We start from the raw sequence: 57,671 nt of genomic DNA, 5'->3' as shown, positions 1-57,671 counted from the left end.
GTAAGGCTCTGGGAGTTAATTTTCAGTATGGAAAGTCCGTCAATCCGATGGTCTGTTTAAATAGATTAGAGGTTAGCTTGGTCGATTCAACTACCGGAGGGCGCCGTGGATCATAAAGAAACACTGGACAGCCTGTTGCATGAAGAAAGAGTTTTTCGCCCGCTTCCGCAGATGATGATTGATGCTGGCGTGAATCCACAGGATTTACGCGCTGCGCGGGAACTGGCGGACATCGATCTTTGCGCCTACTGGGAGGAAGCGGCCGAGGAGCTGGACTGGTTCACCAAATGGGAGAAGGTCTGTGATGCCTCTGAAGCGCCGGATTTCAAATGGTTTACCGGTGCCCGCTGTAACATTGTCTACAATGCCCTTGACCGGCATATTGAGACCGTAAACAAGAACCGTCTGGCACTAATCTGGGAAGGAGAGGCCGGAGATTCCCGTCAGTTCACATACTATGAGCTCTACCGGGCTGTTAACCGTTTTGCTAATGGGCTCAAAAGGCTCGGAGTCACCAAAGGTGACCGGGTAGTCCTTTACATGCCCCAGCTACCGGAAACAGTAATATCCATGCTGGCCTGCGCCCGAATCGGTGCTGTCCATTCACTCGTTTTTTCAGGATTTTCTGCTCGTTTACTGCGCGATCGCCTATGTGAAATCAAACCTAAAGTTGTAGTTACTGCCGATGGTTTTTATAGAAACGGACAGGTCCTGCGGCTTAAGGAAGAAGTTGACCGGGCCCTACTCGGCACTCCTGAGGGAGTACCGGAGTCAGTTGTAGTTGTTCACCGCGCCAATGTAGATGTGAACATGGATTCCGCCCGCGATTACTGGTATGCCGATCTCGTCCGCCACGAACGTCCCCATGCACCTGCTGAGATTATGGCTTCCGGGGACCCTTTATTTATCCTTCATACCTCCGGTACAAGCGGAAAGCCCAAGGGGATGATCCATTCCCATGGCGGATATATGGTCGGGGTGCATCGTACATTCAAATGGGTTTTTGATCTAAAGCCTACCGATATTTTCTGGTGTTCCGCTGATCCGGGCTGGATAACCGGACACAGCTACCTTGTATACGGCCCCCTCTTGGCAGGGACAACAACGGTCATGTACGAAGGTCACTCCCTTTATCCTCAGGCAGACCGCGTCTGGAATATTATTTCAAAGTACGGGGTTACCATTTTTTATACCTCGCCCACCCAGATCAGGACCCTGATGCGGTTCGGGCACGGATACCCTGAGCAGCATGATCTTTCCACCCTGAGGATTCTGGGGGCTGTAGGGGAACCCTTCAATCCGGAAGCATGGCTCTGGATGTATGAAAACATAGGCAAAGGGCAGTGCCCTGTGCTTGATACATGGTGGCAGACTGAAACAGGGATGATCATGATCAGTCCCATGCCTGTGTCGGTTCTTAAGCCCGGTTCTGTGACCCGCCCGCTACCCGGAATTGATGCTGATATTGTAGACAGTGAAGGCAACCCTGTTCCTGAAGGAAAGGGGGGCTTTCTGGTTATCAGAAAACCCTGGCCCGCCATGTTCAGTGGAGTTCTGGGAGACCGGGAAGAAGTCATGGCTCAATACTGGAAGCGGATTCCGGGTGTATTCTTTGCCGGGGATGTGGCCCGCAAGGATGAGGATGGATATTTCTGGATTCAGGGCCGTGCGGACGATGTTTTGAATATTTCCGGACACAGGATAGGCACTGCTGAAGTTGAAAGTGCTTTGACAAGCCATCCGAGTGTTGCCGAGGCTGTGGTGACCGGAGTTCCTGACAAGATAAAGGGCCAGGTTGCCAAAGGATATGTTACACTGAATCTCGGGGTGGATAAAACGGACGATCTGCACCATGAATTGAAAGAACACATCCGGCGTGAGCTTGGCCCCATCGTGATCATCAGGGCCATTGAGTTCTGTGATGAACTGCCCAAGACTTCCAGTGGCAAGATTCAGAGAAATGCGTTGGACTGAGTGGCAGGAAACTGAATTGTAAAGGAATTATTTTTTCGGTTATTCTGCTAAATTCAGTCACTATGGATTGTTTTTATGGTGGCTCCCCTTTTTTTGAATTAATTAAAAATCCCCTTTCAGCCAAACTACCGGCTGAAAGGGGATTTTTATTAATCTGTATTTGAGGTCTCTAGCGGGCAATCATGGCGCGCAGAATGTCAGCACATGTTTCAGCCTGATGGGCCATTTCATTGAGGCAGTCAACAAAATGGGTGAGCTGATAAATGTCCTTGAAGTCCATATCTGAATTATAAATGTCGCTTATGAGGGTCTTGCGCAGTTCAACTGTGCGGGCATAGTGCTTGCGGACCTTGCGGAACTTGTTTTTGGTTCCTTCCCTGTCAATGGACTTTCCATCAATGAGTCCAATAGTGGCCTTGAGGGCCGGACCAAGACTTGTCGTAGTATCATTGACCTCGGAAAGCAGAAGAATCAGGTCTTTCTGGTATTCAGCAGGAATGGCTACTTTGCGCATTGCCAGCCAGTGCAGTGCTTCCTGTGCATTATCAAGCACGTTGTCCTGACTGCGGGTGTAGTTGAAAAACAGAACCTTATCCACAGACATGAACATGGAGTGGGGAAGGTGGTTGCGGATGGAGCGTTTGATTTTGTCCGCCTGAGCTTCAACCGTGTCGATCTGCTCAATTAGTTCATCAAATTCGCGGCAGGTGTCGTTTCCGGCCACATAGCATTCAACAGAATCATTGATGACGTGAATGCATTCCGCGATTTTATTATAATGTTTTACCAGCCCGTCCATGGGATTCTTGTTGACGATAAGCCCTAAGAAAGGAAGACGAAAGTGCATATTGTTCTCCTTGATTTATCTAAATTAGCGCCCATTTTAAGAGGCTGAAAATTGTAATACTGGTTATGGCTGCAATAGGTACAGTCAGTACCCAGTAGAGCACGATTCTTCCGAGAATTTTAAAGTTAACGGCTGAGAAACCTCGTGCAAGACCTACCCCTACCACAGCACCAACTGCAGCATGAGTGGAAGAAACAGGAAGACCCAGATTGGACGCGGTGAGTACAGTGGAAGCAGCACCGAAGTCAACCGCAAACCCGCGGGTATTCGTCAGCACTGTTATTTTTTTACCCACAGTCCCCATAACCTTGTGTCCCATGAGTGCGATACCGATGGCGATTCCGAATCCACCCATTACCAACAGTCCTATCGGAACATCCGCCTGAGCGAGCAGCACATGTTCTTTGGAAATGAGGTATATCGCTGCAACCGGTCCGATGGCGTTAGCAACATCGTTGGCTCCTTGGGAAAGTGCTACATAACAGGATGTACCAACCTGCAGTTTGCGGAAGGTGGACTCAACAGCTTCCGCTCCTTCTTCAGGGTCTCCTACAAGCCTGTTCACAGCCATACGTCCGCCAAACCAGACGGCCCCTGCAATCGAGAAAGCCAGAGCCAGCGAGCCCATGAAAGGCAGGTTCAGGCTTTTGCCTACAGGAGTCTTATATAGGAATGATAGAGCAATGAGCAAAACAGTCAAGCCCATCCATATAGGAGCCCATTTTTTTGCCTGATGAATAAAATCCTTTTTAAAGAGAATCGTTTTTCGAATGTGGGTAAAAATAGCAAATGCTATTGTCGCTGCAAAAAAAGGTGAGATGATCCAAGACATTACAATACCGACCATTTTCAGCCAGTTTACAACGTCCGGGCCTCCTGCAACCAGTCCAAATCCGAGAATACTGCCAACAATGGAGTGCGTGGAAGATACCGGTAGGGCCGTTATCGTGGATACCAGCACCCATAGACCTGCTGCCAGCAAAGCCGAGAACATCCCGACCATGATGAGTTTCGGGTCGGCGATAGCTGCCGGATTGATAATACCCTTGCTTACGGTTGCGGTTACGTGAGAACCGAGGAAGACCGCTCCCACAAAGTTGAGTGTTCCTGCAATGAGCACGGCCTGCCTGATGGTGATGGCCTTGGCGCCGACAGCGGAGGCCATGGAGTTGGCCACGTCGTTTGCGCCCAGGTTGAACGCCATCATGAACCCTGCAAACAGGGACATGTAGAAAAACAGATCATAAATATCCATAAGAGATTATCCCCTTGTTAAGAATCAAGTATGATTCAAAGCCTTTTAACTTTCCGTGACCTGCAGCTTCACACAGAACGAAGACCCGGTCCCGGTTTTTGCGTCAACCGGACTTTCCACCCAGATGTCGCCGTTGAAGTTACGTACAAGACTGCGGCATAAGGCCAGTCCCAGTCCGGAACTGCCGCTGCCTACAGAGTTCTCATCCAGCTTAAAAAACCTTTCGAAAATTTTATCTTTATCAGAGGGTACGATACCGGGGCCTTCATCAATAACCCTGCTTATTACTTCTCCGTCTACTATTTCAGCCTCAACTTTAATCACAGTATCAGCCGGAGCGTATTTGATCGCATTCTCAATCAGATTGTCGAATATCTGAACCAGCCCTTCATCAGTGCCCCGGACCTGGACTTGGGGGATTTGCCCTTTCTCAATACGTATGTTCTTGGATGCCGCCATTTGATCAAGGTTGCAGATACTCATCTCTATGCTGCCGGGTAGATCGGTCGGCCTTGTGCGCAGTTTCTTCCCTGAGTATTCACTGTGTGTCAGTGCGAACATGCTGGTTATGACTTTGGACATGTGGTTTGCATTGTCCAGAATGATACCAAGAAAGCGGGCGAGGATTTTTTTATCCTCCGGCGGGTTGTCGATAAGGGTTTCTGAGTAGCCCTTGATGCTGGTCAGTGGAGTTCTAAGTTGATGGGATGCATTGGATACAAAGTCCCGCAGGATTCTTTCAATTCGGCGTACTTCGCTGATATCGTGAAAAACAAGAATAAGTTTACGGCGCCCTTTGTAATCTTCGTAGGAGCATGCTGTAACATTCATGGATTTGCCGTCGGGCAGGTCGATGATCAGGGAGTCTGAGTCAGCGGGATTATCGGGGCTCAATATTTTGTCCACCGCGTCCTGAATCTCGTGGCGCGTGAGCACTTCAAGGGGCATCCTGCCTATCATGTCCAGACTTTGCGGAGTGATTTCCTGCATTGATCTGTTGACTGATTCGATTTTTCCCTGTGGGTCAAGAACCATTATGCCTTCGGTCATGTTTTCAAACATGGCGTCAAGCTGGTTCTTCTGGTCTTCGATGATGCGGATATGCCCCTGTATTTTTCGGGCCATGGTGTTGATGGAATCTGCCATCATCTGGAATTCACCGCCGGGAATAACTCGGATGCGTTTGCTGTAGTCGCCTTCACCGATAGCTCTCGCAGTGTCAGATACTTCCTTGATTGCGGAATTTGTTCTTGATCCGATGAATTTGAGGGTAAAGGCAGCACCTACGGCTATTACGAAAAGTAAAATAGTGAAGTGCAGTTTTATGCGGTCCAGTCTTTCGCCGATCACCGAGTAGGGCATGGCGACCCTTATAAATTCGCCTTCTTTGGCAAGTCTTTGAGCAACATAAAGCATCCGGGTTTTCAGAGTGGTACTGTATCTGATGTTTTTACCGGTTCCGGCTGCTTCGGCAACAATTACTTCCGGACGATTTGAATGGTCATCAAGTTCAGGCAGGCGGCTGGCTTCCACATTTGAATCAGCCAGAACCTTTCCATTTTTAATATACGTGATTCTGATATCAAGGTTGCGGCCCAGTTCGGTTATTTCCTGTTGAAAATCAGAACTGCCCGGGGTCAGAGAGGTGTGGGTGACTTTCCAGCGTACATATTTCATGATCCGGGTGGTGTTCTGCCTGCTGGAACTGGTGAGCTCCTCGGCTACGGTTTCGTAGTAAAACCAGAACGTAAGCATAAGGGCGCACAGCATTACAGCCCAGCCCCAAATCAGGATTTTCATATGTAAGGATTTGTTCTTCAAGAGATATTAACTCCCGGACAATTGTTACAGTCCCAGCTTGTAATCCACCCGCATTGTCACAAACGAGTAACAACCATGTAAATTATCATAGGTCAAGTTTTGTTACAAAGAACTTATTTGAGTGTAAATACTTGTTATAGATAGGTTTTGTTTTGAAAAGAGCAAGAGGGAGGGGGGTGTCTTGTGTTACAATACAGTGACAATCTGTGTTTGTCGGTATAATTCCATGAATACCCTTGGAGAAAGGCGGGAATATGTCTTGATTCTCTGTTGGCTGCAGGAAGTTGATCAGTTGAGAGTTAATCTGTTTTGGGATAATGAAAACTCATAGAATCACATGGCGTAAACGCATATATAAAGGCTGGAAAAATGTCTGATAAAATAGATAAGGCAATTCAGGATCTTGTACTGAACGGCCCCGTTCCGGTGGAGGAACTGGCTGAACGTTTGGGTAAATCTGTCAAGACCTTGATACGTGAGGTTAACCCGGAGGACCGCAAGGCAAAGCTGGGTGCCGAAACACTTGTGGAAATCATGAAGATAACAGGCGGTATTGAGCCACTCAGGCTTATGGCTGAAGAGTTGGATTATTCAGTGGAATCATCGGATTGATTAGAGGTGCCGGCCTGATCCCGGATTGAAAAAAGAGTTATGGGGATAAGCCAGGGATTGCTGTCATATCTGAAGATTATTTGTAGTCCGTTGTAGTTGTCATAGTCTGTTCCCATAAATGAATTTTCTTGAAGAAATATACGGGGCATTCCTTCAGGTTCTTTAACCTGACTTGTGAAGTTTGAACCAGCAGCAAGCGGACATAATTTTTTTTCAGAAGTATAGTATTTTTGATTAAGCAGGGTCAGTGCAGTGTCACTGATCCTGCTTTTTGTTGTTTTCAGGACAAACTCTTCAAGGGCCGCCTTCCGATCGCTTTCAGGGGTGGACGAAAGGATTTTTCCCAACTCTACTATTTCCGGGACTGCCGGATTATTGTCCAGCGCCTCATCGTATAAATCATCGGCATCCCCTTTTCTGCCCAGAATCAGATTAAGACAAGCCTGGTTATTAATGAGTCTGGCCATATTCTCCCCGTCATTAAGGTCGACCGCAAGATCATAAAGAGAAATTGCTTTTTCAAGGTCGGCTGTGGAATTTCTGTAAAAACCTGAGATAGCGTGTGCATCAGCCTGAAGGCTGACAGCCCGCCCCCGGTTCTTTTCATCTGAAAAGGCCGCACTGGCAGCTTGCTCCAGAGAGAAGCACATCTCGTCATCCGGATTATTGGCCATCTCTCTGATCAGAAGGTTTAGTTGCATGAATCTTGGGTGCTGTCTGATAGATCCGGGCAGAGGCAGTGCCAATATTCTGCGCACTTCGCTCCGGTCAGGGGAATTGATCGAAAAAAAGTAGCTGGCAGTGATTATTTCTTTTTCTTGGGGCATCTTTTCCCGGAGATCGACTGTGTTATGAAACATGTATTCAACAGCCTGCCCATCTGTCATGGCCGGGTATGCCAGCCAACGGTCAAGGACGTTGATGCCGCTCTTAATGAGAAGTGCTCTGGCAGGGTTGAAGGGCTCATATCCATCAACATATTCGATGGATTTCGGTAGCAGAAAACGGGTCGCGGATGCTTCTTCGGACTCGCGGCCCTCCTTGCGGATTGTCGGCAGTGCCTCCTTGGAGATTCTTTCCATGTTATAGGCCAGTGCAAGTTCATAAAAAAAGCGGTCTTTGCCGGAAAGTTTTGCTGCTCTTTCAATGTATGGCCTTGAAGAAAGCAGTTTTCCGGTACGCTGATAGGCAAGTCTCGCAAATCCTGTAAAAGGTCGCGCATCATCAGGATGCCTGCTGTGGAGATCATGAAACAGTGGTTCCGCAAGGTCCGGTCTGTCGAGAAGAATCAGGGCGTTGCCTTTTTTCAGGAGCATTTCAAAACCAGCGTCGTCTTTTACAGAAATGGCCTTTTCACAAAGCTGACTCCATCGTGAAATATTTTTGATCTGCCTGCGCAGTGCCTGAGGAAGGTCAGGATTCGCAAGGAGCGGCTTGAGCATCGCAAATGCGGCATCTCCGGATGTTATGTCAAGGTTGCTGTATTGGGCTTTGGCCGCAGTTATCAGCATTTCGGGAGAGACGGGCAGTGAAGACAGTGATACCGCCGCAGCCAGTAAAGGAGCTGCTTTGGTGGTGTCTTCAGCTTTCAGGGCCTGTGTACCCAGGCAGTGCATTATCCATGGGGTGACCGGGGAATGCTGACGGTTTTCAAAAATTCTTGATGCGAGTATGGTTTGGGCTTCCTGGGCTGCTGCGTGAGCGTCACTTAAAAATTCTATTCGGGCGAGCATCTGATCAAACGAAGGTGTTTCAGGATTCACTTCCATTGCCCTCTGTAGATTTTCAGTCATCTCCCTTACTGTTCTGGCATCCAGAATGGAGCACAGTTTCATGAGGATTATGCAGAGGTCTCTGCAGGAGTTGTCGTATGAATAGATCCTGTCTCTGATGGCCCCGGCTGTTTCGATCAGATTTTCCAGATCTTCGGGCGTGTACTGGCCATTCATCAGCGATAAGTCCTGAATAATCTGCCCGGCCCGGTATGCTTCTAGGTCGCTGAAATCCTCACTGGGAATTCCCGTTGACCTGATTGAGCCCGGCGAGACCGGGAATTCAGGCAAGTCCGTATCAGCAGGGCCCAGTATGTTTTTTAGCAGCTTCAGTCCCGGTCCGGGCATTTCAGCTGTTATGATATTTTTATTTTCCTGAATAGAAATTTTTACTTTGCGGCCTTTAGTGCCCGGGATGAGGAATATTCTGGACGTGTCAAAAAGACCGCAGTTTTCAAGAATTATTCTTGCGGCGATAATTTTCTGAGGCGTGGCGGTTTCGCCCGGAAATATCTGGGCAAGGGCCATGACCGCATTGGGAGTCAACCTTGAATCCCCGCTTACTTCCACTGAACTTATGGATTGGTTTGAAATCAGCTTTGCAACAGATTCCGCCAGGTTAGCTGCCGCTGGAGCTGATGATTTACCTCCCACCTGCTTACCTTTTATGAATATTTCAGGCTCAAGGTGAAAATTGTCGGTAAGCAATGCAGAGTATGAGGTTTCTCCGGAATTCTTTTCAACCAGACCTGAAAGTGAATATCGGGTTACATTCTTATCGGATGTGCTGTTGGAACTTGCAATGCCGTAATCAAACAGGTGTGCCCGCAGATATTCACTGAATGCGGGAATGTTCGTTCCGTTCTTGTCATTAAAACTGCCTATAGACAATATGGGAGAGGAAAATCCTTTGACCGGAAAGAGGATAAGGATGAAAAAAAGGAAAATAACTCTGACTGATACGGAAAGTTGCATGCCGGCCTCTTTATGTAGGATATGTTCAGATAATAAGTAACCTATCAGGACTATTTAATCCAGCCCTGCAGCTTTCGACTTGCCGGAGAAACTTTGCTAGAAGAGTGCAGCCGCTTCAGCGGCCCCATTTTTTAAATAATCAGGATTCAATTGATGACCAGACAGAACGAAACGCAGCTGGATATATTCTGCCGGAAAAACTGGGCAGCCCTCCTGGGAGCATTGCTTGTTTTCTCCATTCTTGTTTCCGGGTACGGAACATGGCTGAATTATTTTTACGATATTGACGAACCCAAGTATGCCCGGGCTGTCTATGAGATGGTAGCTCAGGGTAATATCTTTGCGCCGATGTTTGACGGTATGCCGCGTATGGAGAAGCCTCCACTGGCTTATTGGGCCATGTACCCGTTTGCCTTGCTGGCAGAGTCCGGCGTTGCAGGAGAAAACAGCCTGTTTCTGCTGCGTTTCCCTACAATTATCTGCTCGGTACTAATGGTTCTCGGAACTGCGCTGACCGGGCGCAGGCTTTTCGGACCGGCTGTGGGACTGTTGGCCGGGTTGATGCTCCAAAGTTCGGTTCTGTTCAAATTCATGGCGGTAATGATCAAGGTCGACGTGGTCTTTGCCTGCTGTGTTACCTGGGCAACCTATTATTATCTGCAGCGTTATCTGGGTGACAGGTCCAAAAAAAATGCTGTTGCGGGAGCTGTTCTTACGGCTCTGGGTGTACTGGCAAAAGGTCCCTTCGCATTCCTGCCTATGGCCGGATACATACTTGCCGAAGGTATAAGGTATAATTCCAATAGTTTTGCAACGAAGGAAAAAGGGTCTTCCTTTCTGTCATTGTTCAACATGAAAGGGCTGGTTGCTGCAAATTGGAATGAACGTAAAATAATTATATTATGGGTTGTTGCCGGATGTGTGCCTTTTTTTCTCTGGCTTTACGCGGCATGGCTGAGCAGCGGTTTTGATTACAGTCAGGGGCTGGTAGGGCAGTTCTTTCACAATACTTCAACCACGGGGGCCAAGGCAATTGATAAGATCAGCCGTCTTGATCCTTATCTCGACACCCTGACGGTTATCTTTTTCCCGTGGGGCGGGTACGTATTCGGAACCGTCTACTTTATATGGAAAACGTTGAAAGAACGCTTCAATGAAAAATATGTGTTCATGGCATGCGTTTTTCTGGTCTATCTGGTTGTGTTCACCCTGTTATTCAAACTCAAGTCCAACAGGTATATGCTGCCTGTTCTGCCTTTGCTGTCAATTATGGTCTGCAACTGGCTGGTCAAGGCTGAAAGGGATAAAGCCTACAGTACCCTTTTTGAGATGGGCTTCATCTGGCTTTGTTCAATGGCTGCCATGCTGGGATACAGGTCTTTCAAAGCCGGCAAGGTTTCCGTGAATCTCGCTGACGGAGTTTTGGTCGGGCAATATATGGAACTTGTCCTGCCTTTTTTCATCGCTTTGGGCTGCTTTTTTCTGGTCCTTCTTTTTGTAAGTATTAAGCAGTCGCGCTATCCCGCTGTTCACATAATCGGGGCCTCAGTGGCGATCGTTGCGGTAATGCCGTTTTATTACCAGACCTTGCCAGCTTATTCCTCCCTGACCGACAACAGACCTCTGCCTGTGATGGGGCCTGCCGTGGCGGAAAAACTAGGTGATTATGTTGACAGTGAAACTCTGATTATACACCGTCCCTTCTTTATTAAAGCCTTTCCGGATGTTGTTTACTTTCTTAAAAAGCTTGAAACCGGAACAAAGTGCATGTACTCGCTCGGTTCCGATGCTCCGGCGAGGGATGTGGTTCAGGCTCTTGCCACTCCTGCAGTTGCTGCGGACCTGTTTAAAAAAGAGCATGAGGATGCGGAAAAATATCCTGCATACGGGTATTTTAAAAATACAGATTTCAGGAAAGCGGTCCTTTTGCTTTCCGCTGATGATTATTCTGAGTTTTATGGCTTTTTCCAGAGCCTGCCGCCTGTTCTGCGTGAAATGATAGAGATTGAAGAACTGGATGTTTTAACTGTGAAGTGGGTTGAGCACCGGGTTTATTTTGTGCGTTTCAACCCTGAGAGATTAAAGAAATGATTGATATACTGGATTTGGAATACAGCGAACTCCAGAGCTTTGTAACTCAGGAACTCAAAGCCCCGAGGTTCAGAACAGACCAGCTCTGGCAGTGGTTGTGGCAGAAAGGAGCGGCTGATTTTGATGCGATGACCAACCTTGGAAAAGGATTTCGCGAGGAACTCAAACGGCTTGCCATTTTGAGGCATCCTGAGGTTGACGTGGTGCAGACCAGCAGTGACGGTACAATAAAGCTGCTGCTCCGGTTGGAAGACGGAGCGTTGGTCGAGACTGTTCTTATCCCTATGAAAGGACACTACACACAATGCCTTTCCACTCAGGTGGGCTGTGCAATGGCCTGTACTTTCTGCAATACCGGGCTGATGGGATTTGAGCGTAACATGAGCATGTCTGAGATTCTCGGTCAGGTCCTTGCCGGGCGCAGGTATCTACAGCAGAACAATCTGGCCCCGCTTAAGAATCTGGTATTCATGGGTATGGGAGAACCTTTACTCAATCTGGACAACCTGATCCGGTCCCTGAGAACTCTCAATAATGCCGACGGGCTTGCATTTCCCCGCCGAAGGATAACCGTGTCCACAGTTGGGTTTGTAAAACAGTTGGATATTCTTGGCAAAGAAGATCTTACTTTACCCGCCATTTCACTGCATGCCCCTACTCAGGAATTGCGTGAGAAGATCATGCCGAAGGCTGCTAAAACCCATCTTAACGATCTTCTGGCAGCAATTGAGCGATACCCCCTGCGTCCGCGTGAGAGGGTTACTTATGAATATCTGCTGCTTGGGGGAGTGAACGATTCCCTTGAGCATGCAAGGCAGTTGGTCAAACTTCTGGGGCACCGCAAGTGCAAGGTCAATCTTATTGCTTACAACCCCGGAGACAAGCCTCTTTATAAAGCTCCTGCAAAAGATAAGGTGTTGGCCTTTGAAAAGTTCCTCTGGGACAAGAAGGTCTCCGCGACAATCCGCAGATCCATGGGGCAGGATATCAAGGCAGCTTGTGGGCAGCTTAAAGCTGACCAGCAAAATCAATAGCTTCAGCGGAATAAGTTGGGGCTGCTAAAAATCTTATGTGTTGCTGACCCTTTTGTTTTTTATACCTAATGCTTGATGTACGGCATTATTAATACCCTGATGGTTTTCTTATCAACCTCAGCAGTCTGCAGCCCGGAAAGGAAGTTCCTTTCCGGGCTTTTTTAATAAAGGTGGATGGGGTTATGTTTTTTGGGTATTAGGTGTGATAATATGTTATGTCTTTCAGACTAAGCCAAGTTTTGATTGAACAGGAGTTATTGATGAAGAGGTTGAATGGTAGCCTGTGGGCGATAATTATATTTTTTACCTGCCTGCTGCTGGGGGGATTCATCTTCAATCAGTTACTGATGAAAAGAGCTCTCAAGAAGAGCGAGCGGATTTTCAGTGATAATCAGTATGCCCAGACCAGAATAATTGCAGACGCCTTTTCAAGGGAAGTCGGCGGGATCGCCTCTACCACGAAAGTGATGGCCCGTACCGCTTTTGCTGACATGCTTGAAGGAGGGCTAGCGGTAAATGAAGTCCGGAATATTCTATCTCTGGAAATGCGTGAACATGATATAATTGACGGATTCGTTGTTTATGACAGGTCCGGAAAATCCGTGCTTGAAGTTGGGCGTAGTCCGGGGCAGCCAGTTAAATTACTTAACGCAGCGGATTTGTATAGCCGTTCAGCATGGTTTGAATTCCAGAAAAGTGTACCGCAAAAAATTCTGACATTTACGCATGTGAGCAAAGACATACAGCAGTTGATTCTGATTGTTCCCATAAGGTTTGCAGAAAAGCTGCAGGGAGTTGTTGTTCAAGTTGTGAATTTGAGTCCTTTGATTGATTTGTATTTCAAACCGATCAGGTTTGCAGGTTGCTGTGCCGCTTTTATGTTATCCGGAAGAGGCACAGTTATTTACGATCATAATGCTGAAATTATCGGGAAAAATGTTTTTCAGGGAATCCACAATGACTTCCCGGAGCTTATTGAACTTGACCGCAGAATGATTACCGAAGATTCGGGGCAGGGTGAATATTATTTTCCTACGCAGGATTCTGGCGAGTCTGTGCGAAAGTTAATAAGCTGGAATACTGCCCAGATAGGAAGTCAGGAGTTTGTTGTCGCAATTGCCGTTCCTGACAAGGTTATTGTCGGAATTGTAGATGAAGCCCGTTATGTGCATTTCTTTTCTGATATACTGGTGGGGTTTATATTTATTCTTGGTGGATATGTCATTGTCCGCCGTTACAGCGAGCAAAAGATAAAAGATAATGAAAAGCGTCTGGTTTTAGCTCTGGAAGGCAACCGTGACGGAGTCTGGGACTGGGATATAAAAAAAGGGGAAGTCTATTATTCCCGGCGCTGGAAAGAAATGCTCGGATATGACGAGTCAGAAATTGACGAATCTTATCATGAATGGGAGTCACGCATTCATCCAGAGGATGTTAGCGAAGCAAACGACAGGATGGATAGGCATCTTAAAGGTTTGACTGATTTTTATGAGGGAGAACAAAGGCTTCGCTGTAAAAATGGATCGTATAAATGGATTCTCGGAAGGGGGAAGGTTTATTCTCGTGACAGGAACGGCAATCCCGAGAGAATGATCGGGACAAATACAGATATTACAGAGAAGAAAAAGGCGGAATTGCAGATTACAAAGCTGTCCCTGGCTGTCGAAAACAGTCCTTCCGCTGTAGTCATAACAGACCCTGAAGGGACAATAGAATATGTCAATCGGGGGTTTGAAGAGATTACCGGGTACAGATATGATGAGGCGGTGGGGAGAAATCCCTCGGAGCTGATCAAATCAGGATCGCATCAGGAGGCTATTTACCGGGATCTGTGGGAGACGATTTCCAATGGGAAGGTCTGGCGGGGAGAACTTACAAATAATACCAGAGACGGAGACGTCTACTGGTGCAGGCTGTCTGTTTCACCTGTGCTTGATGATAAAGGCGATGTTGTCAACTATGTTGGAGTTCAGGAAGATCTCACAGCTCTGAAAGTCAAAGAGGCCGAGTTGGAGCGTCTGGCGACTGTAGATGAGTTGACGGGGATTAATAATCGGCGACACTTTATTAATATGGCGGAAAGGGAGATGAACCGCACTAACCGTCATGGAAGCTGCATGTCACTAAGCATGCTTGATATTGATCATTTTAAAGGGGTAAATGACACATACGGGCATGATTATGGTGATTTTGTTTTGAAGGAAATGGCAGCGGTTGTTTTGGGGGTCATCAGGGATATTGACACATTCGGCCGCATCGGGGGAGAGGAGTTCGCCCTTATTTTATCCAATACCGATGCTCGTGGTGCTTCCATCCTGCTTGAAAGGTTGCGTTTGGAGATTGAGAAGCACGATTTTATTTTTAATGAAATAAAAGTCAACATAACCGTAAGTTTTGGCTATGTGGTCTACAATGAGGGCAGCTCTGAAGATTTTGACCAGCTTATGAAAAAGGCAGACCGGGCTTTGTATTTAGCTAAAAGGTTTGGGCGCAACAGGGTTGTGGCCTTTGAAGAGGTCGCGGATTTGGATACCGAAGGGAATGAATGATTTTGTGCGGATTGCAAATCAAACATTACTGCTGAGCTTGGAGGGAAGATGAGTGGCGATGATTTGAATTTGATTATAGTTCTGATCCTTGCTGTCGGAGCCGTCATTTTGCCCATCTGGCTGGGTTTCAAATTAAGGAAGTCCATGCCGGGAGTTCTCTGGGTAGGAATTCTGCTCTGTTTGTTTTTCGGTCCTGTGGGGCAGATTTACGTGAGCGGATGGCTGCCTTGGTTTCTTATCCTGCTGGGGATATGTGTCGCTGCACAGCAGTTTCTTCCACCTGAAGCTGCAATTGCCGTTATGGTTTTTTCTTCACCCCTGATCATCTTTTTCCGTATGCGTAAGTGATTTGCCGCTGCATGGAAAGAGCAGCCCCTTAAGCATTTTGTTCATTGTATCATCCAGCCGTTCCCAACCTATTTCCTCATGCAGGCTAACACCGCCGAAGCTTTTCGTTGTCAGGGAGCGAATCACCAGATAGGAGATGCCTCCGCCAAGGAGGGCGACTGCAGCCGGAAGGTCTACGTCATCCGGGACATCCGGGGTCAAATGTTCGAAGAATTCAAGGGCTGTGCGTACCCGTATGTCCTCCAGGGCTTCTGAAAGAGGAGTCCTTTCTATCATTTCCCAAGCGAGAAGACGGAGTGTGTCCGGTCTTGTTTCCAAGGTTCTTCTCAGTGCCGTGAAAAAGGCTCCGATCTGTTCTTCCGGGGAAAGATCGGGAAATTTCGAGGGAGCATTGGCCAGAAGCTCCTCGGTCGTTGGCCAGTAAATCCCTGAACTTCCCAGTTCAATCATCAGATTTTCCAGCCCATTGAAATAACTGTATAGAATCTTCCTGGAAACACCGGATCTTGTAACGATATCATCCACGTCAAGTTTGTTGAATCCATTCAGCGCGGCACATTTATATGCTGCATGCAGTATTTTTCTTCTTGTGGCGGTGAGTGTATTGATGGGTACAACTTTTAAACTCATATATACCTGCCTTTTGTTGGGGGAATTCAACCGGATTGATATGGGATTACCGCTATAAATTGTTTGCCAGATGTGAATTAAAAAATAACTGTTGTCTGATCTTAGTCAAGTATGGACATATTTGCTTCTGCTAAATATACGAATATAAATGGTCATATGTGAAGTCATGTTTATTCTTAAAAGCTGTAGTTGCAGGATGTATGTTTTAGTTAATGGAGTATATTAATGTCTGTAAGAATTCTTGTAATTAACCCCGGTTCCACTTCCACTAAAGTAGCGATGTTTTGTGACGGCAGAATTTGTTTTGATGGAGAAGTACGTCATCCACGCGAGACTATAGATGAATTTGACTCTGTTATGGATCAGAAAGCCTTTAGAAGTGCATCTGTTATGGACTTAATTAAAGAAGAACTACTTGCGGGCGTTCCAGATATGGTTGTCGGCAGGGGCGGGTTACTGAAGCCTATTCCCGGAGGGCCTTATTCAATAAATGAGAAAATGATTGCCGATCTACAGAGCGCCCGTTACGGGGCGCACCCCTGCAATCTTGGGGCGATTATTGCCCGGGAGCTAGCCGACACATGGGGCGTTCCGTCCATGATAATGGACCCGGTTGTTACTGACGAGCTTGATCCCGTGGCACGTATAACGGGACTCAAAGAGATCAGGCGTAGAAGTGTTTTTCATGCCTTGAGCCAGAGGGGGGCGGCCAGAAGCGTGGCGGAACAGATGGGGCTGGAGTATGAAAAGTCGAAATTTATAGTCTGCCATATGGGCGGAGGGATTTCCGTTGGAGCCCACCGTGGGGGCCGGGTGGTGGATGTTTTGAACGCTCTTGACGGTGAGGGGCCGTTCAGTCCTGAAAGATCAGGGACCTTGCCCGTGCTCCCGGTACTGGATCTTGTTGAGTCCGGAAAATATACTTTTTCAGAGATCCGGAAAATCATAACTTCAGGCTGCGGACTTCTTGCGCTGGCCGGAACTAATGACTTGAGGGTTCTTGAGGCCCGTATCAGTGATGGTGACCAGCAGTCTTCTCTGATTTTTGATGCACTGATATACAACATAAGCCGCCATATCTGCTCCCTTATTCCGGCTTTGATGCGCAAGGATGAGCAGAAGCTGCCTGTAGACGCGGTCATACTGGCCGGAGGACTGGCCAATAGCAAAAAGCTTGTGGCTGACCTCAAAGAGCTTGTCCGGTTTATAGCGCCGGTGAAGGTTGTTACCGGTCTTGAAGAGATGGAAGTGATGGGCCGCGGTGCCCTTGCAGTTTTGAAAGGCGAATTGAATCCTCGGGAATATCGTTAGGATTTTGTTTCTAATTATATGATTTTTAATTGTCAGGCGCACTTGTATTTTTTCTTTCCGATCCTAATTTAAAAGAAGTAGCCCAATATTTGTCCTTGCAGGTCAGGGGACATGAGCGTAAAATAAACCATACTAAAATGGTATGAAATGTCTTTTGACAGAGAAGAGCTTTATCAGCTTTTTCCTTCACAATATTTATGATGTGCGTATAATTCTATAATAATCAAAGCCCTGATAACAGGAGCTGTAAATTAAAATCACCCCTCCACGGGGATGCGGAGGATATCATGTGGGAATATACAGATAAGGTAAGAGAGCATTTTCTGGATCCAAAGAATGTGGGCACGATTGAAGATGCTGATGCTGTAGGTGAAGTGGGTTCACTCTCCTGCGGTGACGCGCTGCGACTTTTTTTGAAGATAGATAAGGATGGAAAAATCGAAGATGCCAAGTTCCAGACTTTTGGATGCGCAAGTGCAATTGCTTCCAGCTCCATCCTCACCGAACTCATCAAGGGGATGACAGTCGAAGAGGCCGAAAAGATTTCAAACAAGGAAATAGCTGATGCTCTGGGCGGTCTGCCTAAGGAGAAGATGCACTGTTCCGTGATGGGACAGGAAGCTCTTGAGGATGCAATCCGCAAGTTCCGCGGTCTTGAAGCCGCTCCTGCTCCGGAAGGTGAGGTGGTCTGTAAGTGTTTCGGTGTGACCGACCTGCAGATCAAGCATGCGGTTCTCCAGAATAAGCTGACCACAATTGAAGAGGTCACAAACTTCACCAAGGCCGGTGGCGGATGCGAAGAATGTCACGGGCGCATTCAGGAAATAATAACGGAAACCCTGACCGGAAAGGAAGCAAAGCCTGAACCGGTATCTGAAAAGCCTGCTGCAATGACTAATATCAAGCGCTTCCAGCTGGTCACACAGACAATTGAAGAAGAAATCCGTCCGGCTTTGAACAAGGATGGCGGGGATATTGAACTGATAGATATTGACGGTCATGAAGTAATTGTATCATTGCGCGGAGCCTGTGTAGGCTGTCCTTCAAGCGGTATTACCCTCAAGGATTTTGTGGAGCGCAGACTCAAGGAAACCGTGGAACCCGAAATCACCGTGCGGGAGGCTTAATATGTGTGCTGTATATCTGGATAACAACGCCACAACCATGGTCGCACCAGAGGTTCGCGAATCAATACTTCCCCTGCTTGGCGAAGAATACGGAAACCCTTCTTCCATGCATGGTCTCGGTGGACAGTCCGGAATGCTGATGGAGCAGGCCAGACAGAAAATAGCAGCCGGGCTGAACTGTGATCCTGACGAGATTATTTTTACCTCCTGCGGAACCGAAGGAGATAACACCGCAATATTCTCTGCACTGGAATCACAACCGGGTAAAAAGCACATAATCACAACCCGGGTGGAGCACCCCGCAGTGCTCAATGTTGCCAAGCATTACGAGCGTAAAGGTTATGATGTAACTTATCTCCCTGTCGATTCCAAAGGGATGTTTGACCTTGACCAGTACAGGGATGCATTTCGTCCCGACACAGCTCTTGTCTCGGTCATGTACGCCAACAATGAGTCCGGTGTGATTTCTCCCATTGAAGAAATGTCGGAAATAGCCAAGGAGCGAGGAGTTCTTTTCCATACTGATGCGGTTCAGGCTGTTGGAAAGATCCCTATTGATCTCAAAAAACTGCCTGTGGATTATCTGGTCCTTTCGGGTCACAAGATTCATGCCCCTAAAGGTGTGGGAGCTATGTTTCTGCGCCGTAATACTCCCTTCAGGCCTTTTATGCTCGGAGGTCATCAGGAGCATGGTCGTCGCGGCGGAACTGAGAACCTGCCCGGTATTGTGGGGCTTGGAACAGCCATGGACCTGGCGGTTAAGCATATTGATGATGAGAACACCCGTGTCCGCGCCATGCGTGACCGTCTGGAAAAAGGTCTGCTTGCCGCGATTCCGGATTCCATCATAAACGGGGATACCGAGAAAAGACTGCCCAATACTCTTTCGATCGCTTTCAAGTACATCGAAGGAGAGGCCATGCTCCTCATGCTTGACCAGTTCCGTATCTGCGCGAGCTCCGGTTCAGCCTGTACTTCCGGGTCACTTGAACCCTCTCATGTATTGAGAGCAATGGGAGTACCCTTTACCTACGCTCACGGTTCATTAAGGTTTTCGCTTTCCATCTACAACACTGATGAAGACATTGATCTGGTTCTCAAGGAGCTTCCGGGGATTATCAGCAGATTGCGTGAAATGTCTCCTTTCAGACGTGGTGATGAAGGCCTCGACTGGGTGGACGACCACCAGCATTAATTGTGTGGATGGCTGAAAGTTTCTGGAAAAGTGCGGGCGGATATAAAAGAAGTACAATATTCCGTCCGCATTTTTTGCTTTTTGCGTCAATTTAGGGCAGGGAAAATAAAAATACATTAATAAAGTGGGTTGAAAATGAAGATTCACGAATCAATGATTTCACTGGTGGGAAATACTCCTCTGGTGAGGTTAAACAAAGTCACTGATGGTTGTCTGGCACAGGTTGTTGCAAAACTGGAGTTTTTTAATCCCTGCTCCTCTGTGAAAGACCGTATAGGTGTTTCCATGATTGAAGAAGCCGAAAAGCGGGGTGCTCTGAAGCCCGGTGCTACTGTGGTTGAGCCTACCAGTGGCAATACAGGTATCGGTCTGGCTTTTGTGTGTGCGGTAAAAGGCTACAAGCTTATTTTGACGATGCCTGAATCAATGAGTCAGGAACGCAAAGATCTGCTGAAAGGATTCGGGGCCGAGCTTGTCCTTACACCCGCGGCTAAAGGCATGACCGGGGCGGTAAACAAGGCCCGGGAGATTGCTGAAAACAATCCTGACGCTTTTTTACCCCTGCAGTTTGACAATCCTGACAACCCGTTGGCTCACCGCAGCAAAACCGTCAATGAAATATGGGATGATACTGACGGTAAGATCGATATTTTTGTGGCCGGTGTTGGAACAGGCGGAACTCTGACCGGGGTCGGTTCAGAACTTAAAAAACGTAATCCCGGCATAGAGATTGTTGCGGTGGAACCTGAAAAATCACCCGTTTTGTCGGGTGGAGGACCATCTCCGCACGGTATTCAAGGGATAGGCGCAGGGTTCGTACCCGAGGTCCTGTCCTCTGATATTATAGATGAAATTGTTAAAGTGGCCGATGAAGATGCCATCTCCATGTCCAGACGCCTGATTCAGGAAGAAGGCATATTGTGCGGAATATCTGCCGGGGCCGCTGCACATGCGGCTGTTGAAATTGCAAAGAGAGAAGAAAATAAAGACAAGCTTGTGGTGTTTGTGGTTCCCGATACCGGGGAGCGTTATCTGAGCACCGCGCTTTTCAAGGATTAAGGTTTATAAAATGGTTAGCAAGATCGGAAATCCGCTGTTGGCGGATGTTGTGGAAGATTTGTGTGAAGAAAGCTCGTATGAAGCCGTATACCATATGCCGGAGCATGATCGCCCCATGCCTTCCCTTGATGCGCTTGGAGAAATGGTTGAGCGCCTTCAGGCGGTTCTTTTCCCGGGATATTTCGGTGATTCTGAGATCAGCCCGGAAACCATGCGTTACCATATCGGAGGAAATCTCGATGTGGCGTACAGAATCCTGGTGGAACAGGTTCTGCGCGGGCATTGTTTTTTCTGCAAATCCGATGAGCGCAACTGTTTTGACTGTGAAGCCGATGCGAGGCGCATTGCTTCGGAGTTCATGGCAAAGCTTCCTGAAATCCGCCGCCTTCTCGCTACTGATGTTCAGGCCGCCTATGTCGGGGACCCCGCTTCCAAAAGTCCCGGTGAGACAATTTTCTGCTATCCGAGCATAACCACCCTTACGCACCACCGTATTGCCCATGAGCTTTATAAATTGGAAGTAGATCTGATTCCCCGTATTATCGGTGAGATGGCTCATTCCAAGACCGGAATAGATATCCATCCCGGAGCGCAGATAGGCGAGCACTTTTTTATTGATCACGGGACAGGAACTGTAATCGGCGAAACCTGTATAATCGGCCGTAATGTCCGTCTTTATCAGGGGGTAACCCTTGGCGCGAAAAGTTTTCCTTCAGATGATTCCGGTCAGCTGATCAAGGGAATCGCGCGGCATCCCATCGTGGAAGACAATGTAATCGTGTACTCCGGGGCCACAATCCTCGGCCGTGTTACCATCGGAGAAGGTTCGGTCATTGGTGGTAACGTCTGGGTTACCCGTTCTGTGGAAGCAGGCGAGAGGTTGCTTCAGCGATAACCCCCGGCTTTCTGCGGCAGATTCTTACGTGGGTTTGGCCTTGTCAGCAGGAACTGCTGCAAAACATTCACTTCTGCTAAGAGACTATAATCCCGCATATCCTTTTAAAGATATGCGGGTTTTTTTGTCAGACTGCCAGAACAATGAATGTCCGGTTATGTCCACAGTTCAAGGAAAGCATGGGAGGGAAATACCCCCTCCCGGCTTTGTTTAATCCTGTCCGGACCATTCCCGGATTTTCAAAATCTCTTCCTGATCAACATTTATGTGCTCAAGAAAAGCCTGATGCATTTCAGGGTAAAGCTCTTCAAAGGCCTTATGCCAGTCATACATGTTTTCATCGTTGAAACCAGCTTCCCTGAATATTTCGGTCCATTTTTCTTTATCCATTTTTCTGCTCCTGAATTTGGCGTTTTTTGCATTCATCTGGCCGGGATGACTGCTGTTTATTTTTAATCTGCAGATTGGTTGCTGTCTTGCTGTAGTTTATTTTTTAGGTCCGGAGGACCATTTGCGGATCAGTCTGATTTCATCCTCAGGAATCTGCAGGTATTCAAGAAACTGCTGGTGTCTGTCCGGGTGTGTGGTTTCAAAGGCTTTGTGCCACTCTTTCATATCTTTTTCGCTGAACCCTGAAGAACGCAGCACTTCCACCCACGCGGCTTTATCCATTCCGGAGGATTTGATTTCCGGTGATTTTCTCAAAATACCGGTGATGAACTCCCGCTGGGCATGAAGAGAGGATATTTCCTCATTAAGCTCTTCGAGCCTTGCCTCTAGAACATTGCTTATTCCGCTTGCCGGTGAGTCCAGAATATTTTTTATGTCCTTCAAGGGAATTCCGGCCTTACGGTAGTGGCAAATCTGATCCAGACGCTTTTCTTCACTTTTCCCGTACAACCTGTATTCGCCCTTGGCATGTGAAGCTGGGCAGAGCAGTCCGATTGAATCGTAGTAGAGCAGTGTACTGCGCGAAAGGCCATATTTTTGAGCGAGCCTTCCGACAGTAAAACCTGATGATGAATTTTTTGCCATTTCCAACTCCATAGCTATGTGATGTGTATAAACTGCACTATGAAGTTATAGACAGGTCAACGGGAAAAATAAAAAAAAGAGCCGGATCAGATCTGATCCGGCTCTTGAGTGTGATTTATGAGCTTAAAACTAAGAGTTTTTAGCCTGTTCTTTCACATACTCAATGGCTTCTTCCATGTTGGTCACTTCTCCGGCTATCTGGGCCTTGAGCAGTGTTTCACGGATAATACCGACAACCGGGCCGGGGTTGAGTCCGGTATGCTGCATGATCTCGTTACCGTTGAGGAACGGGTCAAGAGCTTCTTCAGGAATGTCAGCGCGCTCGAGCATTTTGATATTGTGGTTGAATTCCTTGTAGGTGGTTCCGCGGGCTTTGATGTCCGCGCGGACCATTTCAATAAGGCGCGGATATTCGTCAATCGCCTTGAATTTCCGGATCCCCTTGTCAGTCAGCATGAAATGGAAGCGCATGTGATGGCGAACGAGGTCGCAGATCAGATCCACATCTTCCTGGGGAAAGTTCAGGCGGGTCAGAACCTTTCTGGTGACTTTAGCGCCGACACGGTGGTGCTGCAGGAACTGCCAGCGGCCTTCGACTTCCTCTGCTGTGTAGAGTTTGCCCACATCATGGAACATGCAGGCGACTACGCCGAACCAGTCATAAGGCAGTTCTTCGGGGTAGAGGCGCATCACATCGAGAGTGTGGCTGAAAACATCTTCCATTTCCCCGGTTTTGCTGTTCTTCACCTGTGTAAGGCGGGACAGAGCTGCAATTTCGGGGATAAGGCCGTGCAGAATCATGGTTTCAAAAAGCAGGGAGACGAAAACGTACATGTTTTCAGCCTCAACCTTACGCCATTCGTCCATGATCTCGGGCACGGGAACATAGTCCAGAATACGCTTACAGGAGCGGATAATGGCTATTTTGGTATTTGTCTCAATGGGCAGATTGTAGTTTGCGGCAAAACGCAGCGCCCTGATACCCATGAGATAATCTTTCTTGAGAGTCTGGTCCGGGATACCCAGCAGGCGGACTTCGCCGCTGCTCAGTTCAGCGAAACCTTCATATGGATCTTTGGCCTTGGGAATGTAGGGGCAGGCCGCGGACATGGGGATTTCATGCTGTTTTTCGAGAGCCTTGAGCAGTCTCGGAGTCATGCGGGAAACGCATTCCTCAGGGTGTGAGGAATTGCTTGTCTCAGAGGTGTAAAAAAGGAAAGTGGTCTCACCTTCTTTGAGTACAGCCGCAATTTCCTGCTGCTCAGACGGCTGAATGCTGGGGAACAGTCTGGACAGTCCCTTGAAGTCAAGTTCGGTGGAAATATCCAGTTCAACTTCATGGCCTTTATCTTCGATGGTCAGCTTCTGAAGTCTTTCGTTAATAATGTATGCATCATAGCCGTTACGCATGATGGTTTTGCAGATTCCCACCGCGTCCTTGAACGGTTCGCTCATAATTTCTCCTTATCAGAAATAAACAGCCTGTTGTTAATACAACAGTTATCGATCAACTATATAAATTTATTAATCTTTTGCCTTTGATGACAGCTTTTTACTCTGTCTTTTCAAGAGGTCATACTATTTTTTTCCCACTAAGGAAATGGCTTATAACCCGCCCTTTCAGGGTTTGGCCCATAAAAGGCGTATTTTTACCTTTTGAGAACATTGATTCAGGGGTCACCACCCATTCTTCCATGGGGTCAAAGAGGAAAAAGTCTGCCGGGTCGCCTTTGCGGAAACTGTTCAGCGGAAGGTCAAAGGTTTCACATGGGCGGGTTGTCCACATATCGATAAACCTGTCAAAGCTGATTTTGCCATCAGCTACCAGAGACCATGTCAGTGAAAGCGCTGTGTCAAGCCCGGATATTCCGCAGGGAGCATTCATGAATTCAACTTCCTTTTCATGGGCGGCATGCGGGGCGTGATCAGTGGCGAACATATCGATTACCCCGTCTTTGATTCCGCAGAGCAATGCATCCACATCGTCCGCAGTGCGCAGAGGCGGATTGACTTTGGTATCGGTCCCGTAGCCTTTGACTGCTTCCTCTGTGAGCAGAAGATAGTGCGGACAGGTTTCGGCAGTTACTTTGACTCCGCGTTTTTTGGCCCATGCGATGAGGTCCACTGATTTGCGGCAGGAAATATGGGCCAGGTGGATGTGCATGTCCAGATATTCAGCTAGAAGCAGGTCGCGCGCGACCTGCGAAGCTTCGGCGACATCAGGCTGTCCGGCAAGTCCCAGCAGGCTGGATACTTCACCTTCGTTAACCCCTGCGGCTACTTCAAGATAAGGGTCTTCACAGTGGTCGATAACCGGCCTGCCAGTATCGGAAGCATATTCCATGGCCCTGCGGAAAAGTTCACTGCTTTTTACGGGAACTCCGTCGTTGGAGAATGCGGCACAACCGGCCTCAGCCAGTTCGTGCATGGGAGAAAGTTCTTTGCCTTCGAGATTTTTGGTCAGTGCTCCAATCGGAAAAAGGCGGGGTCCACCCATTGGAAAAGCCGCTTTTGCCTTGGCTTTCATTTCATCGGTAACAACTGAATTGTCGTTTACAGGGGCTGTGTTGGCCATGCACATGATATTGGAAAAACCGCCCTGAGCAGCAGCTTTCAGTCCGGAGGCGATGTCTTCCTTGTATTCATATCCGGGCTCACGCAGATGAACGTGCACATCGGTCAGACTGGGCATAAGCAGCAGGCCTCGGGCCGCGACAACTTCTGCACCTTCATACATTGTGTCGGAGGAGGGGGCTACCTCAAGAATTTTGCCTTCGGATATAAGAAGGTCCACTTCCTCGCCTTTCCAGACCGCTTTGCGGATAACGAGTTCTGGATTGATCATGGTCTGTTCTCCTAAATATGTTTGCTCCGGCGGCTTAAGCCCTTTTTAAAAAAATAAATCAAGCTTAACTGGAGGAGCCAAAGATCAGTATCGGTATTTAATAGATAATTTCATAATCCAGCAGCTAGCCCCTGCTTATATTGTTGAGAAGTCGAGGTGGTTTTACCCAAATGTTTCTCTGGCCACCGGGGCTGCAGGGGGACTTTTATTTTTTCCGGGTCAGGTAAAGATACAGAAGTGCCATGCGGGTAGCGACTCCGCTGGCCACCTGATCAAGTACCAGACTCGCGGCGCTGTCCGCTATCTCGGAGTTGATCTCTACTCCACGGTTCATGGGGCCGGGATGCATGACTTTTACGTCCGGAGAGGCCAACTCCAGTTGCTTGTGTCCCAGACCGAAGTATTTTGAATACTCCCGTACATCAGGGAGCAGTCCTGCCTGCTGGCGTTCCAGCTGAAGCCGCAGGCACATGATTGCGTCAACTCCCTTGCTGGCTTCGTTTACGTCTGTGTAGACCTTTACGGGCCAGTTTTTGAGATAGGGGGGCAGCAGGGTTCGTGGACCGCAAAGCCGGACCTTCGCTCCCATCATGGTCAGCAGGATGACATTTGAGCGGGCTACCCGGCTGTGGGCGATATCACCAAGAATAAGAATTGTTTTGCCTTCAAGGTCTCCCCACTCCTGATAGAGAGTGAATCCGTCAAGCAGTGCCTGAGTCGGGTGGGCATGGCGTCCGTCCCCGGCATTGATCACGCTGCATTCCAGACGCTCTGAAAGGAATTGTGCTGCTCCGCTTGCCCAGTGGCGGATCACGATCCCGTCGGGGTTCATGGCCTGCAGGGTCAGGGATGTGTCTTTGAGGGTTTCTCCCTTGGTCAGACTGCTTGAGCTTTTGGCCAGTGAGAAGGTATCACAGGAAAGCCTTTTCCCCGCCATATCGAACGAAACCTTGGTCCGCGTGCTTGGCTCGGCAAAAAAAAGGACCACGCTATGGCCTTTCAAGGTGGGTACTTTTTTTACCGGTCGGGAGTTGATTTCCTGAAAATAGGTTGCGGTTTCAAAAACGTGCCGCACTTCCTCTTTGCCTAGCTGTGTGATGTCCAGCAGATCCTTATGCTGCCATTCCATATAAACCTCTTTGTTCCGCCTGCGCGGACTGAAAAAGTTATGAGAACAAAGGCTCTTCAAGGTTTTCGGGAACTATGGCGAAGACCGCCCGTTTTCCTTTTTCCAGAGAGCCGTAGGAATCATGTATGTTAAGTGCAAGGGCACTGTTTCGTGTTACCAGCGAAAGTGCCTCGAATGCGGACAATGGAGTTTTAATGTTGTCTATCAGGTATTCGAGCTCCTTCCACATGTTCAGGTCGTAGTTGGAGGCTATGCTGTCTGTTCCCAGACAAGTATTTATACCGGACTTCAAAATTTTTTCCCACGGGGCCCTGCCTTCGCCGATGTATTTATTGGAGCGCGGGCACAGGCAGACATTAGTACCTCTTTCGGAAAGGATGGCGATATCAGTGTCTGAAACACGTACGCAGTGAACCGCCAGAGTGGTGTTGTCCAGCAGCCCTAAAGAATCGGCATATTCAACAGGGCTCAGCCCCTTGCCGCCGCAGTCAGCAAGCATCCCTGCTCCTTTGAGCATCTCCGCAAATTCCCCTGTTCCATTGGCGACAATTTCGTCTTCTTCCTCGTTCTCAGCAAGGTGGATAGGGAAGGCTAGCCCTGCATTGTTGTCCGCCTTTTTAACTTCCTTCAGAAGTTCAGGAGAAGTGGAGTAGAGAGCATGGCCCGATCCGGCGGCTTGTCCATTTTTAAACTGCTTAGCCGGAAAGAACCGGGCTCCATCCTTCGGTTGCTGCAGGCCTATGGCTTCGCAGCAGGCATAAAAGCCCATTCCTAGTTCATCCATTATGGAAGCAATGGAAGAGCAGTTGCGGGTGGAAATATCAACACAGAAAGCAGTACCGCTTATGAGCATTACCCGCAGGGCTTCGCGCACGGCTTCTTCTTCAAGGTCGTACAGGGGATTTGAGAGAAGCGACTTGACCCATTTGGTGAATCCCTGTCCTTCAACGGTGCGCCCCTTGAGATGAGAAAGCTCAAGATGCACATGAGCGTTGATCAGCCCGGGGACAATGGTTGCGTCACCGAGGTCTTCCACTTCTCCCTGGTATAATTTTCCAATATCGGACCATCTTCCTGCTTCAAGGATTCTTTCGCCATCATGGATCATGGCAAAATCTTCAATGAAGCTTTCCTCTTGGGACATTGTGACAGCTTTAGCTGCTCTTATGCATTTTTTCATGGGCAAAAAAATGCCGGACTTAAAAGTCCGGCTGGATAATTATTTCATATCAGAGTCTTCAAAGAAGACGTAATTTGTGGAGTAGTCACTGAACTCAAAGTAAACTTTCTTTTCACCGGGATCAGCCTTGCCATTGAGATTGGTGTCATGGACACCGTATCCGAATCGGTAGGGCCGATGAGCTCGGTCTTTGGTGGCAGAGGCTGTGGAAAGTTTGTCGATTTTAATGAATCTCTTGATCAGTTTTCCGCCGGAATAAATTTCAAGGACTCCGTCAACCCCGGTCCAGTTCTGTATGGAGCGCCCGATACGGTTCTGGGTCTCCTGAGTACAGGCACTGAAAAGAGCCAGTGAAACAAGCAGGATGAGCGTAAGGATCAGGCTGTTTTTCTTCATCATGGTTCTCCGGTGTGTTGTTACTGTCATTTGGTCAAACGGGCAGTTAATACATGTTTTTTTCCGGAATGCAAAGCAGTGAGGCTATAATCATTTTGCTGCTGGCAGCCAGAGGTAATGAAAACCTGCCTTGGGCGGCATCAGGCTTGTTGTGTCGATATTTATCAGCGCAGGGGAAAAGACTTTCGCGTCAGCTGAATTGTAAAGAGTGTCGTTGGGAAAAGTCTTGCGCTTATAGGTAATAACTTTTGAATCTTCCGGAATTCCGGCCAGTTCACAAACTGATTTTACAGCATCAGGCAGGTATCCGGTCTGGTCGATCAGCCCTATTTTTTTTGCTCCTTCTGCACTGAAAACCTGAGCAGTGAAGACCTTTTTCAGGTTATCATCGGAAATGGGACGGTGTTTTTTGACCAGAGATTGAAACCTGTTAGCGTAATCATTTATTATTTCATTGAGAATCTGTTTCTGTTCATCCGTATCAGGTTTGAAGGGAAAGCCCATATCTTTGTTTCTGCCGGATTTGGAAACTTCCACGGAAACGCCTATTTTATCCATCAGTCCATCAACTTTAGGCCGGATGAAAATCACTCCGACAGATCCTGTCAGGGATGTCGGGTGGGCCATTATCCTGTCCGCGGGCAGGCTGATATAATATCCGCCCGAAGCTGCCACATCCATCATGCATACAACAACCTTGATTCCGGTTTCCTGCTTGAACTGCATGATTTCGTTGTAAAGGATATCGCTGGCAGTAACCCCTCCTCCGGGAGAATTGACTTTTATTATCAACCCCTTGATGGAGTCATCTTCCCTGGCAAGCTTAAGCCTGGAAGACACTTCCTGTACAAGGCTTGGGCGGGAACTCAAAAATCCACTTTTAGGTTCATCCGATATGGTTCCCTCCACCGGAATAACGAGAATTTTATCATCTCCCTTACCTTGCAGGGTATGTTCAAGCAAAGGGTCGGTTCCGTCAGGGAAAAGGCTCATTTTGGGTTGGCATCCGCTTATCAGCAAACACAGAAGAATTATTGCAAAGACTGATTTATTCACTTTATGCTCCTTGGTTTGCTGAAAAATAGCAGAAGGGAGCATTTAAGGCAAAGACCTTTGCCTGAAGATAAGCCCTTGATACTGCATTAGCCCTGATCTGCCGGAAGTCTGTTCTCAACGTTCATACATGGCAAGTTTGATCCCAAGCGAGATGAAAACACATCCGAGAGCGCGGTCCAGCCATGCCTGCAGGCTCTGGCTTTCACGAAGTCTGCCCGTGATTCTGTCTCCGGCATAAATCATAGCCGGCTCAATGAATGCCGCTGTAACGATTATCAGCGTTCCGTGCAGTGTCAGCTGTGCCCAGACAGGCCCGGCACCCTCAACTACAAATTGCGGCAGAAGGGCCAAAAAGAATGTTGCTACTTTAGGGTTCAGCAGGTCAATTAATACTCCCTGCTTGAATATTGCGGAAGTGCAATTGGAAGGAGTTTCTTTGCTGATATTCAATACGCATCCTTTCGACCTCAAAGCCTGAACCGCAAGCCAGAAAAGGTATCCGACACCGATCCACTTAACCAAGGCGAAAGCTGTGGCGGATGCCGCAATAACAGCTGAAAGCCCCAGAGCTGCCAGCAGCACATGTCCAAATGCGCCGGTCCATATTCCGAACATGGCGGCGAAACCGGCTTTGCGGCCTCCGGTTACTGTATGACTTAGAATGAAAGCTATGTCCGGGCCCGGTGCGATGTTCAGAAGAAAAGCGGCCAGCAGGAAGCTTGTCCAGTGAGCAATGTCGTAATCAAACATGGTATTCCCCGTTTTTTGATAAATTACAGAAAGGCATTCTCCGTTTCAACTGAGGAGTGCGGTGACTAATATGAATCTGTTTTGGCGCGGGAAACAGAGGAGTTGCTGAGGCAGCATAGAAGAGTGGCCGAGTATAAGTCAGGCCCGGACGGAAGTACAGCCCTTGTATGAAAAGGTCTGGATAATGGTGCGCCCGGCTTTAAAAAAAAAGCCGGGCGCGGAAAAATCAGCTTACAGCAGGATGCTTAAGACATACGGGCAAGCTGGCGGCGGTATTCGGGGGAGATTTCGAGACGCTCAATGTGGCGCAGGTCCACCAGGGTGCTTCTCATCTTGTTACGGTTGTTCTGGCGGATTGCCACTACAGTCCATACTGGAAGCCAGAGTCCGAGAGTTGCAATAGTCAGCACGGCGTGCATGCTGTGGTTTGCTTCATTTGAGTTGCGTGCAGCTCTTGTTGCGGCCCAGGCCTTGATGGTTCCGATTGCGTACATTTTATATTCCTCCAAAAAAAATTGGTTAAATTGGCGTTGTTCACAATTCCCAAGTATGCCTGACCCTGATGCAAGTCAACAGTAGGTAAAGCAGAATTCAAATATACATAGTAAATAAAATTCAGCTGTGTTTTTACTTTTAAAGTTGTTTAAATTCAAAGGCTTATGTGGTGTAGAGAAGGCCGTTTTTCTCATGCTCCCAAAATTCAGGACGCGTTGATTTTTCGATCAATACTTTGGTGAAAAATTTCCCAAGCCTATCTTTATTGTCTTTGTGTTTACAATTTTGAAATAGACTTTGAATTTGTATATATCTGAAATATTGAATTAAAAAAAATAAGACACTAAAAAAATATCAAAATTGTAAAAACGAGAGTGGCTTGCTGGACGGTGTGGAAAGAAGGGTGTTTATGCTCAACATCAATGAATCTTAAACCTAATAAATTTTGATGATGCAACTTTAATGTATTGTTACTGTTGTTTTTATCAGTACTGCATTGATTTTGTAAAAACTGCATTGCTATTGCATAAAAGATAAAGTGTCCACACCATTAAGGGATAATAATGGGTTTCCTGAGAACTTAATTCGAACTTTTTAGATTTAAGGCGACTTTTTGAGTGTTTTTATCTCTAAAGTTAGAATTTAATTCGTGGTGGTGCGGAGTATATGTGCAGGTGAAGATGGTGGTCTATCCAATGATTATCAATAGTCCGGGAAGCCGTGTCTCGGAGGATTTGAGGCTGATTTATAGAGCATCTCGATTCCAGAAGGCTGAGGAAGCTCTTTTATGTTCCTGTCTATTTGGAATTTTGTTGAGGTCTTGGCCCTGCGCCTGAGGGTATTACGTATTCCATTTTCCTTGGTGGCCAGTGCTATATTCCGGCTGCCGATGGGGTCAAATCCTAGTGCGGTGGCCTGCTCTGGATCATTCAGGAGGTCTATTACCAGACGGTATGAGTAATCAAGGACCGAGTGCAGGTAGTCGGTATGATAAGCGGGAATCACTTTCTTTGAAAAGTTGAGGGAGCGGGTGACGGTCTTGTATTCAAGCAGCCCGATAGTCTGATGGAATACGCCTTTTTTCAGGAAAAAACTTAACTTGCGGGCATCCATATGCTTTCGAAGCGTCAGATCCGCTTCTTTATTTGCTTGCTTGAAAAGTCTGGTCGCCTGCTGTGCTGACCAGTTAACCTGATCGTCCGCGAGCATTTCAATATATACATGGGTCAGCCTCCCGCCGCCGGGCGCTTCCCGCATCAAATTGGGTACGTAGTAGTTATGGGCCACTGTATCTGCAGCCAGATGAGAGAGGTAGCCAAGGGAGTAGGCTTCAAGGTGGGCCTCGTCAGCTTCACTGAGCAGTCCGAAACCTGTTTTCCAGTTGTGGCTGTGTTTGCGCTTCGCTTTACTCCCCTTACCGATGAAGATGTCCGCACTCAGGCAGCCATATAAAAAGATTGCAGAGTTCGCTAGCAGCAGGCGGGCAACTTCAGCAGGCAGGGCTTGGGTGTTTGCAAGTACGGCATTTCCTATAGCCATGTGCACTCCCGGTCCCCATGCATAGCCGGCTGAGGCAAAGCCGAGGACCGCTGCTATGGATGAGAGCAGGATCAATAAAATTTTAGTCATCCTGATAATGTAATTCCTGCTGGCCACGGGTCAAGGGCAACTATAGCAGGGGGGCGACAAGACGGGCCATGCCTTCAACTGTATCCCGGAAAAATCCAACTTGATCCGTGCCCTCACTGCTCATGTTAATTAAGCCCCTTACCCAGTTATGAACTTCTTCAACATCGGGTTCGGAGTATGAGAACATTACAATCTCGTAATTCAGGAAAAGGCTGCGCATATCCATATTGGCAGAACCCACTACAGCAAGGCGGTCATCCACAACCACCACCTTGGCGTGTACCATATGCGGATATTTGATGATTCTGCCGCCACAGTCTTCAAGTTCACGGAGATGGGTTCCCCGGGCAAGGTCCGGTATGCGGTGGTTTGATTTGGCTGGAATCACGACCCGGACATCAACACCACGTTGAGCCGCAAGGCGAAGGGCCTGCGCGAGGGCTTCATCAGGGACAAAATATGGAGTCACTATCCAGAGCCGGTTATCGGCTGTGAAAGCCGCGGTCAGCAGGGCGTCATGTACAGGGTCGCGGGGTACGTCAGGTCCTGAAGGAACAACCTGCATGACTCCTTTTCCGCTGACAGCCGATCCTTCGGTGCAGGGAGGAATTATGTTCACTTTCTCGCCGTATGCGAAATACCAGTCCGATTGGAAAACCTCTATGTAATGTCGAACAGCCGGACCGCGTAAAACAAATGAAAGGTCAGTCCAGCGGTCTTCACACGGCTCGGGGCCTATATATTCATTGGCAATGTTTGTGCCCCCGGCAATGACTGTCTTCTGGTCGGCAATAGCGATTTTGCGATGGTTTCTCAGGTTGCTGTTGCCATGGAAAGGAGCTCTGAACAGGGGCATGAAATAGCCGACCTTACCTCCGTTATCGATCAGTTTTTTCAGGAAACGGCGGGTGGTGAACATGGAGCCGATATCATCAAGCAGAAGCCGGACTGTAACACCTTGCGCGGCCTTGCGGGCCAGCCTTTCCATAATGTCTCTGCCCACCTCGTCCCGTGAAAAAACATAGGTGGCAATAAGTATCTGGTGCTCGGCGTTTTCAATAAGATTTACCAGTTCGTTGTATATATCTATTCCGGTGGGGCAGAGATACACTTTGTTACCGCCAGTAGCGCCCGGAATTCCGTATTCGCGCAGCAGGCAGTCAATGGGATCGGCTTTTTCCGGTGGTATGGTTTCCTGTACTTCAAGGTGGATGTCATCTTTGGTATGCGCATCCCTTTTAAGTTTCCTTCCTCCGAAAATAAGGTAGAGGGGAACGCCTATATAGGGGGCGAATACAATAGCCATCAGCCATGCGAAAGCCGCGGATGAGGTCCGCTGCTTACGGAGGATGGACATAACCAGAATGGCTGCGAGAATGAAGCCGCCTACAACGGAAAGGTGGCCTATCAGGAGGTTCAGCTCAGTTGTCATAATACTGTTCCGAGATTGTATAAACTGTTTGAAACATATCCTAAAAACAATTCGAATGCCCAGACCTTAACAGGATTACCCGCACTTCGTAAGTAAAATAAATATCCTCAAAGGCTTATATTTCAGGTAGCTAGAGCCCGTGACTTTTGGTGAAAAGGAGGTTGGTGATTCCTTAAAAGACAGGATTAGATTCAGGAATAGATCTTGAGGATGGTAAAAGCCATGATGGTCATTATTGTTATAATGTCAACTATTCTTAGCCCTTTGAAGCGGGTGTATTGTTCTTTATAATAATATGATATAGGTTACTTGGTGAACCGTGGATTAAGTTTGATTCAATAATGCCTATCTGCGGTATAGATGCAGCTGATTTCCGGGTCTTAATTGTATTTACCCATATGTAACCTTTCTTCAGGGCACTTTCAGGAGAGTTTAATGGGGTCCAGTAGTCCTAATATCAAGTCTTTTTACAGGGGGCAGGAAATTTTCAAGGAAGGTCAGGAGAGTTCCGTCGCCTATATGATCAAGAAAGGCTCGGTTAATATTTATAAAATCCTGAATAATGAAAAGATCGTTCTGGCAAAACTTGGCGAAGGCGAGATTTTCGGTGAGATGGGCATTATTGCCAAGGGAAACCGGTCCGCCAACGCGGAAGCTGCTGAATATTGCGATCTTGTAATTCTTACTGACCAGATCATCCTTAAGCTTCTGGACCAGTGTCCGCGAACCATCCAGTACATGACCCGCCTTCTGGTAAAAAGACTGGCCCGTACCGGGGATATGATTGCCCCCAAGGGACACCGCAATAATTTTACCAGTATCTGCCATATACTTGATCTTGCCTACAGAACCCACCTGAGTATGGATCGTGAACAGGCCCGTAAAGAGCGCAATCATGATCTGGGATTAGAGTACAGCAAGCTGTGCAAGAAGATAAGAGATATCATACTTGTTTCACAGGCGGATATCGATTCCGTGATGAACAAGCTTAAGAGTCTCAAAATGATTGAGGTCATTGACCTCCGCACCGGAAAGGCTTTCCCCGACCGCTTTATTCAGATTGCTGATCCGGTCAATTTTATCGAAGTATCCACCAATCTTTTCAAGGAATTGCAGCAGAGTGCCTTTACCACCACATCCGAGCTGCAGGTGGTTGATATCTATGAAATTGCTTCCATGTTGGAGAGTGATCCCAAGATTATTTATAAAAAGATTGGTCAGGAAGATTTTCCTGAAACCATGTTCATGTTTGACCGTAAAAAAGTTCAGGAGTGGGCCGCGGAGAAGGAGCCTGATTATTTCAGCAAGGTTGCACGAAAGAAAAAAGATATATCTGAACTTGAGGAGATAGAAGACATCGTCTACGTTGACAATGCGACCCTGAAGGAGGTGTTCACTCGCCTGGGTTATCATAAGCTTGGTCTGCTTATGAGTATTGCCGAGGAGGAGGCCCGCAAGAAAATACTATCCAACCTTGCCAAAAAGATAGCCAAGGTAGTTGAAGATGAAGTGCGGGAGCATGTTGACGAGGCTGAAGCTGAGGATGCGGTAAGCGAGCTTTTTGATATGGTCAGGGAGATCAAAGGGGGGGAAGCTAAGTGAATATTGCCACCATAATCGGTATTTTTTTCGGCATGGCTATTCTGGCAGTGGCGACTTATACATCAACAGATTCTGTAGAGGTCTTTATCAACCTCCCTGGAATAGCCATTGTTGGCGGTGGAACCATTGCCGCGACTTTTATCTGTTATCCTTTGCGTGAGGTTATGCGTGTTCTTAAAGTCTTCATGATGGCTATGGGGGCGGATGAGTTGCCTCTCGAGAACTATATCAATGTTATTGTAGGCCTGTCCAAGCAGGTGGCTTCCAAGGGAGAAGAGCATCTCGAAGGAAGCTTGAAAAAGATAGAAAACGATTTTCTGCGGGAAGGGCTGCAGATGCTTGTGGACGGTTATTCCAAAGAGGAGATCAAGGAGATTCTCGACAACCGTATTCAGCAGTACCACGAGCAGGAGTACAGTGCCGCAGGTATTTACCGTACCATGTCCACTCTTTCTCCCGCATTCGGGATTATCGGGACCCTGATTGGTCTTATTGCCATGATGCAGGGAATGGGAGACGATATGAGTTCCATCGGACCCGCAATGGCAACCGCTCTGACCACCACTCTTTACGGCGCGCTTTTCGCCAATATGCTCTTCATGCCCATCGCTATCAAGGTAGAAAAAAGGATTGATGATATTACTCTGCTGATGAGGGTTGTCCGTGACGGTATTTTGTTTATAAAAGACAAGACTCCTTCTGCAATTGTTATGGATAAGCTCAAGGGGTACCTGCCGCCGCGTAAGTGGGCTACCGTTAAAGCTAAAAAGTAAGCGGAGGAAATCATGTCTGACGATTTCCAACTGAAGAAACGTTCAAGTGGCGGAGAAGAGGGTGGCTGGGCTTTGACCCTTGCCGATATGATGACTCTTTTGCTTTGCTTTTTTGTCTTGATGCTGGCTATTGCTGATGTGGACCAGAATAAATACAAATCAGTATCCGAATCCCTGGCTCAGGCGATGGGGGTGGATGTTCAGGGGCGTAACCCAGAAGCTGCAACCGGCAGCGCACGCATGTCCATCAGCCAGAACCAGCGCAATATCTTTGAGATGCAGCTTGAAATGTCCCGTCTTGTCGGGCGTGAGACTGATGCCCTGAAGATCAAAATGCGGCCTGATTCCGTGGCTATTATACTTAAAGGAAATTTCTTTTTTGGAAGCGGTAAGGCGGATCTGACTCCGGGGGCGATAAAAGTTCTTGAACAGATTGTGCCGACCCTCGCGAAGTCACCATATGACATTGTTGTGGAAGGCCATTCAGATAATATCCCCATGAAGTCCAGCCAGTTCCCTTCCAACTGGGAATTGTCATCCGCAAGAGCCAGTGCAGTTGCGCGGTATCTTCTTAAACACGGTTTCAATAAAAAAAGGATAAAAGTAATGGGCATGGCAGATACACAGCCCATGTATCCCAATACTGATGAAAACGGGAAGGCCATTCCCGAAAATCAGCGAAAGAATCGCAGAGTGACTCTTCTGGTGTTCCCACCGAAAGTTAAGCCTCAAACAGGAACTGAAAAGTAGATTTATTTTGTTCTCCGAGGGCCCTTCGGGGACCAGAGAAACCTTTGAAAAGGTTTCTCTGGACTCTTCCAAACTTTTTTAAAGGGGCTTCGCCTCTTTGCTTTGGCAATAAGTATAATGTATGAAGCCCGCAATATTATGAAACATTGCGGGCTTTTATTCTGAGCATTTGAACTTGTGAGTAGCGACAGCCAATTAAAAGTTTTTTGGAGAGTCCAGAGGCCCTTTTTTTCAAAAAAGGGTCTTTGGTCCCCGAAGGGCTCCCGGAGAGCCGCCGGAGGCTCTTAATCTTTTGTTCGCTCGGCAAGACCTTGTGAAACAACTTCTCTTATCTGGTATGTTTTGGTCCCCATGACTGCATCATAGGTATTCGCCAGTGATTCGAGAATAAAGCCGGTGGACATGAATCCCAGCGAACTGAGGTAAAGCAGAATGCAGCCCATGAACGGCGGGCGGGTTCCCATGTGCACACCGAAAAAAACTTTTTCATAAAGCAGCCAGACCATGATCAGTGAAGAGACGAGAAACAGCAGCAGACTGATGCGTCCAAACAGATATATAGGCCTTTGTTTGAATGAAGATTGAAACCAGAGCATAACAATATCGAACAGAACATCGATGGAACGGGCGAGTCCGTAGTGACTTTCCCCTGCAAAGCGTGGCGGTGCTGAGATAGGCACTTCCGAGGTTGATCCGCCCATTGCGTATACAAGCGCGGGAATGAGCCTGTGCTGTCCTTCCCTGAGAGTCATGGAGCGGGCGAGTCTGCCTTTGAGAACGGACAGTCCGCCCATATCTCTGACCTGACAGCCGCTGGTAGCGCGCATGAGGTAGTTTGCGATTTTACTGGGAAGTTTGCGTTTGATCATGGATTCGCCACGGTTTGTACGACAGCCGGAAACAAGATCATAGCCTTTGCGTATCTCTTCGATAAGAGAAGGAACTTCTTCCGGCTTGTGTTGAAGATCTCCATCCATGATTACTACATAGTGGCCTTTGCTTTCCTGAATACCCGCGTAGATGGCAGTGCACTGACCACGGTTTCGGGCAAGCATTATCCCCCTGAGATGAGGGTCGTTCACAGAAAGCTCACGGATTATATCTTCCGTGCAGTCTGTGGAGCCGTCATTTACGAGCAGGATTTCATAAGTGGTATTCATTCCCTGCATGGCGGCACTGATGCGGCTGTGAAATTCACGCACGCAGCCTTCCTCATTATGCATCGGGGTTACGATGCTGACTTCAATTTCCTGATGTTTATTCTCTTGCATTATTTTATATCTCCGCTGAGGGGATCAAGCTGTCCGTAATTGACGGGAGTTGCCCCGATTTTTTCAAATGTATTCAGCCATCCATTGTTTGACAGTGATCTGTACTCCTCCTGCCATTGGGCTTCGACCCGCATGGGGCCGAATTCGGAAGGCAGTGGACCGTCCATATTGTCCGGCTGTCCGGGATGGCAAACAATCTCTACTATATCTGGATTGTATTTCTCGACATACTGAGCAAAAAGTTCCGGGCGCAGTTGTTCTTTCTGATCACCGATACCCCATACACAGCCTGCTGTTTTTGGATCTTCCGGGGGAAAGCTGCCAGCAAGACAAAGCTGCAGAAATCTGGTTCTCAGCATGCTTTTATCAAAGCGGTTCATCGGGGTGTGCTCAAAAGGTCTGCGCATCCATTTAACACCGTATCTGTATGCTAGTCTGGCAGCCAGATTATAGAGCCCGGGCCAGGCATGGATATGTTTCTCGCTATCGAAGTGGGTAAGTCTTATGTTATGATCAAGGAGGTACTCAATCTGGGCGGACCATTCGGTTTCAACCTCGGCCAGACTGATGCGTCCTGTTATGTAGCGCAACAGCAGGGATGTGTAGTTTCCGAAAAGAAGACCGTCATCATCCACAAGACTGGGGATATGGTCGGGATTGGATATGGGTTTTCCACGCAGAAGGTTAAGGTGAGCCCCGAGTCCGAGGCGGCCTTCATGCTTATCCTGAAGCAGCACAGATTCGGATATGTCCGGCCCGTTGGCAAGCACGGTGGAGGAGGTTACTACCCCTTGTCCGGCCAGTTCATCCACGGCCCTGCGCACTGCAGGATGCAGCCCAAGATCATCCACATTGATTACAACAAACATTATACCTCCGGTGTCAGACCCGGGAGTCTAATTATATGTTGACCGAAGGTAAAGAGGATTGATGTTAAATTGTTCGTGGACGTAGTTTTCTTCAGTTTCAGTGAAAACTTTCAGGGGCCATTTTGCCTTTAACCAGATTTATGGCTATCTCTCCTATGGACGGGCGGTATTTTCCGCTTTGAATCTGCGCGCGAAGTTTATTGAGACGTTCCTTCTTTTCGTCCTGATCCTGATTTTCGGAGGTTTCATCTTCAAATGCTCCCGTTGTGCAGGATAGCCATATTCCTTTGTGTTTATTTTTGTCGAAAGCCATCTCCCCTCCCGGAGTAATTTTCAACGTTGATGATTGTGTTGTTAATTTTCATATCGGCCGGATCTGCCGGATATTTAGTCTGACGCCGAGGAAAATAAGACGTGTTTTTGTTGTTATAAGCATCTGAAATAAATATCTAAAATTGTAATGCTGAGCGTCTTGCCGAAAAAGATCTGGTAATGTAATCAGTTAGGGAAGAGCCCTTTCGGGGTTATTTTATATTATCCATCTTTTATAACTTCCTGAACTTAAATATTATTTTAATTGAATGACCAAAAATCCCAGAATTATATTTTTAGCCCAGTCAGGGGATGATCTGCCCAGTGTCCGTTTCAGAGTGCTTCCTTATGTGGAAATAGGGCAGGCTAAAGGCTGGAATGTCACTGCCCGGCGTATTCCGAAATCATTCTTCAAGCGTTTAAAATTTTTTGCCGGGCTTGGCAGATATGATGCAATTGTAATTCAGAAAAAATTGTTTTCATCTTTTGAGCCTGTCCTTTTGAGACGTAAGTGCGGAAAGCTTGTTTTTGATTTTGATGATGCCCTATGGACATACCACCCAAGCACGAAACCCGGGCCGAAAAGGGATGCCAGATCCGCAAAGGACAGCAAGCGGCTGACCCGGCAATGTGCACAGGTTGATACTGTGATTGCCGGAAATACATATCTTGCTGATAGGGTCTCGGGGTGTGCGAAGGAAATAAGCATAATCCCGACACCTCTTGATACGGATAAATATGTGCCCGGTATTTTTGACCGCAACCGTTCACAGGTGGGGTGGATGGGAACATCCAGTAATCTGTTTTTCATTGATGATGTGCTGCAGGGATTACGGCCTGCCCTTGAATCCGATCCGGCGTTGATCATTTCAAACAAGGAGTATCGAGGCCGGGGAGCTGATTTGGTCCGCTACGAAGACTGGAGTGGTGAGCGGGAGGTGGAGCAACTGCAATCCATTGATATCGGACTGATGCCCCTTACTGATGACGAATACACAAGGGGGAAATGCGGGTTCAAGCTTTTGCAGTATATGGCCTGCGGAGCGGTTCCGGTTGCTTCTTCCGTCGGCTTCAACAAGGAGATTATCGAAGACGGCATAGACGGCTTTCTGGTAAGTTCTCCGGAGCAGTGGCATGAGAAGATAAGTATGCTCAAATCAGATGCGGATTTGCGGGAGAGAATGCGGAACGCAGCCCGCGAAAAGGTTGTCACTAAGTTCTCACTTAAGACTGCATCTGAAAAATTGTGGCAGGTCCTTGGAGTATCCTGAGCTTTGCAGCCGTTTTTAAGATTGCCGGAGTGAAAGCCGGTTACAAACGTCCCTACTACTTCCTTTTGACTAATAGCGAAGCCCACGGAGGCATTGATGGCCGAATTCGACTATAAGCACGTGATCGCAGGAGCCGGAATAACCGGATGCACCATTGCCAGACGTATTGCTGAAGATCTGGGAGAGAGAGTTCTGGTAATAGACCGTCGTGAGCATATCGGTGGGAATTGCCACAGTCATATAGATCCTCAGAGCGGAGTAGAAGTCCACAGTTACGGCACTCATATTTTTCATACTACCGAGAAAAGGGTGTGGGACTTTCTGAATCGGTTCACGGAATTCAACAGCTACCGGCATAAGGTCGTCACCACTTATCAGGGACGTACCTATCACATGCCGGTGAATCTTCAGACCATTAATTCTTTTTTTGGTCTCAGTCTCCGCCCGCATGAGGTTGAGGATTTTATCCGCCGTAAAAGTGCAGAGGAAAACATAATCACTCCCCGGAATCTTGAGGAAAAAGCCATCAGCCTTATAGGCCGCGAATTATACGAGGCTTTTGTCAAAGGGTACACGCTAAAACAATGGGAGTGTGATCCCCGGGAACTTCCGGCGGAGATCATAACCCGGCTGCCTTTCAGGCATGGTTATGAATGTGACTACTTCACGGATCGCTATCAGGGGTTACCGTGGGACGGTTACACCAGAATGTTTGAAAGGATTTTGGATCATGAATTGATCGATGTTCGGCTTGAAACTGATTTTTTTGATATCAGGGCCGATATGTCGCATGAATGTGTTGTCTACTATACCGGTCCGGTGGACAGATTTTTCGACTATCGTCACGGAGAACTCAGTTGGAGATCATTAATTTTTGAATATGAAGTTAAGGAAGTAGCTGATTATCAGGGAACTTCGGTCATGAATTATGCCGATATTGAGGTTCCTTACACAAGAATTCATGAATACCGGCACCTGCATCCTGAACGGGAGAATACCAGCGGCAGGACACTGATTGCACGGGAATATTCCATGAAATGGAATCAGGGAGATGAGCCGTATTACCCGGTTAATACAGCAACAGACCGCAAACGACTGGAACTGTACCGGCAGGAAATGGAAAAGCTGGATAATGTTCATTTTGCGGGTAGGCTCGGGCGGTATAAATATTACGACATGGACAAGGCTGTTCTGGCTGCTTTGGATTTGGTTGATGGGCTTTATGGTTGATAGTCTTAGTTATTTTAGGAGATTTTAAGGTTTGCTGTATTTCTACAGGCTCTGATGTCTGAGGAGAGGAGCGGCAGTTATTTGGAGCTAGAACAATTCAGAGTCATTTTTGAAGAGGCATTCAGCACTTGTTCTAGTTGATTCTTATTCTTAAAACTTTCTGCTAATTAAAACCCCTGATGTCATAACTGATATCAGGGGTTTTGATATTACTGATAAAGCAGCACTTGTTTCTCAAATTGTCTTGATAATGTATGAGCAACCAAAATTTTTCTCTGTGCCAGGCAGCTAAAAGGACTGAAACTAGCGTGTTGTGTGTTCGCTTCGTTCCAGTCCTTTTCATCGCGTTAGAGCCTGATACGTTTTCAAAAGTCTGATGATTTAAGTCGGATTTTTCACTTTATAAAATAAAGCATAAAGTACCGGAACCACCAGCAGGGTGAGCAGGGTGGCAAAGGCCAAGCCTGCCATGATTGTTACAGCCATGGCGGAAAAGAAGGCATCTGTTACCAGCGGCAGCATTCCTAGAATAGTCGTTAGTGCAGCCATTGCTACCGGGCGGATGCGGCTTAAGGCGGAATCAACAACAGCACGGTATGGCTCTTTGCCATCCGCCAGATCCAGATTGATCTGGTCAAGCAGGACAACCGCGTTCTTGATGAGCATGCCTGATAGCGAAAGAAAACCCAGCAGAGCCATAAAACCGAAAGGTTCACCTGTCGACAGCAGCCCCAGAGTCACCCCTATTATCGAGAGGGGGACGGTGAGCCAGATTATGGCCGGGATTCGCAGATTGTTGAAGAGCATTACAGTCGCCAGAATCATAATCAGAAACGGTATTGCCAGACATCCAGCCAGACTGGTCTGGGCATCACGCGAGTCCTCAAACTCTCCACCCCATTCCATGATATATCCCGAGGGAATCTGCATTGCTTCAATCTGTGGTCTGAGTTCCTTGAAAAGGACGGAGGGAAGCCCGCTTACAGGTTCGCAGGAAGCAGTGATAGTGAGCAGCCTGTTGCGCGTTTTGAGCTTGCCCGGTTCAATCACTGTCTTGAATCCGGAAACAACTTCCTCTACCGGAATCATTCTTCCGGCTATGGGGCTGAATATCTGGACATCTCCTATCTGTTGAACGTCCAGTCTTTCCTTGTCCGGAGGTCGGACAACAATAGGCAGCAGCTTGTCTCCTTCACGGTAGACTCCGACATTGGTCCCGCTGAAGAACATGTTCATGGCTTTTGCAAGGTCGGGACGGGTGATGCCTGCGATTTTAGCCTGTGCCTCCATGATTACCGGACTGATGATCTTTACATCCTGTCTCCAGTCATCCCGTATGGATTCCGCTTTACCAGTGTCTCGCATGATTGCCTGAGCCTGACGGGACAGGTCTCGAAGAACTCCTGTGTCAGGTCCGCTGAAACGGACTTCGATGGACGCTTCACGTCCGGGACCTAACTTGAATTTTTTGAACTTGGCTTCCGCATCGGGGTAGTTTGCGTTAACTTTAGCCTTGTAGCGGCCCAAAATTTCATCCACGGTGCTGTAGTCTTTAACCTCCACCAGAATCATGCCGTATGAAGAGGCTGTCTTCTCTGGGGCGTAGGTCAGGATAAATCGTGGGGCGCCCTGTCCTACAAAGGAAGTAACGTTTTCAACCTGATCATCTTCAAGAATAGTCCGGGTGATTTCGTTGACATCGTTTGCCGTTGCACGGATGTCCGTTCCTTGCGGCAGCCAGTAATGGATAAAGAATCTGGGCTGTGTAGAATCAGGAAAGAAGCTCTGCTTGACGAAACCGAATCCGTAAAATGATGCGATCAGCAGAATCGCCAGAGTGGCAAGGGTTATAGTTTTTTTGCGCAGGCAGAATTCAAGGACCGTTTTATAGATTCTGAAAACTATGCCCTTATAAGGATCGCTGGACTCACTGATTTTGGGCCGCAGGAACATTTCACAGAAAAGAGGGGTGATGGTTACCGCGGTAATCCAGCTCATTGAAAGGGAGATGAACAGAACTATGAACAGTGATCGGCAGAATTCTCCTACGCTGTCGGGACTGAAGCCGATTCCGGCAAAAGCCATGATGGCGATTATCGTGCCTCCCAGCAGCGGCCATTTACTCTGTTCAACAACTTCTACCGCAGCTTCAATGCGGTCTTTACCCTGCTGGTAGCGTACGAGTATGCCTTCAATTACTACGATCGCATTATCCACCAGCATACCAAGAGCGATTATCAGTGCGCCAAGGGAAATGCGCTCAAGAGCGACCCCGGCCATCTGGATGAAAATGAATGAACTGCATATGGTTATGAGCAGAATTGCGCCGATCAGAAGCCCGGACTGCATGCCCATGAACAGCAGCAGAACTATAATGACGATTGCTACGGCTTCACCGAGGTTGAGCACAAAGGAATTTACGGCATTGTCCACCCTTGACGGTTGATAATAAACCGGGGCCACATCTATGCCTACCGGTGTCTGTGCTTCCAGTTCCATCAATTTGTTGTCGATTGCATTCCCTAGTTCAACAACGTTTCCCGAAGGATTCATTGCTATCCCAATGGCCACGGCATCACGGCCGTTAAAGCTCATCAACTGGGAGGGAGGGCTCTGGTATCCCCGGTGAATTTCGGCAACGTCTTTCAGGGGGACCAGCTTTCCTGTTCCGTCACGGATGAAAAGATCCCCGAGATCTTCGACCGACTCGATACCTCCTGAAGGTGATATTTCTATGTACTCGCGGCCCACTTTCACATTTCCGGATTCAACCACAAGGTTACGGCTTGAAAGGGTCTGATACACAGACTCCAGTGAAACTCCCAATTGAGACATGCGCGCTCGGGATATTTCGACAAATACTGTCTCCTGCTGTTCTCCCCAGACTGTTATCTTGGCCACATTATCAACCAGCAGCAGCTGCTTGCGCAGAAAACTCGCATAGTCCTGCAGATCCTGTCTTGAGTATCCGTCTCCTGTTATGGAGAGCAGTATTCCGTATACATCGCTGAAGTCGTCTACAACCACAGGGGGGCCTGCTCCCGGGGGGAGGGAGGCTCGGGAATCACTGACCTTGCGGCGCAGTTCATCCCAGACCTGGGGCAGGGTGTCTTTGTCGAATTTATCCTGTACTTCAACTGTTACAATTGACTGTCCCCGGTTGGAAATAGATGTAACCTTTTTGAGTTGTTTGAGCTGCTGGGCCGCGCTTTCTATTACATCAGTGACCTCGTCGGCTACCTCGGAAGGATTCGCGCCGGGGTAGGATGTAATAACAAGGGCCTCCTTGATGGTGAACTCCGGGTCTTCGAGCCGTGGCATATCCAGAAATGCCTTAATTCCCCCGAACAGGAAAACAATGGTCAGGACCACAGAAATAGTTTTCTTTTCAATGGTCAGTCTTGCAAGACTCATCCCCTGCCTCCGATCCTGCCCTTGAGTATTTTAACTTCCTGCCCCTCACGAAGATAGTGTGCTCCGGCAACGACAACCATTTCTCCCGGACTGACACCTTTGTGTACTTCGAAACGGTTGTTTGTTATCCGGCCGATCTCAACAGTCCTTTTCTGTACTTTTCCATCCTTGTATATCCATACAAATTTGTTCCGGTCCGGGTAACCTACTACCGCCGATATGGGCAGAGAGACAGAAGTCTTATCTGCTTTTTCCGGGAGAGTAGCTACAACTTCAGCAGTCATGCCCGGGTGAATGTTTAGTCCGCTCGGGTTATGCATTTTGAGTGTTACTTCATAAGTCTGAGTTTCAGCGCTGGCTTTGGTTTGAAACTCTTTGATTGCCAGTTTGAACTGTTTTCCGGGATAGGTCTCGAATCGTGCATGGGAGTTGATCTTATCAGAATCCTTCATGCTGAATCCACGGACCCAGACTTTTTCAGGAATATCCACAACAACATCAAGGGCCGAAGTATCTTCAAGCTGGACAATGGGTTCCTTGGCCTGAACAAATTCATGGTTGTCAACGGATTTGACTGCAATGGTTCCGCTGAAGGGTGCAGATAGGCGAGTGTATTGAAGATTGAGTTTCGCTCTGCGCAATTCCTGAATCAGTGAGTTCACATTGGCTCTGCTGGTTTCGAATGAGCTTTGGGCGGCATCAAATGCCGATTGCGCGATAGTGTCTGAATCCAGGAGTTTTTTGTTGCGTTCAAAGTTGAGTCCGGCTTCTTTCATCACAGATTTGGCACCGCGAAGCTTTGCTTCAAGGTCTGCAACAGCTGCCTGAAAATCTCTCTGATCCAGAACTGCAATGACTTGTCCTTTTCTGACAGAGTCTCCTTCTTTCACCAGAAATTTTTCAATTTGGCCGGCAACCCTGAAAGCCAGTGTCGCTTCCCGGGTCGCTTTCACTTTTCCCGGGAATGTGCGCAGTTCAGGGTCATTCCTGTCAGTAATCTCCATGACTCTTACCGGGCGTACAGGCTGTTTTACCTGCTCTTCTTTCTTACATCCGGCAACGATGATAATTGCAGTGAATATAAAGAGGAATAATTTGGTCCGCATTGTGTCCTCCAAGTGTATTATTTAAACTAATCAATCAGTTGATTAGTTTAAAGTTAAAAAAAATTACTTCCAGAGTGCGGGACTGCCGTGTTTCAAAAGACTGGCGACAACTTTCTTGTATTGATCAACTTTTATGTCGTCATCAATGTAGGCCCCACCACCAAGAAGGTAATCGGAAAAGATCGTTCCCAGCACAGCGGTAAAGGTAATATCCTTTATATCTTCGGATTGATCATGTTTAGCCCCGGTTCGTTCCAGAAAAGCGGCAAAGATACCCCAGCAGGTGGAGTAGAGATTATCGCGCATTTCCTGCAGTTCAGGGCTGTCATGATTGAGTTCCCGCAGGCCCACAAGATAGATATTGCGGTTTTCGCGTGCATCATTGATGAACATTTCAATGTTGCGGTCCACAAGTTCATAATGGTCGGCTGACATCTCCATAGAAACTTTGACCACATCAATAACCCGTTCACAGAAAGTGGAAAAAATATCTTTGAGCAGTCCTGTTTTGCCCCCGAAGTAATAGGAAATCATTGCACTGTTGACTTCTGCTTCAGTGGCGATATCGCGTATCCCGACCGAGTTGAAAGAACGTTGAGCGAAAAGCAGTGCCCCTGCATTGAATATTTTTTCTCGTTTTGTCATGGGAGGGTTGTTAATCATTTGATTAGTAAAAGTCAATCAAATGATTAAAGGATAAAGAAGCTCTTGCCGGAACACTATTGAAAAAGGCTGTTTCCTACATCTGCAGGTCCCTTAATTTCCGGAGATTTACTGGAGGTATTGATGACTTCAACCCTCCGGTTAAGAGCTCTGCCTTGGGAGGTGTTGTTCGGGGCTATGGGGCTCTTCTCTCCCATACCTTGAGCGGTTATTCTTGAAGGAGAGAGATTGTAGGTTTCGACAAGATAGTTTTTGACTGATATGGCCCGGTCCAGACTCAATTTGCGGTTGTATTCATCAGCACCGGAGGAATCTGTGTGTCCTACAAGTGTGATCTGCATATGCTTTCCTTCTCCGGAAGTCAGGGCCTCACCAAGAGCATCAAGGAGGATAAGTTTTTTTCGGTCTATTCTGGCGGAATTAACTTCAAATTCAATCTGCAGAAAGGCACGCCCTTTATCCTCGGTCAGCATATTTAGAATTTCATCAGCGTTGTTTGCGAAACCGATTTGCTGGGAATGGACAGACGGAGCCCAGAGAAGAGTCATAATAAGAGCCAGAATCGCCTTTTTCATGAAAGCCTCCATAGAATCTTCTTTTTGCAGACAAGATTAACCTTTGGGGTTAAAGGGTGCAAGGTTTTTGCTGATTCCGGTTACAGGTATAAGAAGAAGGAATTCAGCCGGAATTATGGACATGAAAATGCAGATTCGATTGTATAATAAAAAGGCCTTCGAAAGTTTCCGAAGGCCTCGAAAGAGTGTGCAATATTTTTTGTTTTTAGATGCGTTCCTGGAGAAGGGCTATAAACTGCTTCAATTCATCGCTATCCATCTTGCTGTAATTGTTTGAAGACGGAAATGCGCCTTTTTCAACTTCATCAACATACGTTTTGATTGCATTGATACAGTCTCCGCGCAGTTGTGCATATTTTTTTACAAACATTGGCACAAAGCGGTCAAAAAGGCCGAGAATGTCGTGGTAAACCAGTACCTGCCCGTCTGTGTTGGGGCCAGCTCCGATTCCTATGGTTGGTATTGACAGGCGGTTTGTGATTTCTGTTGCGACTTCATCAGGAACTGCCTCAAGAACAATGGAGAAGCATCCTGCTGCTTCCAGCGCCAGAGCTTCCTCCACAAGAGCCGCCGCGGACCTTGCGTTCTTGCCCTGAGCTTTGAACCCTCCGAAGCGGGCTACATGCTGCGGGGTGAGACCTATGTGCCCCTGAACCGGGATTCCGGAATCAGTAATTGCTTTGACGTGGTCGAGAAAGGGGAACCCGCCTTCAAGCTTAACCGCACGCGCACCGGTCCGGCTCAGAAATTTTCCCGCATTTTCTACAGCCATCTGGATTGAAGGCTGATAGGCCATGAAAGGCATGTCTCCGACAATCAAAGGTCTGGTAGCTCCACGCGAAACGGCTGCAGTGTGGTGCAGCATGTCGTCCATGGTCACAGAAAGAGTGTCTTCATATCCCAGAACCACCATGCCTAAAGAGTCTCCCACCAGAATCATATCAACTCCGGCTTCATCGGCGATCTGGCCGGAAGGGTAGTCGTAGGCGGTTACCATGGATATTTTACGCTGTCCTTTCAGGGCAGTTATGGTCGGGGCGGTTACTTTTTTCATTGGTTTACCTCATTTAACTATCGTTCTTCTGTAAAGATAGAGGCGGAAGCGGTTTTATACAGGCCTCTGTTCTGGCGGAGCGATATGAGCAATTACCCGCGATACAGTCAAGGCACGTGAAAAAAATATCACTCTATTAAAAAAAAAGGCCCACCATAAAGGCGGGCTCTAGAATACTTTAGAATGCAGTAATGTCTATATTTCCTGCATTACCCAGACAACTCTTCCAACAACGAATTTTTCCTGATCTTCTACTGCAATATACTGTTCAGGGTGCTGTGGGTCTTCTGGGCGAAGGATGAATCGTGAGTTCTCGGGATCGAAAAATACTCTGCGGATAACCACTCCCTGATGGGGAACATGGACAGCGTAAATATCCCCGGCCATGAGTCTTTTTTGGGAGTCATCGATCCCGGCAAATGCATCGCGGCGGATGGCCGGTTCCATGGAGGTCCCTTCAACCTTGAGAACTACGAGGGAAGATCTGTAAAATGTTTCGGGAATGTTGAGTTCTGCAACCTGTTGTGGTTTCCATTGTTCTGCGCTTACATCTTCGCCGGCCATTGAAGAAACAGGTACTATTCTTCCTCTTGACTGAACCTGACCGTATTGAGCAGTTGTTTCGCTGAGGATTGTGTCTGCAGAAATTTTACCTTTACCCGGCTTGAGATACACCGGTTCAATGCCGTCAGACAGCCACTCAGGGTTCAGACCATGAGTCCTGTACAGCTTGATATACCATTCAGCAGGAATTGAGCTCCTGCGTTTGGCGTCTGAAATACTGGACTGTCGTATATTCAGAATCTCTGCAAGCTGGACCTGAGTTCTGGTGCCTGTAGCTTTTTTTATTCTTTCCAAACTTTCATCGAACCACTTTGACACGCCACTTACCTCCTGCGAAGCAATATAAAAATAAAAAGATATGAATCTGCATAATAGAGAGTAGATCTATGCAGGAAAGTCTATGATTAATTTCCTACAAAAAAGGTCTTGATAATACTAAACTAAATACAGCGTTACCACGAATTTTAAAAGTAGCAAAGAATTTATACGCTGCATGAGATTAATGTAAAACAACACTGACAATGCAAGTTCTGTAAATTATTTTAGTGTTGTTTTCTAATCATAAGCTTGGATGTTGTAGCAATTTAATATAAAATAGGTTGCTGCAATAGGTTGCTGTTATTAAGCTGCTTGAATATTCACTCTCTGTTTCATATGATTTTTTCAATATATAAAAACAAGAGGCAATTCGAATTGTTTTGCTGAACTAATTTGGCCTGATATCTAAAAATGGTTTTATTATTTTATTTTCCAGTTATTTAATGCGGGTCGTTGATAATCTATTTTCTTATAACTCTCTACAAGAAAAAACACAGGCAATGTTCTTACATATCACCGAAAGGCAGTATGAAATAAAAGTTGTTTCCGCCTTTGTGGGGCTCATATCCAACCTCGCCGCCGTGAAGCTCAACAACCTGCCTTACAAAGAACAGTCCATGTCCGGAGCCATATTCATTTCCTACATTCGCACTGCGAAATCCCGCCTGAAAGAGTTTGTCCCGGTCTTCTTCGGATAAATGCGGCCCGGTGGTGAACACATTGAGTTTCAATCCATCCCAGCCGTTGTTGAAGTAATTGTTAACCATCTGCCACCCGTAAGCGGTGAATTTGTCACGTCTGCCATCCGGCATGCATGCTTCACGAGTATATTTAACCGCATTTGAAAAGAGGTTGGCGTAGACCTGTGATATAAGTCCTACGTCCGCAACAATGCGTACTTCCTGGTCCGGGACTCCACCCATACTCATGTCCAGCCGTATGCCGCGTTCTTCGAACCTGGAACGGTATCTGTCAAGTTGAGGCTCGATAATCTGCTTGAGAAGGTTGCAGGGGCGTTTTTCAACTATGTAGCGCCCTTCTTCAAAATGCTGGCGTCTTAGAAGTGTTTCCAGAAAAAGGCTGGTCTGTTCATAATGCGTATGAATCTCATTGAACTGTGAAACAAGGCCTGTGTATAGCTCTTGAAGATCATTTCGAATCTCGGACTTATCCTTCATTTCAAGGCTGTCTTCAAGGCGTCTTAAATTTTCTATTCTGTCTCGCAGTCGGTTGTAAAACAGCTTGAAGTACATGTTGGGAACAATAACATTATGCCCGACGTCTTTGACCAGATTTCGGACAAAATCAAGATGCTCCTGTCCCTTGCGGCGCAGCAGTTTGTTATGAAGCTGAAATCCGACTCTGTTGATGAATTTTTCAAAAAAAAGGGACTGGTGCGCCGATAGGTTGTCTATCCTGTACAGTTCGAAGCAGCCGATAACATCTCCTGCGGGCTTGAACGGCAACTGGTCCACAAGCTCGATATTGCCACGAATCGGAATGAACAGGTGGCGCGCCCGAAAAGTTTTTTCCAGCGGGACTGAACTGCAGATAGGCCCATTTTCTTCGGTTCTCCCGACCGGGACAAATTCATCGGGGCCGATGGCCAGATAAAGACGGCATTCCAGATCAAAGAGGAATTTAGGAACAGCTGTGCATACTGTGAAGAATTCTTCAAGTGTGTCGAATTCCTGGGCCAGGTCAAAAAAGATCATAAGTGCCCGTTTTTCAGTGGCTGAAAAACTGTAGTCCTTGTAGTCATCCATCTTTTCATGGATGCGCCGTTGGATAGAGAGCATGCGTTCAGGGGTGGGTTCAGCGGTAATATGAAATCCTTCCCCAAGCATCCCCGTGGGCTCAAAAGAGTAAACATCTGCATTTTTTTTGTGGTCTGCCATAATTAAACCCTTATAATATGAGATGCTGTATCATACGGTGCTGGGCAAAAAGGAGCAAGGTGAATAACATTTTTTGTCTGGTAGGTTTCAATGTTTACTGTACATGAATTTTATGCCAAAGTCCGCCATCATATCTACTATTACGGAAAAAAACATGCCTCAAATCATTCTCATTCAAATTTCCGGCGAGGATAAACCCGGTCTGACCTCTTCCCTTACAGGTGTTCTGGCGGGTTATGGCATCGATATTCTTGATATCGGCCAGAGTGTAATTCACAACCAGCTTGTGCTGGGCGTTCTTATTCGTATTCCCAGAGAAGCGGAGTCTGCCCCCGTACTCAAGGACATAATGTTCAGAGGGTACGAGATGGGGGTCAAGGTCAAGTTCCGGCCGATCAAAGGGGATAACTACATGGATTGGGTCAACGCTCAAGGCAAACCCAGACATATTGTTACCCTGGTGGGGCGCAAGGCAAGCGGATCGGCTATTTCCAAAGTCGCAAATATAATTGCGGAAAACGATCTCAATATTGACATGATTCATCGTCTTTCGGGGAGGATCCCCATGGAAGGTGAACCGGCTCCTCGTCATTCCTGTATTGAATTTTCAGTTCGTGGAACCCCCAAGGATCTCGATCTTATGCGGGCCAGTTTTCTGACCATGGCAACAGAAGAGCAGGTGGATATAGCCCTTCAGGAAGACAATGTTTTTCGCCGCAACCGCAGGCTTGTGGCTTTTGACATGGACTCCACGCTGATTCAGGCCGAGGTTATAGATGAACTTGCCAAAGCTGCCGGGTCCGGAGAAATGGTAAGCTCCATAACCGAGTCGGCCATGCGCGGGGAGATCGACTTTCAGGAAAGTCTTCGTCAGCGTCTGGCAACCCTCAAGGGATTGGATGAGTCGGTTATGGAAGATATTGCCCGTAAACTGCCGATTACCGAAGGTGCGGAGCGCCTCATCTCGAATCTCAAAAAGTTTGGGTATAAAACAGCAATTATCTCAGGTGGTTTTACCTACTTTGGTGAGAAGTTGCAGGAGCATCTGGGTGTGGATTATGTTTATGCCAACCGTCTTGAAATTAAAGACGGCAAGCTCACCGGAGGCGTGATAGGCGATATTGTGGACGGAGCCAAAAAAGCGGAACTGCTGCGCAAGATCGCTGAAAAGGAACAGATAAGCCTGCAGCAGGCCATTGCAGTAGGTGACGGAGCCAATGATCTGCCCATGCTTTCTATTGCCGGACTGGGGATTGCCTTCCACGCCAAGCCGAAAGTGAAAAAAGATGCTCGCCAATCCATTTCTCATTTCGGGCTGGATTCCATCCTTTATCTGATCGGTTTGCGTGACCGTGAGATGGATTAGTCTTGATTTTTGTTATGTAATCAAATTCAGCTTCAACCGCAGGGGGGAAGCTGAATTTGTATTTTAAGCATCCGGAATCATAAAGGTACAATCGTTTCCGAGTGGTTGTTCTTTCGGGCCAGATTCCGTCTCACTATTTCCTCCGAAGTATTTGCATAACAGTAGACACACATGTGTCCGCAAGTGCTGTACATGCCTATGTCCTTGCTTACCGCGCAGGCGCAGCCCGGCTGTTTGCCTTTGTCTTTAGGCAGGGAGACACTTTCTCCACCGGTCAGTGAAAGCTGTTTTTCGGTGTAGCGCTCAAGAAACGATTTAAGCCTGAGATTGTTATCGCCACAGATGCGTATCAGCAGTTTATCATCAATGCATTTGTTATGACCTATGCCCAGAGGAGAGAGGTCAATGGCTTCAGCGCAGGTTGCGGGGGTAATTCCCCATTTGCGACATAGATTAGCGATGGAGCGTCCCAGTTCGAGCATTTGATCACGGCCCGGCTCACTGATTTGTTTCCCTGTACGGGCCATTGTTCTCTGGACCTTTCTGTATCTTGCAATGTCCACAAAGCTGAAAACCATTTTCTCAGTGAATGGTGCAATCTGGTCGCCGATGTGCTTGATCTTGAGAAGAATGCTGTTCGCGCTGACCCCTGCCCCAAGCACAATGGGGTCGAATCTCCAGATGACCCTGTTCCTGCCTATGCGCCCGGAAAGCTCTTTGAAGGCTGATATCCTTGAGTCCAGAGAGGGTAGGCAGGGCTCGAGTCTTTCGTCTTCGTAATCATTCAAAGTGTACTGGAAATAGTAGTCGATTCCCAGTTTATCGAATTCGTCCATATGCCTGAAGAAAGGCCGGGGATTTTTTGTCCAGAATACAAATGCCCCTGCTTTTTCAAAGCTGATATGGCTCTTCCGGCCACTGAATGGATTGATCCAGACGACATGACCGGCTTGAAGCCTGTTCATGAGCCATTGTCCGTGAAAGGCCGGGATATCTGTTGCCTGACTTGCGGATATTATGACCGGAGCAATGGCGTTGACAGTTTCCCCTTCAATATCAAGTTTGACTTTATTCCAGATCACTTTTCTTTTCACTTATGCAAAGCCCCGCCCGGAGTGGATATTCCGGACGGGGCTGTATGAATTCATTTTCAGTGGTTTCAGCTACAGCACATCAACCAGTTCCAGATCAAGTCCGGATTCCTGCATGGTTTTCTTGCTTCCGATTACAACGATGTCTCCGTGTTCGGCAACAGACTGTGCTGCTCCGGCGAACTCACGGAAATCATTTTCGCTGCATCCGAGCACCTGTTCACGTATGGACTGTCTGAAGTCAGCATTTTCATTACTGAGATAACGAACCATTGAGGTGTATCCCTTTGCATCCGGCAGCATGTAGCCGTCAATTTCCCCGATGCCGCCGAGGATCGCCTTTTCAAGCTCATCGCTGTTGACTTCAAGGGTGTTGAGATAGTTGGCTACACCATCATAGGAATCAAGCGTGCGGGTCAGGTTCGGGTCGCGGTAGGAAACAAAACTGAGGCTGCCGGATGTCCGGTCAAACATTGAGAATGAACCGTAGGCCCCACCCTGTACTCGGATTTTATCCCAGAGGTAACCGGTCCTCAGGTAGCGGCTGATAACATGTGCGGCTCCGGAATATTCATATCCATGTTCAAAAACATTGGCTCCTTTGGCAACGTAATTGACCTGAGCGGGGATGCACAGTCCTTCTTTCCTTGAAAAGGGGAGGAGCTTGCGCTGAATGGATTTATGCTCTCCGCCGGGCAGTCCTGAGACCATTTCAGTTATTGCTGGTTCGATATTTTTGAACACACCCCTGTCAACTGTTACATTGGAGAGGAGGTTTGTTCTGCTCAGAATTGTGGAGCGGATGGTCTCAAGGTCGGCTACTACGGAATCGAAATTATTCTCTATCCGGGTGGACAGGTCCCTGAGAAATTCAAGACCGGAGATTCCGTTCATGAGTTCGTTTATGAGACCTGCTTCATTGAAGCGTGCTTTCATACGGGTGGCGGCCATGATGTGTCCAGAGGGAACCAGAGACTGCTCCTTGCGGGCTTTGGATTCCAATACAATCTGGCGGATACGCTCCCTGTTATCCAGAGATGCTTCAAGCAGAATTTCGGAGAGGATTTCCAGCAGGTCGCTGGCGTGTTCAGCAGTTGCTTTACCGCGCAGGACAAAACGTGAACAGGTCTGATCCATGCCGTTAACCGGAGTGACAATGGTTCCGGGTGAAATTCCGCCTGTCTTTGCAGCCATGCGTCTGGTCATGGTGACAAAGTCGGTGGATTTAGTTCCGGTCTGAAGCAGGGCGCGTCCGAAAACGGGAAGGTAGGATACCAGTCGGTCCTCAAGGCCGGAAAAATCGAATGCCAGATCAAGGTAGACGATTCCGTTTGTATCGAGATCGTGGAAAAGCAGGCCTTCTTTTTCTTCGCAGACAATTTCTTTGCCTTCACGTTCCAGATCTTCGACTTTGAGTCTGGGGATGGAAGCCAGATCCTCCGGTGCGTCCGGAGCTTCCTGCTCTGCCTGGAGTTCCTGTGCTTTTTTGACTACGGCTGCATATTCACTGTCACTCATAGCGGAGCGGGCCTGTGCAAGGCGCTCTTTCTCTTTTGCTTCTCTTGCGGGACCTACTTCGGTATCAGGAATCAATAAAACACTTGAGCGGTAATTGTTATTGAGAAAAATCTCTTTAATGAGAGGTTCGAAGATTTTCTCTCCCTTTTCAAGGCGTGCCTTGAGTTCTGCGAGAGGTTTTTCGTAGCGGATATACTCAAGGGGATTCCCGTCATACAGCCATGAAGTCATGGCGTTGATCATTACTGAAAGCCCACGGGGGTACGAACCTGTGTTATTTTCACGCAACTGGAATTCGATTGTGTTGAGAGCCGCTTCAATATCTTCTTTTTCCACACCTTTTTCAGCAAGGTCTTTAAGTGTGGATAATATCAGTCCTTCCACTTTCGGGGCATCCCCGGTGTTTATTCCTTTGAGTCCGGTGGAAAAATAAAGCTGACGCAGTTCGTTTTCCAGTCCTACTCCCGCCAGATCTTCACCCAGACCCGAATCATTCAGGGCCTTACGCAGGGGAGAGGAGGGCAGGCCTATGAGGATCTCCTCCAGAATACTCAATTCAAGATCCGCCATTGCTTCACGCTCACGCCCGATACCGAAGTTCAGGGTGAACATTGCCTTCTGCTCTGAGTCTTCAGAGGCTGCGAATTTTTTTTCAATGGCAACTGGTTTTTCAAAAGGAGACTGAACGCCTATTTCAGAGCGCGGATCAATTTTGTCAAACTGATCAAAGTATTCTCCCAGCATAGCCAACCGGTGTTCAGGGTTATCATCTCCGTAGAAGAAAGCGTATGCGTTTGAAGGATGATAATATTTACGATGGAATTCCATGAATTCATCAAAGGTCAGGTCCGGGATCACTTCCGGGTTACCGCCTGAATCGAGTCCGTAAGTTGTGTCCGGGAAAAGTGAATTCTGTGTGGCTTCATACAGCAGGCTGTCAGGTGAGGAGTAGGCTCCTTTCATTTCATTGAAAACAACACCTTTATAGCTCAGACTGCCGTCTTCCTCGGGAACATAATGCCAGCCTTCCTGCATAAGGGTGTTCGGGGTAAGGTTCGGGAAAAAGACCGCGTCAAGGTAGACTCCAACCAGATTACGGAAATCCTGTTCATTGGGGCTTGCTACCGGGTATACGGTCTTGTCCGGATAGGTCATGGCATTGAGGAAAGTCTGCAGGGAGCTTTTGAGCAGCTCAACAAAAGGCTCCTTGACCGGATATTTTCTGGAACCGCAAAGAACCGAATGTTCAAGGATGTGCGGCAGTCCGGTGCTGTTTTCAGGAGGGGTCCGGAAGCTTATGCCGAAAGTCTTGTTTTCATCATTATTTATAACCGAAAGAACCCGGCCACCTGTTTTTTCATGTTCATATATTACTGCTTCGCCGTTGAGTTCGTTTACATGTTCGCGGGATATTTCTTTAAAGCCATGCAGATTGGTCATTTGATGTCTCCATATTTTTAGATGATGTCAGAAAATACCTAAATCAACTTTCAAAATCAATGAACTCCTGAGCTTTATTTGAGATAGAAATAAGTTGTTTTTTAGGTGGTTAAAAAAATATTGCGAAAGATTACGATTATCGTTGACATGGGAAAAAGTTTTACCTAATCTTCATTCAACGTGAAAGAAAAAAGTGTTACAGATAATATTGAGTCTGAATTTAAATAAACAGGAGATAGAATAATGAGTTGTGGACATGAGCACTACGAAGATGTGATTACCCAGGCGACAATCGGTGAAAAAGTACCTGATTTTACCATGGAAGCGTATGACCCGACAGAAGGTGGCTTCTGCGAGGTGGATTTCGAGAAAGTACGTAATGATGGAAAATGGCTTGTCCTTTTCTTCTATCCAGCGGACTTTACCTTTGTCTGCCCGACCGAGCTCGCTGATCTCGCTGAAAAACATGAGGAACTCAAAAAGCTGGGATGCGAAGTCGTTTCAGTCTCCACTGATACCAAGTTTACCCATCTGGCCTGGAGAACCGATGAGCGGATGCTCCAGAATGTGAAGTTTAAAATGGCAGCAGATACAACAGGTGAAGTATCGGACTTTTTCGGAGTATATGATCATGCCACCGGACTGGCATTGAGGGGAACATTTGTTCTCAACCCGGAAGGTGTTCTGGTCACTTCGGAAGTCAACTTTTACAACGTGGGCCGCAATGCGGATGAACTCGTGCGTAAGGTTGAAGCCAACGTTTACCTTAAAGACCACCCTGCCGAGGCCTGCCCTGCCAAGTGGACCCCCGGCGAAAAAACCCTTACTCCCAGTGAAAAGCTGGTAGGTAAGGTTTACGAAGAACTCAACGGAGAATAACTCCTTAAGAGCGTTAACGATTACAGTCTACCCAAACCGTTAACACCAAGAATAACTATACCTCCTCTCCCTCATTAACACCAGCAGACCGCCCGGGACTCCGACCAGTCCCGGGCGGTCTTGTATTTCAGTCGCCGTGTCTGTTGTTTGTTGCGCGGATGGTGGCAAGAGCGGTCAATATTGCACATGCATAAACCGGAAGTTCGGCTGCTGCTTTGCTGTTTGGGTCTAACATGTCAGAATTGTTGAACATTGAAAAACTAAT

47 protein-coding genes are annotated in these 57,671 nt (G+C 47.5%); 18 read left to right on the top strand and 29 right to left on the bottom strand.

Features of this window, described 5'->3' with window-relative positions; all coding sequences use genetic code 11:
- Positions 1-105 precede the first annotated feature (105 nt).
- The gene (acs, locus tag ACZ5PW_RS01795) at positions 106-1,974 is read left to right on the top strand and encodes an acetate--CoA ligase (RefSeq protein WP_464557490.1); all 1,869 of its coding nucleotides are present in this window, start codon (positions 106-108) and stop codon (positions 1,972-1,974) included.
- Between the two features lie 169 nt (positions 1,975-2,143).
- On the opposite strand, the gene ACZ5PW_RS01790 is transcribed toward acs, so the two are convergent.
- Genes ACZ5PW_RS01790 through ACZ5PW_RS01780 form a run of 3 tightly spaced genes read right to left on the bottom strand, consistent with a single transcriptional unit; the run spans position 2,144 to position 5,876 of the window.
- The gene (locus tag ACZ5PW_RS01790) at positions 2,144-2,821 is read right to left on the bottom strand and encodes a DUF47 domain-containing protein (RefSeq protein WP_464557489.1); all 678 of its coding nucleotides are present in this window, start codon (positions 2,819-2,821) and stop codon (positions 2,144-2,146) included.
- A gap of 19 nt (positions 2,822-2,840) precedes the next feature.
- Entirely contained in the window at positions 2,841-4,076 is a 1,236-nt protein-coding gene (locus ACZ5PW_RS01785; RefSeq protein ID WP_464557488.1) for an inorganic phosphate transporter, read from the bottom strand.
- Positions 4,077-4,121: 45 nt separating this feature from the next.
- Positions 4,122-5,876 carry an ATP-binding protein gene (locus tag ACZ5PW_RS01780; RefSeq protein WP_464557486.1) on the bottom strand — a complete coding sequence of 585 codons (1,755 nt, stop codon included), beginning with the start codon at positions 5,874-5,876 and terminating at the stop codon, positions 4,122-4,124.
- A gap of 390 nt (positions 5,877-6,266) precedes the next feature.
- On the opposite strand from ACZ5PW_RS01780, the gene ACZ5PW_RS01775 reads away from it, so the two are divergent.
- Entirely contained in the window at positions 6,267-6,509 is a 243-nt protein-coding gene (locus tag ACZ5PW_RS01775) for a phage regulatory CII family protein (RefSeq protein WP_464557484.1), read from the top strand.
- Here the strand turns inward: ACZ5PW_RS01775 and ACZ5PW_RS01770 are convergent.
- Positions 6,485-9,256, bottom strand: a complete 2,772-nt coding sequence (locus ACZ5PW_RS01770; RefSeq protein ID WP_464557483.1) for a tetratricopeptide repeat protein — start codon at positions 9,254-9,256, stop codon at positions 6,485-6,487. The two genes, ACZ5PW_RS01775 and ACZ5PW_RS01770, sit on opposite strands and share 25 nt — an antisense overlap.
- Before the next feature lie 153 nt (positions 9,257-9,409).
- On the opposite strand from ACZ5PW_RS01770, the gene ACZ5PW_RS01765 reads away from it, so the two are divergent.
- The 4 genes from ACZ5PW_RS01765 to ACZ5PW_RS01750 all read left to right on the top strand — a co-directional run bounded on the left by ACZ5PW_RS01765 (position 9,410) and on the right by ACZ5PW_RS01750 (position 15,278).
- Complete coding sequence (locus ACZ5PW_RS01765) at positions 9,410-11,347, top strand: ArnT family glycosyltransferase (protein ID WP_464557482.1); 1,938 nt, start codon at positions 9,410-9,412, stop codon at positions 11,345-11,347.
- On the top strand, positions 11,344-12,381 hold the full coding sequence (gene rlmN / locus ACZ5PW_RS01760) for a dual-specificity RNA methyltransferase RlmN (protein ID WP_464557480.1): 1,038 nt from the start codon (positions 11,344-11,346) through the stop codon (positions 12,379-12,381). The genes ACZ5PW_RS01765 and rlmN overlap by 4 nt, the downstream gene beginning before the upstream one ends.
- 260 nt (positions 12,382-12,641) lie before the next feature.
- On the top strand, positions 12,642-14,930 hold the full coding sequence (locus ACZ5PW_RS01755) for a diguanylate cyclase (RefSeq protein ID WP_464557479.1): 2,289 nt from the start codon (positions 12,642-12,644) through the stop codon (positions 14,928-14,930).
- 48 nt (positions 14,931-14,978) lie between these two features.
- Positions 14,979-15,278: a hypothetical protein gene (locus ACZ5PW_RS01750; RefSeq protein WP_464557477.1), complete on the top strand. Its 300-nt coding sequence runs from the start codon at positions 14,979-14,981 to the stop codon at positions 15,276-15,278.
- Here ACZ5PW_RS01750 and ACZ5PW_RS01745 read toward each other — a convergent pair.
- The gene (locus ACZ5PW_RS01745) at positions 15,243-15,908 is read right to left on the bottom strand and encodes a TetR/AcrR family transcriptional regulator (RefSeq protein ID WP_464557476.1); all 666 of its coding nucleotides are present in this window, start codon (positions 15,906-15,908) and stop codon (positions 15,243-15,245) included. The two genes, ACZ5PW_RS01750 and ACZ5PW_RS01745, sit on opposite strands and share 36 nt — an antisense overlap.
- A gap of 225 nt (positions 15,909-16,133) precedes the next feature.
- On the opposite strand from ACZ5PW_RS01745, the gene buk reads away from it, so the two are divergent.
- The 5 genes from buk to epsC all read left to right on the top strand — a co-directional run bounded on the left by buk (position 16,134) and on the right by epsC (position 21,495).
- Positions 16,134-17,219 (top strand): butyrate kinase, encoded by a 1,086-nt coding sequence (gene buk / locus ACZ5PW_RS01740; RefSeq protein ID WP_464557474.1) that lies wholly within the window; start codon positions 16,134-16,136, stop codon positions 17,217-17,219.
- 287 nt (positions 17,220-17,506) lie between these two features.
- Positions 17,507-18,346: a Fe-S cluster assembly protein NifU gene (gene nifU / locus ACZ5PW_RS01735; RefSeq protein ID WP_464557473.1), complete on the top strand. Its 840-nt coding sequence runs from the start codon at positions 17,507-17,509 to the stop codon at positions 18,344-18,346.
- 1 nt (position 18,347) lies between these two features.
- Complete coding sequence (gene nifS, locus ACZ5PW_RS01730; protein ID WP_464557472.1) at positions 18,348-19,541, top strand: cysteine desulfurase NifS; 1,194 nt, start codon at positions 18,348-18,350, stop codon at positions 19,539-19,541.
- A 135-nt stretch (positions 19,542-19,676) separates the two neighbouring features.
- Complete coding sequence (gene cysK / locus ACZ5PW_RS01725) at positions 19,677-20,600, top strand: cysteine synthase A (RefSeq protein ID WP_464557471.1); 924 nt, start codon at positions 19,677-19,679, stop codon at positions 20,598-20,600.
- A 10-nt stretch (positions 20,601-20,610) separates the two neighbouring features.
- A complete protein-coding gene (gene epsC / locus ACZ5PW_RS01720) occupies positions 20,611-21,495 on the top strand; it encodes a serine O-acetyltransferase EpsC (protein ID WP_464557469.1) in 885 nt (294 codons plus the stop codon).
- 210 nt (positions 21,496-21,705) lie between these two features.
- Here the strand turns inward: epsC and ACZ5PW_RS01715 are convergent, their stop codons facing one another.
- The 12 genes from ACZ5PW_RS01715 to ACZ5PW_RS01660 form a co-directional block, all read right to left on the bottom strand.
- On the bottom strand, positions 21,706-21,885 hold the full coding sequence (locus ACZ5PW_RS01715; RefSeq protein WP_464557467.1) for a hypothetical protein: 180 nt from the start codon (positions 21,883-21,885) through the stop codon (positions 21,706-21,708).
- A gap of 96 nt (positions 21,886-21,981) precedes the next feature.
- Complete coding sequence (locus ACZ5PW_RS01710) at positions 21,982-22,530, bottom strand: MerR family transcriptional regulator (RefSeq protein WP_464557465.1); 549 nt, start codon at positions 22,528-22,530, stop codon at positions 21,982-21,984.
- Positions 22,531-22,659: 129 nt separating this feature from the next.
- Positions 22,660-23,985, bottom strand: coding sequence for an HD domain-containing protein (locus ACZ5PW_RS01705; RefSeq protein WP_464557463.1), 1,326 nt, complete (start codon positions 23,983-23,985; stop codon positions 22,660-22,662).
- A gap of 118 nt (positions 23,986-24,103) precedes the next feature.
- Positions 24,104-25,375 (bottom strand): dihydroorotase, encoded by a 1,272-nt coding sequence (locus ACZ5PW_RS01700; RefSeq protein ID WP_464557461.1) that lies wholly within the window; start codon positions 25,373-25,375, stop codon positions 24,104-24,106.
- Positions 25,376-25,580: 205 nt separating this feature from the next.
- Complete coding sequence (locus ACZ5PW_RS01695) at positions 25,581-26,504, bottom strand: aspartate carbamoyltransferase catalytic subunit (RefSeq protein ID WP_464557459.1); 924 nt, start codon at positions 26,502-26,504, stop codon at positions 25,581-25,583.
- Between the two features lie 37 nt (positions 26,505-26,541).
- The gene (locus ACZ5PW_RS01690) at positions 26,542-27,648 is read right to left on the bottom strand and encodes an amidohydrolase family protein (RefSeq protein WP_464557458.1); all 1,107 of its coding nucleotides are present in this window, start codon (positions 27,646-27,648) and stop codon (positions 26,542-26,544) included.
- Between the two features lie 75 nt (positions 27,649-27,723).
- On the bottom strand, positions 27,724-28,083 hold the full coding sequence (locus tag ACZ5PW_RS01685; protein WP_464557456.1) for a hypothetical protein: 360 nt from the start codon (positions 28,081-28,083) through the stop codon (positions 27,724-27,726).
- An 87-nt stretch (positions 28,084-28,170) separates the two neighbouring features.
- Entirely contained in the window at positions 28,171-29,073 is a 903-nt protein-coding gene (gene sppA, locus ACZ5PW_RS01680; RefSeq protein WP_464557454.1) for a signal peptide peptidase SppA, read from the bottom strand.
- A gap of 177 nt (positions 29,074-29,250) precedes the next feature.
- The gene (locus ACZ5PW_RS01675; RefSeq protein WP_464557452.1) at positions 29,251-29,886 is read right to left on the bottom strand and encodes a LysE family translocator; all 636 of its coding nucleotides are present in this window, start codon (positions 29,884-29,886) and stop codon (positions 29,251-29,253) included.
- A gap of 245 nt (positions 29,887-30,131) precedes the next feature.
- A complete protein-coding gene (locus tag ACZ5PW_RS01670; RefSeq protein ID WP_464557450.1) occupies positions 30,132-30,380 on the bottom strand; it encodes a hypothetical protein in 249 nt (82 codons plus the stop codon).
- A 703-nt stretch (positions 30,381-31,083) separates the two neighbouring features.
- Entirely contained in the window at positions 31,084-32,010 is a 927-nt protein-coding gene (locus tag ACZ5PW_RS01665) for a zinc dependent phospholipase C family protein (RefSeq protein ID WP_464557448.1), read from the bottom strand.
- A 40-nt stretch (positions 32,011-32,050) separates the two neighbouring features.
- Positions 32,051-33,442 (bottom strand): phospholipase D-like domain-containing protein, encoded by a 1,392-nt coding sequence (locus tag ACZ5PW_RS01660; RefSeq protein ID WP_464557447.1) that lies wholly within the window; start codon positions 33,440-33,442, stop codon positions 32,051-32,053.
- 435 nt (positions 33,443-33,877) lie between these two features.
- Here ACZ5PW_RS01660 and ACZ5PW_RS01655 point away from each other — a divergent pair, with 435 nt between their 5' ends.
- From ACZ5PW_RS01655 to ACZ5PW_RS01645, 3 genes are read left to right on the top strand one after another with little or no spacing between them, the layout of a single operon-like run.
- A complete protein-coding gene (locus tag ACZ5PW_RS01655) occupies positions 33,878-35,044 on the top strand; it encodes a cyclic nucleotide-binding domain-containing protein (RefSeq protein WP_464557445.1) in 1,167 nt (388 codons plus the stop codon).
- Positions 35,041-35,817, top strand: a complete 777-nt coding sequence (locus ACZ5PW_RS01650; RefSeq protein WP_464557443.1) for a motility protein A — start codon at positions 35,041-35,043, stop codon at positions 35,815-35,817. The genes ACZ5PW_RS01655 and ACZ5PW_RS01650 overlap by 4 nt, the downstream gene beginning before the upstream one ends.
- 12 nt (positions 35,818-35,829) lie before the next feature.
- Positions 35,830-36,567, top strand: coding sequence for an OmpA/MotB family protein (locus ACZ5PW_RS01645; RefSeq protein WP_464557441.1), 738 nt, complete (start codon positions 35,830-35,832; stop codon positions 36,565-36,567).
- A 284-nt stretch (positions 36,568-36,851) separates the two neighbouring features.
- Here ACZ5PW_RS01645 and ACZ5PW_RS01640 read toward each other — a convergent pair whose 3' ends face one another.
- From ACZ5PW_RS01640 to ACZ5PW_RS01630, 3 genes are all read right to left on the bottom strand, one after another.
- On the bottom strand, positions 36,852-37,838 hold the full coding sequence (locus tag ACZ5PW_RS01640) for a glycosyltransferase family 2 protein (protein WP_464557440.1): 987 nt from the start codon (positions 37,836-37,838) through the stop codon (positions 36,852-36,854).
- Positions 37,838-38,707 carry a ChbG/HpnK family deacetylase gene (locus ACZ5PW_RS01635; RefSeq protein WP_464557438.1) on the bottom strand — a complete coding sequence of 290 codons (870 nt, stop codon included), beginning with the start codon at positions 38,705-38,707 and terminating at the stop codon, positions 37,838-37,840. The genes ACZ5PW_RS01640 and ACZ5PW_RS01635 overlap by 1 nt, the downstream gene beginning before the upstream one ends.
- A gap of 97 nt (positions 38,708-38,804) precedes the next feature.
- Positions 38,805-39,020 (bottom strand): flagellar biosynthesis anti-sigma factor FlgM, encoded by a 216-nt coding sequence (locus ACZ5PW_RS01630; RefSeq protein ID WP_464557437.1) that lies wholly within the window; start codon positions 39,018-39,020, stop codon positions 38,805-38,807.
- Positions 39,021-39,288: 268 nt separating this feature from the next.
- Between ACZ5PW_RS01630 and ACZ5PW_RS01625 the strand changes: the two genes are divergently transcribed.
- Both ACZ5PW_RS01625 and glf read left to right on the top strand, forming a co-directional pair.
- Positions 39,289-40,290, top strand: a complete 1,002-nt coding sequence (locus tag ACZ5PW_RS01625) for a glycosyltransferase family 4 protein (RefSeq protein ID WP_464557435.1) — start codon at positions 39,289-39,291, stop codon at positions 40,288-40,290.
- Between the two features lie 96 nt (positions 40,291-40,386).
- The gene (glf, locus tag ACZ5PW_RS01620) at positions 40,387-41,520 is read left to right on the top strand and encodes a UDP-galactopyranose mutase (protein WP_464557433.1); all 1,134 of its coding nucleotides are present in this window, start codon (positions 40,387-40,389) and stop codon (positions 41,518-41,520) included.
- A gap of 381 nt (positions 41,521-41,901) precedes the next feature.
- On the opposite strand, the gene ACZ5PW_RS01615 is transcribed toward glf, so the two are convergent.
- From ACZ5PW_RS01615 to ACZ5PW_RS01585, 7 genes are all read right to left on the bottom strand, one after another.
- Positions 41,902-44,934: an efflux RND transporter permease subunit gene (locus ACZ5PW_RS01615; RefSeq protein ID WP_464557432.1), complete on the bottom strand. Its 3,033-nt coding sequence runs from the start codon at positions 44,932-44,934 to the stop codon at positions 41,902-41,904.
- Positions 44,931-46,040, bottom strand: a complete 1,110-nt coding sequence (locus tag ACZ5PW_RS01610) for an efflux RND transporter periplasmic adaptor subunit (RefSeq protein ID WP_464557431.1) — start codon at positions 46,038-46,040, stop codon at positions 44,931-44,933. Before ACZ5PW_RS01610 ends, ACZ5PW_RS01615 begins: the two co-directional genes overlap by 4 nt.
- A gap of 63 nt (positions 46,041-46,103) precedes the next feature.
- Positions 46,104-46,685: a TetR family transcriptional regulator gene (locus ACZ5PW_RS01605; protein ID WP_464557429.1), complete on the bottom strand. Its 582-nt coding sequence runs from the start codon at positions 46,683-46,685 to the stop codon at positions 46,104-46,106.
- 74 nt (positions 46,686-46,759) lie between these two features.
- Positions 46,760-47,278: an OmpA family protein gene (locus ACZ5PW_RS01600; protein WP_464557427.1), complete on the bottom strand. Its 519-nt coding sequence runs from the start codon at positions 47,276-47,278 to the stop codon at positions 46,760-46,762.
- 205 nt (positions 47,279-47,483) lie between these two features.
- Entirely contained in the window at positions 47,484-48,332 is an 849-nt protein-coding gene (gene panB / locus ACZ5PW_RS01595) for a 3-methyl-2-oxobutanoate hydroxymethyltransferase (RefSeq protein ID WP_464557426.1), read from the bottom strand.
- A gap of 195 nt (positions 48,333-48,527) precedes the next feature.
- Entirely contained in the window at positions 48,528-49,214 is a 687-nt protein-coding gene (locus tag ACZ5PW_RS01590; RefSeq protein WP_464557424.1) for a LexA family transcriptional regulator, read from the bottom strand.
- Positions 49,215-49,720: 506 nt separating this feature from the next.
- Positions 49,721-51,112 carry a sensor histidine kinase gene (locus tag ACZ5PW_RS01585; RefSeq protein WP_464557422.1) on the bottom strand — a complete coding sequence of 464 codons (1,392 nt, stop codon included), beginning with the start codon at positions 51,110-51,112 and terminating at the stop codon, positions 49,721-49,723.
- 154 nt (positions 51,113-51,266) lie between these two features.
- On the opposite strand from ACZ5PW_RS01585, the gene serB reads away from it, so the two are divergent.
- Positions 51,267-52,478 carry a phosphoserine phosphatase SerB gene (gene serB, locus ACZ5PW_RS01580; protein ID WP_464557420.1) on the top strand — a complete coding sequence of 404 codons (1,212 nt, stop codon included), beginning with the start codon at positions 51,267-51,269 and terminating at the stop codon, positions 52,476-52,478.
- A gap of 77 nt (positions 52,479-52,555) precedes the next feature.
- Here the strand turns inward: serB and ACZ5PW_RS01575 are convergent, their stop codons facing one another.
- Positions 52,556-53,572, bottom strand: coding sequence for a DUF1848 domain-containing protein (locus ACZ5PW_RS01575; RefSeq protein ID WP_464557418.1), 1,017 nt, complete (start codon positions 53,570-53,572; stop codon positions 52,556-52,558).
- Positions 53,573-53,641: 69 nt separating this feature from the next.
- The gene (locus tag ACZ5PW_RS01570) at positions 53,642-56,527 is read right to left on the bottom strand and encodes an insulinase family protein (protein ID WP_464557415.1); all 2,886 of its coding nucleotides are present in this window, start codon (positions 56,525-56,527) and stop codon (positions 53,642-53,644) included.
- 243 nt (positions 56,528-56,770) lie between these two features.
- Here ACZ5PW_RS01570 and ACZ5PW_RS01565 point away from each other — a divergent pair, with 243 nt between their 5' ends.
- Entirely contained in the window at positions 56,771-57,406 is a 636-nt protein-coding gene (locus ACZ5PW_RS01565) for a peroxiredoxin (protein ID WP_464557413.1), read from the top strand.
- Positions 57,407-57,671: the final 265 nt, after the last annotated feature.

This window comes from Maridesulfovibrio salinus, assembly GCF_055394525.1.
This window is presented reverse-complemented; position numbering and strand designations above follow the sequence as displayed.

What these genes read in the sequence shown, in the direction of transcription:
- ACZ5PW_RS01750 (WP_464557477.1), top strand. Translation starts at nt 14,979, where the DNA reads ATGAGTGGCGATGATTTGAATTTGATTATAGTTCTGATCCTTGCTGTC.
- ACZ5PW_RS01660 (WP_464557447.1), bottom strand. Translation starts at nt 33,442, where the DNA reads ATGACAACTGAGCTGAACCTCCTGATAGGCCACCTTTCCGTTGTAGGC.
- ACZ5PW_RS01640 (WP_464557440.1), bottom strand. Translation starts at nt 37,838, where the DNA reads ATGCAAGAGAATAAACATCAGGAAATTGAAGTCAGCATCGTAACCCCG.
- sppA (WP_464557454.1), bottom strand. Translation starts at nt 29,073, where the DNA reads ATGAGCCTTTTCCCTGACGGAACCGACCCTTTGCTTGAACATACCCTG.
- serB (WP_464557420.1), top strand. Translation starts at nt 51,267, where the DNA reads ATGCCTCAAATCATTCTCATTCAAATTTCCGGCGAGGATAAACCCGGT.
- ACZ5PW_RS01585 (WP_464557422.1), bottom strand. Translation starts at nt 51,112, where the DNA reads ATGGCAGACCACAAAAAAAATGCAGATGTTTACTCTTTTGAGCCCACG.
- ACZ5PW_RS01600 (WP_464557427.1), bottom strand. Translation starts at nt 47,278, where the DNA reads ATGAAAAAGGCGATTCTGGCTCTTATTATGACTCTTCTCTGGGCTCCG.
- glf (WP_464557433.1), top strand. Translation starts at nt 40,387, where the DNA reads ATGGCCGAATTCGACTATAAGCACGTGATCGCAGGAGCCGGAATAACC.
- ACZ5PW_RS01685 (WP_464557456.1), bottom strand. Translation starts at nt 28,083, where the DNA reads ATGATGAAGAAAAACAGCCTGATCCTTACGCTCATCCTGCTTGTTTCA.
- ACZ5PW_RS01765 (WP_464557482.1), top strand. Translation starts at nt 9,410, where the DNA reads ATGACCAGACAGAACGAAACGCAGCTGGATATATTCTGCCGGAAAAAC.
- rlmN (WP_464557480.1), top strand. Translation starts at nt 11,344, where the DNA reads ATGATTGATATACTGGATTTGGAATACAGCGAACTCCAGAGCTTTGTA.
- ACZ5PW_RS01670 (WP_464557450.1), bottom strand. Translation starts at nt 30,380, where the DNA reads ATGTACGCAATCGGAACCATCAAGGCCTGGGCCGCAACAAGAGCTGCA.
- ACZ5PW_RS01755 (WP_464557479.1), top strand. Translation starts at nt 12,642, where the DNA reads ATGAAGAGGTTGAATGGTAGCCTGTGGGCGATAATTATATTTTTTACC.
- ACZ5PW_RS01605 (WP_464557429.1), bottom strand. Translation starts at nt 46,685, where the DNA reads ATGACAAAACGAGAAAAAATATTCAATGCAGGGGCACTGCTTTTCGCT.
- ACZ5PW_RS01700 (WP_464557461.1), bottom strand. Translation starts at nt 25,375, where the DNA reads ATGATCAATCCAGAACTCGTTATCCGCAAAGCGGTCTGGAAAGGCGAG.
- ACZ5PW_RS01775 (WP_464557484.1), top strand. Translation starts at nt 6,267, where the DNA reads ATGTCTGATAAAATAGATAAGGCAATTCAGGATCTTGTACTGAACGGC.
- ACZ5PW_RS01645 (WP_464557441.1), top strand. Translation starts at nt 35,830, where the DNA reads ATGTCTGACGATTTCCAACTGAAGAAACGTTCAAGTGGCGGAGAAGAG.
- ACZ5PW_RS01690 (WP_464557458.1), bottom strand. Translation starts at nt 27,648, where the DNA reads ATGTCCCAAGAGGAAAGCTTCATTGAAGATTTTGCCATGATCCATGAT.
- ACZ5PW_RS01710 (WP_464557465.1), bottom strand. Translation starts at nt 22,530, where the DNA reads ATGGCAAAAAATTCATCATCAGGTTTTACTGTCGGAAGGCTCGCTCAA.
- ACZ5PW_RS01785 (WP_464557488.1), bottom strand. Translation starts at nt 4,076, where the DNA reads ATGGATATTTATGATCTGTTTTTCTACATGTCCCTGTTTGCAGGGTTC.
- ACZ5PW_RS01565 (WP_464557413.1), top strand. Translation starts at nt 56,771, where the DNA reads ATGAGTTGTGGACATGAGCACTACGAAGATGTGATTACCCAGGCGACA.
- ACZ5PW_RS01610 (WP_464557431.1), bottom strand. Translation starts at nt 46,040, where the DNA reads ATGCGGACCAAATTATTCCTCTTTATATTCACTGCAATTATCATCGTT.
- ACZ5PW_RS01770 (WP_464557483.1), bottom strand. Translation starts at nt 9,256, where the DNA reads ATGCAACTTTCCGTATCAGTCAGAGTTATTTTCCTTTTTTTCATCCTT.
- cysK (WP_464557471.1), top strand. Translation starts at nt 19,677, where the DNA reads ATGAAGATTCACGAATCAATGATTTCACTGGTGGGAAATACTCCTCTG.
- ACZ5PW_RS01655 (WP_464557445.1), top strand. Translation starts at nt 33,878, where the DNA reads ATGGGGTCCAGTAGTCCTAATATCAAGTCTTTTTACAGGGGGCAGGAA.
- ACZ5PW_RS01635 (WP_464557438.1), bottom strand. Translation starts at nt 38,707, where the DNA reads ATGTTTGTTGTAATCAATGTGGATGATCTTGGGCTGCATCCTGCAGTG.
- buk (WP_464557474.1), top strand. Translation starts at nt 16,134, where the DNA reads ATGTCTGTAAGAATTCTTGTAATTAACCCCGGTTCCACTTCCACTAAA.
- epsC (WP_464557469.1), top strand. Translation starts at nt 20,611, where the DNA reads ATGGTTAGCAAGATCGGAAATCCGCTGTTGGCGGATGTTGTGGAAGAT.
- ACZ5PW_RS01715 (WP_464557467.1), bottom strand. Translation starts at nt 21,885, where the DNA reads ATGGATAAAGAAAAATGGACCGAAATATTCAGGGAAGCTGGTTTCAAC.
- ACZ5PW_RS01630 (WP_464557437.1), bottom strand. Translation starts at nt 39,020, where the DNA reads ATGGCTTTCGACAAAAATAAACACAAAGGAATATGGCTATCCTGCACA.
- ACZ5PW_RS01790 (WP_464557489.1), bottom strand. Translation starts at nt 2,821, where the DNA reads ATGCACTTTCGTCTTCCTTTCTTAGGGCTTATCGTCAACAAGAATCCC.
- ACZ5PW_RS01675 (WP_464557452.1), bottom strand. Translation starts at nt 29,886, where the DNA reads ATGTTTGATTACGACATTGCTCACTGGACAAGCTTCCTGCTGGCCGCT.
- ACZ5PW_RS01705 (WP_464557463.1), bottom strand. Translation starts at nt 23,985, where the DNA reads ATGAGCGAACCGTTCAAGGACGCGGTGGGAATCTGCAAAACCATCATG.
- ACZ5PW_RS01695 (WP_464557459.1), bottom strand. Translation starts at nt 26,504, where the DNA reads ATGGAATGGCAGCATAAGGATCTGCTGGACATCACACAGCTAGGCAAA.
- panB (WP_464557426.1), bottom strand. Translation starts at nt 48,332, where the DNA reads ATGAAAAAAGTAACCGCCCCGACCATAACTGCCCTGAAAGGACAGCGT.
- nifU (WP_464557473.1), top strand. Translation starts at nt 17,507, where the DNA reads ATGTGGGAATATACAGATAAGGTAAGAGAGCATTTTCTGGATCCAAAG.
- ACZ5PW_RS01745 (WP_464557476.1), bottom strand. Translation starts at nt 15,908, where the DNA reads ATGAGTTTAAAAGTTGTACCCATCAATACACTCACCGCCACAAGAAGA.
- ACZ5PW_RS01615 (WP_464557432.1), bottom strand. Translation starts at nt 44,934, where the DNA reads ATGAGTCTTGCAAGACTGACCATTGAAAAGAAAACTATTTCTGTGGTC.
- ACZ5PW_RS01780 (WP_464557486.1), bottom strand. Translation starts at nt 5,876, where the DNA reads ATGAAAATCCTGATTTGGGGCTGGGCTGTAATGCTGTGCGCCCTTATG.
- ACZ5PW_RS01570 (WP_464557415.1), bottom strand. Translation starts at nt 56,527, where the DNA reads ATGACCAATCTGCATGGCTTTAAAGAAATATCCCGCGAACATGTAAAC.
- ACZ5PW_RS01625 (WP_464557435.1), top strand. Translation starts at nt 39,289, where the DNA reads ATGACCAAAAATCCCAGAATTATATTTTTAGCCCAGTCAGGGGATGAT.
- ACZ5PW_RS01665 (WP_464557448.1), bottom strand. Translation starts at nt 32,010, where the DNA reads ATGACTAAAATTTTATTGATCCTGCTCTCATCCATAGCAGCGGTCCTC.
- nifS (WP_464557472.1), top strand. Translation starts at nt 18,348, where the DNA reads ATGTGTGCTGTATATCTGGATAACAACGCCACAACCATGGTCGCACCA.